The 50,754-nt window shown below is 73.4% G+C and carries 40 protein-coding genes and 1 tRNA gene; 21 read left to right on the forward strand and 20 right to left on the reverse strand.

Annotated elements, in window-relative coordinates:
- Positions 1-125: 125 nt before the first annotated feature.
- Genes crcB through Q4A22_RS04945 form a run of 3 tightly spaced genes read right to left on the reverse strand, consistent with a single transcriptional unit; the run spans position 126 to position 1,611 of the window.
- Positions 126-497: a fluoride efflux transporter CrcB gene (gene crcB, locus Q4A22_RS04935; RefSeq protein ID WP_303177615.1), complete on the reverse strand. Its 372-nt coding sequence runs from the start codon at positions 495-497 to the stop codon at positions 126-128.
- Complete coding sequence (locus Q4A22_RS04940) at positions 494-982, reverse strand: CrcB family protein (RefSeq protein WP_303177616.1); 489 nt, start codon at positions 980-982, stop codon at positions 494-496. Before Q4A22_RS04940 ends, crcB begins: the two co-directional genes overlap by 4 nt.
- A complete protein-coding gene (locus tag Q4A22_RS04945; RefSeq protein WP_303177617.1) occupies positions 979-1,611 on the reverse strand; it encodes an O-methyltransferase in 633 nt (210 codons plus the stop codon). The genes Q4A22_RS04940 and Q4A22_RS04945 overlap by 4 nt, the downstream gene beginning before the upstream one ends.
- A gap of 252 nt (positions 1,612-1,863) precedes the next feature.
- On the opposite strand from Q4A22_RS04945, the gene Q4A22_RS04950 reads away from it, so the two are divergent.
- On the forward strand, positions 1,864-2,550 hold the full coding sequence (locus tag Q4A22_RS04950; RefSeq protein WP_303177618.1) for a hypothetical protein: 687 nt from the start codon (positions 1,864-1,866) through the stop codon (positions 2,548-2,550).
- A gap of 44 nt (positions 2,551-2,594) precedes the next feature.
- Entirely contained in the window at positions 2,595-2,957 is a 363-nt protein-coding gene (locus Q4A22_RS04955) for a sec-independent translocase (RefSeq protein ID WP_303177619.1), read from the forward strand.
- 39 nt (positions 2,958-2,996) lie between these two features.
- On the opposite strand, the gene Q4A22_RS04960 is transcribed toward Q4A22_RS04955, so the two are convergent.
- The 3 genes from Q4A22_RS04960 to Q4A22_RS04970 are packed head-to-tail and all read right to left on the reverse strand — an operon-like array spanning position 2,997 to position 6,296.
- Positions 2,997-4,199, reverse strand: a complete 1,203-nt coding sequence (locus Q4A22_RS04960) for an Mrp/NBP35 family ATP-binding protein (RefSeq protein WP_303177620.1) — start codon at positions 4,197-4,199, stop codon at positions 2,997-2,999.
- A complete protein-coding gene (locus Q4A22_RS04965) occupies positions 4,196-5,005 on the reverse strand; it encodes a DUF1003 domain-containing protein (protein WP_303177621.1) in 810 nt (269 codons plus the stop codon). Before Q4A22_RS04965 ends, Q4A22_RS04960 begins: the two co-directional genes overlap by 4 nt.
- Entirely contained in the window at positions 4,998-6,296 is a 1,299-nt protein-coding gene (locus Q4A22_RS04970) for a CBS domain-containing protein (protein ID WP_303177622.1), read from the reverse strand. Before Q4A22_RS04970 ends, Q4A22_RS04965 begins: the two co-directional genes overlap by 8 nt.
- A 149-nt stretch (positions 6,297-6,445) precedes the next feature.
- On the opposite strand from Q4A22_RS04970, the gene Q4A22_RS04975 reads away from it, so the two are divergent.
- On the forward strand, positions 6,446-7,468 hold the full coding sequence (locus tag Q4A22_RS04975) for a general stress protein (protein ID WP_303177623.1): 1,023 nt from the start codon (positions 6,446-6,448) through the stop codon (positions 7,466-7,468).
- 76 nt (positions 7,469-7,544) lie between these two features.
- Here the strand turns inward: Q4A22_RS04975 and Q4A22_RS04980 are convergent, their stop codons facing one another.
- Entirely contained in the window at positions 7,545-9,140 is a 1,596-nt protein-coding gene (locus Q4A22_RS04980) for an aminopeptidase P family protein (RefSeq protein WP_303177624.1), read from the reverse strand.
- Positions 9,141-9,271: 131 nt separating this feature from the next.
- On the opposite strand from Q4A22_RS04980, the gene Q4A22_RS04985 reads away from it, so the two are divergent.
- Positions 9,272-10,123 (forward strand): PHP domain-containing protein, encoded by an 852-nt coding sequence (locus Q4A22_RS04985; RefSeq protein WP_303177625.1) that lies wholly within the window; start codon positions 9,272-9,274, stop codon positions 10,121-10,123.
- An 18-nt stretch (positions 10,124-10,141) separates the two neighbouring features.
- Here the strand turns inward: Q4A22_RS04985 and Q4A22_RS04990 are convergent, their stop codons facing one another.
- The 5 genes from Q4A22_RS04990 to Q4A22_RS05010 all read right to left on the reverse strand — a co-directional run bounded on the left by Q4A22_RS04990 (position 10,142) and on the right by Q4A22_RS05010 (position 15,300).
- Positions 10,142-11,014: a site-specific DNA-methyltransferase gene (locus Q4A22_RS04990; RefSeq protein ID WP_303177626.1), complete on the reverse strand. Its 873-nt coding sequence runs from the start codon at positions 11,012-11,014 to the stop codon at positions 10,142-10,144.
- Between the two features lie 5 nt (positions 11,015-11,019).
- Positions 11,020-12,663, reverse strand: a complete 1,644-nt coding sequence (locus tag Q4A22_RS04995; protein WP_303177627.1) for a DEAD/DEAH box helicase — start codon at positions 12,661-12,663, stop codon at positions 11,020-11,022.
- Between the two features lie 314 nt (positions 12,664-12,977).
- Positions 12,978-13,211 (reverse strand): DUF3107 domain-containing protein, encoded by a 234-nt coding sequence (locus Q4A22_RS05000; protein WP_303177628.1) that lies wholly within the window; start codon positions 13,209-13,211, stop codon positions 12,978-12,980.
- Between the two features lie 76 nt (positions 13,212-13,287).
- Positions 13,288-13,947 carry a TetR/AcrR family transcriptional regulator gene (locus tag Q4A22_RS05005; protein WP_303177629.1) on the reverse strand — a complete coding sequence of 220 codons (660 nt, stop codon included), beginning with the start codon at positions 13,945-13,947 and terminating at the stop codon, positions 13,288-13,290.
- Between the two features lie 39 nt (positions 13,948-13,986).
- On the reverse strand, positions 13,987-15,300 hold the full coding sequence (locus tag Q4A22_RS05010) for a glutamyl-tRNA reductase (RefSeq protein WP_303177630.1): 1,314 nt from the start codon (positions 15,298-15,300) through the stop codon (positions 13,987-13,989).
- A gap of 133 nt (positions 15,301-15,433) precedes the next feature.
- Between Q4A22_RS05010 and hemE the strand changes: the two genes are divergently transcribed.
- From hemE to hemL, 8 genes are all read left to right on the forward strand, one after another.
- Positions 15,434-16,600 (forward strand): uroporphyrinogen decarboxylase, encoded by a 1,167-nt coding sequence (hemE, locus tag Q4A22_RS05015; RefSeq protein WP_303177631.1) that lies wholly within the window; start codon positions 15,434-15,436, stop codon positions 16,598-16,600.
- A complete protein-coding gene (hemG, locus tag Q4A22_RS05020) occupies positions 16,597-18,081 on the forward strand; it encodes a protoporphyrinogen oxidase (protein WP_303177632.1) in 1,485 nt (494 codons plus the stop codon). The genes hemE and hemG overlap by 4 nt, the downstream gene beginning before the upstream one ends.
- 106 nt (positions 18,082-18,187) lie before the next feature.
- Positions 18,188-18,904 (forward strand): hydrogen peroxide-dependent heme synthase, encoded by a 717-nt coding sequence (hemQ, locus tag Q4A22_RS05025; protein ID WP_303177633.1) that lies wholly within the window; start codon positions 18,188-18,190, stop codon positions 18,902-18,904.
- Position 18,905: 1 nt separating this feature from the next.
- Positions 18,906-20,111: a ferrochelatase gene (locus Q4A22_RS05030; RefSeq protein ID WP_303177634.1), complete on the forward strand. Its 1,206-nt coding sequence runs from the start codon at positions 18,906-18,908 to the stop codon at positions 20,109-20,111.
- Entirely contained in the window at positions 20,108-21,052 is a 945-nt protein-coding gene (gene hemC, locus Q4A22_RS05035; RefSeq protein ID WP_303177635.1) for a hydroxymethylbilane synthase, read from the forward strand. Before Q4A22_RS05030 ends, hemC begins: the two co-directional genes overlap by 4 nt.
- Entirely contained in the window at positions 21,049-22,074 is a 1,026-nt protein-coding gene (locus tag Q4A22_RS05040; protein ID WP_303177636.1) for a uroporphyrinogen-III synthase, read from the forward strand. The genes hemC and Q4A22_RS05040 overlap by 4 nt, the downstream gene beginning before the upstream one ends.
- Positions 22,071-23,075 (forward strand): porphobilinogen synthase, encoded by a 1,005-nt coding sequence (gene hemB, locus Q4A22_RS05045; protein WP_303177637.1) that lies wholly within the window; start codon positions 22,071-22,073, stop codon positions 23,073-23,075. The genes Q4A22_RS05040 and hemB overlap by 4 nt, the downstream gene beginning before the upstream one ends.
- Positions 23,076-23,156: 81 nt before the next feature.
- A complete protein-coding gene (gene hemL / locus Q4A22_RS05050; RefSeq protein ID WP_303177638.1) occupies positions 23,157-24,476 on the forward strand; it encodes a glutamate-1-semialdehyde 2,1-aminomutase in 1,320 nt (439 codons plus the stop codon).
- A 99-nt stretch (positions 24,477-24,575) separates the two neighbouring features.
- Here hemL and Q4A22_RS05055 read toward each other — a convergent pair whose 3' ends face one another.
- Positions 24,576-25,418, reverse strand: coding sequence for a 3'-5' exonuclease (locus tag Q4A22_RS05055; RefSeq protein ID WP_303177639.1), 843 nt, complete (start codon positions 25,416-25,418; stop codon positions 24,576-24,578).
- A 65-nt stretch (positions 25,419-25,483) separates the two neighbouring features.
- On the opposite strand from Q4A22_RS05055, the gene Q4A22_RS05060 reads away from it, so the two are divergent.
- Both Q4A22_RS05060 and Q4A22_RS05065 read left to right on the forward strand, forming a co-directional pair.
- Complete coding sequence (locus tag Q4A22_RS05060) at positions 25,484-29,074, forward strand: ATP-dependent helicase (protein WP_303177640.1); 3,591 nt, start codon at positions 25,484-25,486, stop codon at positions 29,072-29,074.
- Entirely contained in the window at positions 29,071-32,610 is a 3,540-nt protein-coding gene (locus tag Q4A22_RS05065) for an ATP-dependent DNA helicase (protein ID WP_303177641.1), read from the forward strand. The genes Q4A22_RS05060 and Q4A22_RS05065 overlap by 4 nt, the downstream gene beginning before the upstream one ends.
- On the opposite strand, the gene Q4A22_RS05070 is transcribed toward Q4A22_RS05065, so the two are convergent.
- On the reverse strand, positions 32,520-33,713 hold the full coding sequence (locus Q4A22_RS05070) for a macrolide 2'-phosphotransferase (protein ID WP_303177642.1): 1,194 nt from the start codon (positions 33,711-33,713) through the stop codon (positions 32,520-32,522). The genes Q4A22_RS05065 and Q4A22_RS05070 overlap by 91 nt on opposite strands.
- Positions 33,714-33,797: 84 nt before the next feature.
- Here Q4A22_RS05070 and nudC point away from each other — a divergent pair, with 84 nt between their 5' ends.
- Together nudC and Q4A22_RS05080 are read left to right on the forward strand one after the other, a co-directional pair.
- Positions 33,798-34,766, forward strand: coding sequence for an NAD(+) diphosphatase (nudC, locus tag Q4A22_RS05075; protein ID WP_303177643.1), 969 nt, complete (start codon positions 33,798-33,800; stop codon positions 34,764-34,766).
- Positions 34,763-36,553 (forward strand): ATP-dependent helicase, encoded by a 1,791-nt coding sequence (locus Q4A22_RS05080; protein WP_303177644.1) that lies wholly within the window; start codon positions 34,763-34,765, stop codon positions 36,551-36,553. The genes nudC and Q4A22_RS05080 overlap by 4 nt, the downstream gene beginning before the upstream one ends.
- A gap of 78 nt (positions 36,554-36,631) precedes the next feature.
- Here Q4A22_RS05080 and Q4A22_RS05085 read toward each other — a convergent pair whose 3' ends face one another.
- Both Q4A22_RS05085 and Q4A22_RS05090 read right to left on the reverse strand, forming a co-directional pair.
- Complete coding sequence (locus Q4A22_RS05085; RefSeq protein WP_303177645.1) at positions 36,632-37,459, reverse strand: alpha/beta fold hydrolase; 828 nt, start codon at positions 37,457-37,459, stop codon at positions 36,632-36,634.
- On the reverse strand, positions 37,456-38,934 hold the full coding sequence (locus tag Q4A22_RS05090; RefSeq protein ID WP_303177646.1) for an NAD(P)/FAD-dependent oxidoreductase: 1,479 nt from the start codon (positions 38,932-38,934) through the stop codon (positions 37,456-37,458). The genes Q4A22_RS05085 and Q4A22_RS05090 overlap by 4 nt, the downstream gene beginning before the upstream one ends.
- A 181-nt stretch (positions 38,935-39,115) precedes the next feature.
- Here Q4A22_RS05090 and Q4A22_RS05095 point away from each other — a divergent pair, with 181 nt between their 5' ends.
- A complete protein-coding gene (locus Q4A22_RS05095; protein WP_303177647.1) occupies positions 39,116-40,123 on the forward strand; it encodes a LacI family DNA-binding transcriptional regulator in 1,008 nt (335 codons plus the stop codon).
- Between the two features lie 41 nt (positions 40,124-40,164).
- Here the strand turns inward: Q4A22_RS05095 and Q4A22_RS05100 are convergent, their stop codons facing one another.
- Positions 40,165-41,127 (reverse strand): hypothetical protein, encoded by a 963-nt coding sequence (locus Q4A22_RS05100; protein WP_303177648.1) that lies wholly within the window; start codon positions 41,125-41,127, stop codon positions 40,165-40,167.
- A 112-nt stretch (positions 41,128-41,239) separates the two neighbouring features.
- Between Q4A22_RS05100 and Q4A22_RS05105 the strand changes: the two genes are divergently transcribed.
- Positions 41,240-41,830: a M48 family metallopeptidase gene (locus tag Q4A22_RS05105; RefSeq protein WP_303177649.1), complete on the forward strand. Its 591-nt coding sequence runs from the start codon at positions 41,240-41,242 to the stop codon at positions 41,828-41,830.
- Between the two features lie 122 nt (positions 41,831-41,952).
- Here Q4A22_RS05105 and Q4A22_RS05110 read toward each other — a convergent pair whose 3' ends face one another.
- Positions 41,953-43,470 (reverse strand): zinc-dependent metalloprotease, encoded by a 1,518-nt coding sequence (locus Q4A22_RS05110; RefSeq protein ID WP_303177650.1) that lies wholly within the window; start codon positions 43,468-43,470, stop codon positions 41,953-41,955.
- A 234-nt stretch (positions 43,471-43,704) separates the two neighbouring features.
- On the opposite strand from Q4A22_RS05110, the gene Q4A22_RS05115 reads away from it, so the two are divergent.
- The 3 genes from Q4A22_RS05115 (at position 43,705) to Q4A22_RS05125 (ending at position 48,071) form a co-directional block, all read left to right on the forward strand.
- Complete coding sequence (locus Q4A22_RS05115) at positions 43,705-44,808, forward strand: PDZ domain-containing protein (protein ID WP_303177651.1); 1,104 nt, start codon at positions 43,705-43,707, stop codon at positions 44,806-44,808.
- Between the two features lie 102 nt (positions 44,809-44,910).
- Positions 44,911-47,877 carry a UPF0182 family protein gene (locus tag Q4A22_RS05120; RefSeq protein WP_303177652.1) on the forward strand — a complete coding sequence of 989 codons (2,967 nt, stop codon included), beginning with the start codon at positions 44,911-44,913 and terminating at the stop codon, positions 47,875-47,877.
- A 117-nt stretch (positions 47,878-47,994) separates the two neighbouring features.
- Positions 47,995-48,071 (forward strand) — tRNA-Met (locus Q4A22_RS05125).
- Between the two features lie 155 nt (positions 48,072-48,226).
- Here the strand turns inward: Q4A22_RS05125 and Q4A22_RS05130 are convergent.
- Complete coding sequence (locus Q4A22_RS05130; RefSeq protein WP_303177653.1) at positions 48,227-49,876, reverse strand: helicase HerA-like domain-containing protein; 1,650 nt, start codon at positions 49,874-49,876, stop codon at positions 48,227-48,229.
- Positions 49,877-49,879: 3 nt separating this feature from the next.
- Complete coding sequence (locus Q4A22_RS05135; RefSeq protein WP_303177654.1) at positions 49,880-50,635, reverse strand: PspA/IM30 family protein; 756 nt, start codon at positions 50,633-50,635, stop codon at positions 49,880-49,882.
- Between the last annotated feature and the right edge of the window lie 119 nt (positions 50,636-50,754).

Genomic DNA, 50,754 nt, shown 5'->3' on the forward strand with positions numbered 1-50,754 from the left:
ACACACGCTGGGGGTGGCGTCCGGCGAAACGGTCCGCCGGGGGCATCGGGGGGCGTTCCGCGGGGGCGTCTCACCCGTGCCACCGGCTGGGCGCACCGGAGAGGGGCGAGCTGGGCAGAGGTGACTCAGGAGGCCCAGTGGACCCCGAGGGTGGTGCCCGCCGCCGCGGCCAGCAGGCTCCACAGCAGGGTGCCCAGCACCACGGCCAGGGCGGCGGCACCCCGTTTCCCGCGGATCAACCGCACGGCGTCCACCATGGCGGTGGAGAACGTGGTGAATCCTCCGCACAGCCCGGTGCCCAGGGCCACGGTCCACACGGGGCCGAGCACGATCGCCAGCCCGCTGACCAGGCCCAGCACGAACGAGCCCGTCACATTGATCAGCGCCGTGGCCAGCGGGAAGGGGCGCCTCTGCCGGGAGGAGACGGCACGGTCCGTCAGGAAGCGCAGAACCGCCCCGATCGCCCCGCCCAGGGCCACCGCGAGAGCCGCGATCACCGCCGACCCCCGTCTGGGAGGGCGCCGGGGCGCTGCCCGGCACCCGGTGCCGGGTACTCGGGGGAGGCCGCGGGCGGCGTCGTGCGCCGGTCACGCCACCACGCCCCCAGGGCGATGCCCGCGGCCGCCGCGAGCAGACCCCCCACGATGCTCAGGGCGGTGTAGCCCAGCGCGGCGGCCGAGGTGCCGGCGTCCACGTGGTCCCACACCTCCTGGGCGAAAGTGGAGTAGGTGGTGAAGCCGCCCAGCAGGCCGGTGCCCAGCAGCAGCCGAGCGGTGCGGGCGCGGGTGCCCTCCGTGCCGGGGCGGGTGAGGAACTCGAGCAGGAAGCCCAGGAGCAGCGCTCCGGCCAGGTTGACCGAGAGCGTGGGCCAGTGCCAGGCCGAGCCGGAGGGGAGCACGTGGGCCACGCCCCAGCGCAGCAGACTGCCCGCCGCACCGCCGAGACCCACCCACAGGACGTCGCGCGCGGTGGTGCGCGTCATCGGCGCACCGCCAGCAGCATGCCCGTGCCGGTGGGGACCACGGCCGTGGCGAGCCTGGGCTCGTCGCGCAGCGTGCGGACCACCTCCCGCATGATCACCGTCTCCTCCTGCCGCTGGGCGGGCTGGGGGACCAGGTCCTGGTGCAGGGCGTCGTTGACCACGAGCATCCCCCCGCGGCGCAGCAGCCGCGCTCCCTCGATCACGTAGTCGGCGGTGCTCGCCACGTCCGCGTCGATGAAGACCATGTCGTAGGCGTTCTCCGTGAGCCGCGGCAGCACGAGGGCCGCCGCGCCGGAGATCGTGCGGGTGCGCCTGGGCTCGAAACCCGCCTCGCGGAAGGTGTCCCGGGCGGCGCGCAGGGCGCGGATGTCGGTGTCGATGGTGGTGAGCACGGACTCGGACGGCATCCCGCGCAGCAGCGCGAGCCCGGACACGCCCGCACCGGTGCCCACCTCCACCACCGTGGCGGGACGGGCGGAGGCCGCCAGGACGGTCAGCAGGGAGGCCGCGGCGGGGGTCACGGGGTCCAGGCGGAGGGCGAGGGAGCGCTCCCGCGCGCGGAAGGCCGTCTCGTCCTCCGTGGCGTAGGCCTCGCAATAGGCCCAGCTCGTGGTCTTGTCCGTGGTCATGGACCCTGGTGTCCTTCACTGCCGTGTGCGGCGGGATCCTGCGGGCCCCGGCGCCCCGAGATGACGAATCCGGCGCGGGGCCGGGAGCTTTCCGGAGGCCAGCCTATCGCGGTCCGCGCGCCCGCCGTGGGCAACGCCCGGTGCCCGCCCAGACCGCTGTCAGACTCCTGGACCAGAATGAGGGCAAGACGACTGGTCGCCCGGGCGGTCACGGGACCGCCCCCAGGGGACGGACGGCGGGAAGGGGACGTGGTGGCCACACGGGTGGATGGCGGCGCTGCGCGCCGGCGGCGCAGGCCCGCGCGGCGCACCCTCGCCCTGGCGGCGGCCCTCACGGCGTGCCTCTGCGTGGCGCTGGTGACCACGGCCGTGTGGCACGTGGGCAGGCAGACCCAGCAGCAGGAGCTGCTCCGTGCCCGGTCGGCGGCCACCTGGTCCCCGGACGGAGAGGCCATCGTGGCCACCTCCGAGCGGGCGGACGTGGGCAGCCTGCGCGCCCAGGGCTGGGCCGTTCCGGCGCTCGCCTCCCAGGGCTTCACCGTGGCGGACGTCCGGCAGGTCACCGTGGGCGGCCAGCCAGCCGTGACGGTGAGCCTGCACGACGACCACGTCAGCGCCGAGATCGTGGAGCAGCGCGGCACGGTGAACGCGGGGAACCCCCTCGACGGGGTCAGCGGGCTGCCCGTGAGCGCCGAGGGCATGCACGAGTCCATGGTCTCCGGGTCCCGGCTGTGGATCCAGCGCGGCACCTCGTGGCGCGCCGTCATGGTCCGCCCGGATGCGGTCTACACCGTGACCTCTGACGCGCCCCCGGCCACCATGACCGAGGTGCTGGGGGCCGTGGTGGCCGAGGACCGCGGCCGGGTCTCCCTGCCCGTCCGCACGGAGGAGGGCTTCGGCGCCACCGTGGCGGACGGGCTGCGCACACTGTTCGGGTAGGAACCTCCCACCGGGGCGTTCCCTGACGTTGATAGGCTCAGCGGGTGTTCGGGATTTCTGGCGGAGAAGCCATCATCATTCTCATCGTGGCCCTGGTGATCATCGGGCCGGAGCGGCTTCCCGAGTACGCCCAGAAGCTCAAGGAGATGGTCAAGGCCATCCGCAACTACGCCACGGGCGCCACGGAGGACCTCAAGGAGACCCTCGGTCCCGAGTTCACGGACCTCGACTGGCGCAAGCTCGACCCCCGCCAGTACGACCCCCGCGTGATCGTGCGGGAGGCGCTGCTGGAGGACGACGCCGACCGCGCCCGTTCCCAGTCCGCCGCCGCCACCACGGTGGCGGCTCCCACGGTGCGGCGCCTGGCCCGGGGCGAGCGGGCGCCCTTCGACACCGAGGCCACCTGAGCGGCGTCGCCCGGGGACGCAGGGCACCCCGCCGGGACCTCAGCCGCGGGGCGTGATGCCCAGGTTCTTTCCCGCGAGGCCACGGCCCTGCCGGTCCAGCGCACGGGCGATCTCCCACAGCTGCACGGAGGCGGGGGAGTCCGGGTCCGCCCAGACCGCCGGCACACCGCGGTCCGAGGCCTCCCGCACGCCCGTGTCCAGGGGCACGCTGCCGAGCAGCGGCACCGGGTAGCCCAGGCGCTCCGAGAGGGTCGCGGCGATCGTCTCGCCGCCGCCGGAGCCGAAGACCTCCATGCGGGTGCCGTCCGGCATGACCATCGCGGACATGTTCTCCACCACGCCCGTGACCCGCTGCCCGGTCTGCTCGGCGAGGGTCCCGGAGCGCTGCGCCACGCTCACCGCGGCGTGCTGGGGCGTGGAGACCACCACCACCCCGGAGCGCGGGAGCAGCTGCCCCACGGAGATGGCGATGTCCCCGGTGCCCGGAGGCAGGTCCAGCAGCAGGTGGTCCAGGTCCCCGAAGTGCACGTCCGTGAGGAACTGCTCCACCGCGCGGTGCAGCATGGGCCCGCGCCACGCCACGGGCTGGGCGGGATCCACGAACATCCCGATGGAGATCACCTTCACCACGCCGCGCGAGCGGTGCCCCGCGCCCGCCGCCCCGTCCTGGGGGCGGCGGTCCACTCCCTCCGGCACCTCCACCACGGGCGGCAGGATCATGTCCCCCACGCGCGTGGGGGAGCGGGTGATGCCCAGCAGCCCGGGCACGGAGAAGCCGTGGATGTCCGCGTCCACGATCCCCACGGTGCGGCCCATGGCGGCCAGGGCCGCGGCCAGGTTCACGGTGACGCTGGACTTGCCCACACCGCCCTTGCCGCTGGTGATCGCGTGCACGCGGGTCAGCGAGGTCGGCTCCGCGAACGGGTTGGTGCGGAAGTGGCCCAGCCGCTTCTGCAGCTCCTCGCGCTGGGCCGGGGTCATCACGCCCACGTCCACCGCCACCCGGGTGACACCCGCCACCTCTCCCAGGGCGGCGCGCAGGTCCGCCTCGATCGTCCCGCGCAGCGGGCACCCGGACACCGTCAGCAGCACCCGGACCCGTGCGGTGCCGTCCGCCAGGGTCGCCGAGGGGATCATGCCCAGCTCGGTCACGGGGCGGCGCAGCTCGGGGTCGATCACGGCGTCCAGGGCCGCGCGCAGCCTCGGGTCGATCTCCTGCGGGGTCTCGCTCGTCGCACTCACCGCTGCGGCTCCTCCCCGGGTGCGGTGGACCGCTCGCCGGGCGCGGGCGACGAGGCCGTGCCCGGCTCCGCGGGGTCGCCCGCCGTCCGCGTGTCCGGGGGAACCGGGGTGGCCGCGTGCGATCCCGCGCCCTGGCCCGAGGGTTCGGCGGGGGTGGTCTCCCGCGGCCCCTGGCGCCTGCCGCGCTCGGACCTCCTGTCGGACTTGCGCTCCGACTTGCGGCCCGAGGAGGACCTGCGGGCGGACTCCGGCCTGGTCTCGGGAGCCTCCGGCCCGGTGGCCTCGGCACGCTGCTCCTGGGCCTCCAGGATCTCCTCGAGCAGACCGCGCAGCTCCGAGCGGACGTAGTCCCGCGTGGCGACCTCGCGCATGGCGATGCGCAGGGACGCGATCTCCCGGGTGAGGTACTCGGTGTCCGCGAGGTTCTGCTGCCCGCGCTTGCGGTCCTCCTCCGCGACCACGCGGTCGCGGTCGTCCTGCCGGTTCTGCGCGAGCAGCAGCAGCGGCGCGGCGTAGGAGGCCTGCAGCGACAGCATCAGCGTGAGCAGGGTGAAGTTCAGGGACCGGGGGTCGAACTGGACGTCCTCCGGGGCCAGCGTGTTCCAGGACAGCCACACGGCCACGAAGACCGTCATCCACATGAGGAACTGCGGCGTGCCCATCCACCGGGCGATCGCCTCCGTGAACTGGCCGAAGGAGTCCGGGTTCGGGCGGAAGCGGTTCAGGATGCCGGGGCGCTTCTCCCGCGGCTGGTCCAGGGGACCGGGAGCGTACTGCGAGGACGCGTTCTGCCGGGGACTACTCATACCTCTTACCCACCTTACGGACCGGGGTCCCGTCGTCGTACGTGCGCCAGTCGTCGGGCAGCAGTGCATCCAGGACGTCGTCGATCGTGACGGCGCCCACGAGCCTGTCCTGGTCGTTGACCACGGGCAGGATGGTGAGGTCGTAGGTGGCCAGCTCACGGGCCACGTCCGCCAGGGACGCCTGGTCGGAGACCGGCTCCACGGAGCGGTCGATCAGGTTCCCGATGGCCTCGGGCGGCGGGTAGCGCAGCAGCCGCTGGGTGTGCACGAAGCCCAGGTACTTGCCCGTGGGGGTCTCCAGCGGGGGGCGGCATACGAGCACTGCGGATGCCGCCGCGGGGATCACCTCCTCCTGGCGGATGTGGGCCAGGGCCTCCGCGACCGTGGCCTCCGGGGAGAGCACGATGGGCACCGGGGTCATGAGCGAGCCGGCCGTGCCCTCCTCGTACTCGCGCAGGCGCCGCACGTCCTCGGCGTCCTCGGGCTCCATCATGGTGATGAGGCGTTCGGCCTCCGCCTCGGGCAGTTCGTTCAGCAGGTCCGTGGCGTCGTCCGGGTCCATCTCCTCGAGAAGGGTGACGGCGCGGTCGTTGTCCAGGTGCGTGAGGATGAACACCTGGTCCTCCTCGGGCAGCTCCTCCAGCACGTCCGCGAGCCGCTCGTCCTGCAGCTCCGCGGCGATCTCCAGCTTGCGCTTGTCCGGCATGTCCCGCAGCTCGTCCGCGAGGTCCGCGGCCTGGTCCTCCTCGTGCTGCGTGATCCACTGCGTGGCCGGCTGGTGGCCCGCGTTGGAGGGGTCGTCGGTGTCCTCCCAGTCCACGATCAGCGTCTGGTTCCGGCGGCGGATGAGACCGCCCGTGGCCTGTGAGCGGCGCACGAAGAGCTGGGAGATCACCCAGTCCCCGCGGTTGTTGGACTTCTCCATGGCCACGTCCTCGATGGTGGCGGTGCCGGAGCCGTCCAGCAGCACCACGGTGCGGTCGAAGAGCTCGCCCACGGCCAGCGTCTCCGCGCCGCGCTGCTCGAAGCGGCGCAGGTTCACCAGTCCGGTGGAGATGATCTGGTCCGCGTCGATGCTGGTCACCCGGGTCATGGGGACGAACACGCGCTTCTTGCCCAGGACCTCCACCACGAGACCCACCACCAGCGGCCGGTTCATCACGGACGGGCGGGTGCCGGGCCGCAGCAGCACCACGACGTCGCGCAGCCGCCCCAGGCGGTCGCCCAGGGGGTCGAAGACGTCGAGGCCGATCAGCCGGGCGACGAAGATCTTGGAAAGGTTTGTGCTCACCCGCACAGCCTAGTGACCGGACGTGGCCTGGGACATTCGGGGGTGGCCGGGCCCACACGCCGGCCCACGCCGGGCGGTCGTGTTCACCCGCTGCGATGGCCCGGGGAATTCCCTGCGTCCTGGCACGCACCTGCGGGACAATGGACCCCATGACCAACCCGAACCGCAGTCCCGCGCAGCTGTCCATCGCTCCCGAGATGCCCCGGGGGGAGGTGGTGGGCCGCTACCGCACCTACGCCGAGGCGCAGAAGGCCGTCGACTACATGTCGGACGAGCACTTCCCCGTGGCCATGGTCTCGATCATCGGCAGCGACCTGAAGTCCGTGGAGCAGGTCACCGGCCGGCTGTCCTACCCGAAGGTGGCCCTGCAGGGGGCCCTCAACGGCGTGTTCTTCGGCGCGTTCTTCGGGCTGATCATGTCCATGTTCGGGGGCGCGAACATGGCGTCCTCCGTGCTGCTCACCATGCTCCTGGGCGGCGCGTTCTTCATGCTCATGGCCACCATCACCTACGCGATGTCCCGCGGGAAGCGGGACTTCACCTCCACCAGCCGGATCGTGGCGGGCAGCTACGAGGTGCTCGCCGCCCCGGAGGTCGCCGGCCAGGCCCGGCAGGTGCTCGGCTCCATGCCGGACGGGCCCGGCACCGGCTACGGCCCGCAGGGCCCCGCCCGGAACGTGCCGGGGCAGAACCCCTCGGCACCGTACGGCGGCCCGCAGAACGGCCGGGGCCAGTACGGCGGCGCGCCGATGCACCGCGGCCCCGATGCGCGGCCCGGCCATTGGGGTCCGCAGAACGGGGCTCCCCACGGCGGCGGCTTCCAAGGCGGCCCCGCCCAGGGTGCGCAGGGCGGCGATCCGCGGCAGGGCGGCGTCGACGGCCGGGGCAGCACCGCGCAGTCGGCACCCGGTGCCCCCCGGGGCGCCCACGCTCCCGCCGACGACGCCGCGGCGCCGGATCCCCAGCGCTCCGCCAAGTTCCCGGACCTGCCGGACGGGCGCCCGCAGTACGGCATCCGCGTGGAGCCCTCGGACGGGGCGGCGCCCGCACCGTGGACGCGCGACGGCTCCGCCGCCCAGCAGGGCGACCCCGGGGAGTCCCGCCAGGACGACGGTCCCGTGACCGGGAACCGCGGTGGGGCGGACGATGACTCCGCCCACAACCGCGGCTAGTCCCCACCATGTGCAGAAGGCCCCGCACCGGAGGGTGCGGGGCCTTCTGCGTGCCCATCCGTGGGGCGGGGCACCGTCAGACGGAGGGACCCACGTTCTCGGTGCGGCTCCAGATCCCCTGGATCCACGCCTCCACGTCCTCCGGGTGGCGCGGCAGCCCCTCGGAGAGGTTCTCGTTGCCCTGCTCGGTGACCAGGACGTCGTCCTCGATGCGCACGCCGATCCCGCGGTACTCCTCGGGGATCGCGAGGTCCTCGTCCTTGAAGTACAGGCCGGGCTCGATCGTGAACACCATGCCCGGTTCGATCACCGCGTCCAGGTACAGCTCCCGCTTGGCCTGCGCGCAGTCGTGGACGTCCAGGCCCAGGTGGTGGCTCGTGCCGTGGGGCATCCAGCGGCGGTGGTGCTGGCCGGACTCGGACAGCGAGACCTCCGCCGAGACCGGGAGCAGGCCCCACTCCTCGAGGCGGCGCGCCAGCACCTCCATGGCCGCCGCGTGCACGTCCCGGAACCGGTTGCCCGGCACGGCCACCGCGAACGCGGCCTCCGAGGCGTCCAGCACCGCCTGGTAGATCCGGCGCTGCACGTCCGTGTACGTGCCGTCCACGGGCAGGGTGCGGGTGAGGTCCGCGGTGTAGAGCGAGTCCGCCTCCACGCCCGCGTCCACCAGGATCAGCTCACCGGGGCGCACCGAGCCGTTGTTGCGGATCCAGTGCAGGACGGTGGCGTTGTTGCCGGAGGCGGCGATCGTGTCGTACCCCAGGTCGTTGCCCTCCAGGCGGGCGCGGGAGAAGAACGCGCCCTCGACCACGCGCTCGCCGCGCTCCCCGCCGATGGCCCGGGGCAGCACCGTGACGATGTCCTCGAAGCCGCGGATCGTGGCGGCCACGGCCTTGCGCAGCTCCCCGATCTCGTGGGCGTCCTTCACGAGGCGCAGCTCGCTCAGCGCCTCGGTCAGGGTGGCGTCCTTCGCGTCCGACTGCTCCAGGTCCACACCCGTGTTGATCCGGGAGGTGTCCACGAGGGCGTCCATGTTCAGGTCCACGTCCCGGACCAGCCGGATGCTCAGCCCGCCCAGGGCGGCGTTGCCGGCGTCCCTGGTCACGGCGGTCTCCAGCGCGGAGAGGTCCTGGGTGGGAAGGTCGAACTCGTCCCTCAGCTGCTCGAGCGTGGGGCGCGGGCCCACCCAGAACTCGCCGTTCTTGGCGTCCGCGTAGAACTCGGCGGAGTCCCGCCCGGCCATGGGGTGGAAGTACAGGGTGGCCACGTGGTCGCTGCCGTTGTCCCCCTCGCCCGGCTCGGTGGGCTCCATGACCAGCACGGCCTCGGGCTCGTGGTCCACGCCCATGCCCGTCAGGTGCGCGAAGGCGGAGTGCGGTCGGAATCGGTAGTCGGTGTCGTTCGAGCGCACCTTGGGCGCACCGGCCGGGATCACCAGGCGCTCACCCGGGAACAGGCGCGAGAGCCGGGCGCGGCGCTCGGCGGCGAACTGGGCGACCTCCGCGCGCGGCGTCGTCGTGTGCTCCGGGGTGGCCCAGCCCGAGGCCATGAACTCGCGGAACTGCTCGTTCTCCGGGCGCTGGGAACGGTTGTCCACGCGCTCGTCCAGCGGCTGCGCGGCGTCCTCGCTCGCGCGGTGGGAAGCGGTCGTCTGCTCGGGGCCCTGAGTCATGGGCGCGGTCATCTCCTTCGCGGCGCGATCGTTCGCGCGGGTGTGGGGTGCGGGTCTTTCCCGTCCATGGTGTCACGCCGGTCAACCGACCGCCCGCGGGTCCCGCACCTCCCGCGGGTATCGTGGGGCCGGTGAGAATCGACCTGCACACCCACTCGATCGCCTCGGACGGCACGGAGACCCCGGGCGACGTCGCCCGCTCGGCGCACGCCGCCGGGCTCACCGCGTTCGCGCTCACTGACCACGACACCACGGCCGGGTGGCGCGAGGCCGGGGACACCGCGGTGTCCCTGGGAGTGGCCTTCGTGCCGGGGATGGAGATCACGTGCACCACCCGCGACGGGATCTCGGTGCACATGCTCAGCTACCTCCACGACCCCCACCACCAGCCGCTCGTGGACCGGATCGAGGAGTGCCGCCGCAACCGGCTCACGCGCGCCCGCAGGATGGTGGAGCTGCTCTCGGAGGACTTCGACATCACCTGGGCGGACGTCACCGCCCAGGTGGGCCCGGACGCCACCGTGGGCCGCCCGCACATCGCCGACGCCCTCGTGGCACTGGGCGTGGTGCCCAACCGCTCGGCGGCGTTCGCGGACATGCTCTCGGGCCGCTCCAGGTACTACGTGCGCCACGACGCCCTGGACCCGGTGGAGGCGATCAAGCTCGTGCGCGCGGCGGGCGGGGTGCCGGTGTGCGCCCACCCCATGGCGTCGCTGCGGGGACGCGTGGCCAGCGCCGCGGACTTCGACGCCATGATCGACGCCGGTCTCGCGGGTCTGGAGGTGGCCCACCGGGACAACCCGGACGAGGCCCGCGCGGTCCTCATGACCATGGCCGCCGAGCACGACCTGATCGTCACCGGCTCCAGCGACTACCACGGGGCGGGCAAGCCCAACCGGCTGGGGGAGAACTCCACCTCGGCCCGCTCGTTCACCCGGATCTGCGAGCAGGCCACCTCCGGCGTGGAGGTGCGCTGGCCCTGAGCCGCGTCCCGGGTGTGGTCAGGGGCCGCGCAGCACGGGCACGTCCGGCAGGCGCCGGTGCATCACGTCCACCGCTTCGGGGTTCACGTCCACGCACACGAACCGCCGCCCCAGACCGGCGCACACCGCCCCCGTGGTCCCGGAGCCGGCGAAGAAGTCCAGCACCCAGTCCCCGGGGCGGGAGGAGGCCGTGACGATCCGCCGCAGCACCCCCTCCGGCTTCTGCGTGGGGTAGCCGGTCTTCTCCCGGCCGGTGGGGGAGACGATGGTGTGCCACCACACGTCCGTGGGCAGCTTCCCGCGCGCCGCCTTCTCCGCGCCCACCAGGCCCGGGGCCATGTACGGCTCGCGGTCCACCTCTGCGGAGTCGAAGTGGTAGGCCGCCGGGTCCTTGACGTACACGAGGATGGTGTCGTGCTTCGCGGGCCAGCGCCTGGTGGTGCGGGCCCCGAAGTCGTAGGCCCAGATGATCTCGTTCAGGAAGCACTCCCGCCCGAACAGGGCGTCCAGGAGCACCTTGACGTAGTGCACCTCCCGGTAGTCCAGGTGGACGTAGAGGGTGCCGTGGCGGGCCAGCACGCGCCGCGCGTGCAGCAGCCGGGGCTCCAGGAACCCCAGGTAGTCCGCGAAAGAGTCCTCGTAGCGGCGCAGCGAGCCCAGCACCGTCTGGTAGGAGCGCCCCGCGAACCCCACGCGGTCGCCCTCCCCGGCGGCCGTGGGCACGGCCTGGATGGTGCGGCGCACCTGGTCCCTGCCCGTGTTGAACGGAGGGTCCAGGTACACCAGGGAGAACGCCTCGTCCGGCAGGGACTCCAGCACCGTGAGGTTCTCGCCGTGCACGATGGCGCTGGTGCCCTCCGGGTCGAACGCGAAGGGCTCCCGCGCCGCCACCGCCGCTACTCCGCCGAGGCGGAGGACTGCTGGGCGCCCTGCTGGCCGCCGTTGCGGTTCTGTCCCGAGGGACGACGACGCCGCCGGCGCCGCTTGGCGCCCTCGCCCGAGGCCTCCACGGACTTCTCCCGCGGTGCGTGCTCGGCCCTCTCCCCGGAGCCGTCCCCGTCGCCCTTCGGGCGGCGGGAGCGGTTGCCGGAACCGCCCTGGCCCGAGCCGCCGGAGCCGCCCGAGCGGCGTCGTGCGCCGGAGCCGCCGGAGGAGCGCTTCTCGTCCCGGTGCCCGCGGCCGTCCCCGAGGTCCTCCAGCTCCTCCGCGCCCAGGCCCTCCAGCGTGCGCTGCGAGCGGGGGAGCCTGCCCTTGGCGGTGCGGGGGATGTTCAGGTCGGTGTAGAGGTGCTCGGAGGAGGAGTAGGTCTCCACGGGCTCGGGCACGCCGAGCTCCAGGGCCTTGTCGATCAGCCGCCAGCGGGGGACGTCGTCCCAGTCCACGAACGTGATGGCCGTGCCCTTGTTGCCCGCGCGCCCGGTGCGCCCGGTGCGGTGCAGGTAGGTCTTCTCGTCCTCGGGGCACTGGAAGTTGATCACGTGCGTGACGTCCTCCACGTCGATGCCCCGGGCCGCGACGTCCGTGGCCACCAGCACGTCCACCTTGGAGTTGCGGAAGGCGCGCAGCGCCTGCTCACGGGCGCCCTGGCCGAGGTCACCGTGCAGGGGAGCGGCCGCGAACCCGCGGTGGATGAGCTCGTCCGCGAGCTTCGCCGCGGCACGCTTGGTGCGGGTGAAGATGATGCTGCGCCCGCGGCCCTCGGCCTGCAGGATGCGCGCCACCACCTCGTCCTTGTCCAGGTGGTGGGCGCGGTAGATGACCTGGCGGATGTCCTTCTTGGTGGAGCCCTCGTCCGGGGCAGCCGCGCGGATGTGCATGGGGTGGGTCATGTACCGGCGGGCCATGGCCACCACGGGACCGGGCATGGTCGCGGAGAACAGCATGGTCTGGCGCACCTCGGGGACCGCGGCGAGCAGCTTCTCCACGTCGGGGAGGAAGCCCAGGTCCAGCATCTCGTCCGCCTCGTCCAGCACGACCATGCGCACGTGGCTGAGGTCCAGGAAGTGCTGACGGTTGAGGTCGATCAGGCGCCCCGGGGTGCCCACCACCACCTCCACGCCCTTCTCCAGCTCGGCGATCTGCGAGTCGTAGGGGCGCCCGCCGTAGATGGTGGCCACGCGGGCGTTGCGGGTCTTCGCGGCGATTGCGAGGTCGCTGCCCACCTGCACGGCGAGCTCACGGGTGGGGACCACGATCAGGGCCTGCGGGGCGCCCGGCTTCTTCAGCTGCGCCCAGCCGGCGTCGTCCCGGCCCACCGCGCGCTGCAGCGCGGGGATGCCGAAGCCCAGGGTCTTGCCGGTGCCGGTCTTGGCCTGGCCGATGATGTCCTGCCCCGACAGTGCCACGGGCAGGGTCATGGCCTGGATGGGGAACGGCGAGGTGATGCCGTGGGCGGCCAGGGCGTCCACGATGTCCTGGCGCACGCCGTAGTCCGCGAACGTGGCCTCCACCACGGGCTCGGCGGTCTCCACGGCCTTCTCCCCGGTCTCGTCGATCTCGGGGGCGTCCGGCTCGGGTGTAGCGGTGATGTCGTCGGTCAAAGCGATCCTTCACGGGTAGGCGCGGGGCACCGCAGCCGGGATCCGAGTGCGCACCGCCCGGGAGGGCGACGGCACGGGCCGGGGGGCTGCCGCGCAAGTGTGAGGAAGCCGATCGTGGAACCCACCCCGTCCGGGCGCTCAGCGGGGGATCCGGTGGGACCCCCGGGCGCGGTGCCGGAGCGGGTGGGAGGTGAACGTGACGGTCTCGTGGGACGACCGGTCATCCTGCTGGTGCCCCCAGTGTAGCCGGAGACGGCACGGCACCCCCGGACGAGGTGTCCGGGGGTGCCGTGGAACGTGCGCGGGGTGGCGTCTCAGCCGAGGGGCAGCGGGGTGAAGCCCACCTTGCGCCTGGTCTCCTGGCCGGTCTCCACGTACCCGATGCTCGCGGCGGGGACCACGGTGGTGGTGCCCTTGGAGTCCCGCAGCACCAGCGGCGAGCCGGAGCTCAGGGCCTCGGTGACCCTGGTCTGCAACTCCTCCGCGGAGAGGTCGCTGTTGACCACGAGCTCGCGTGCCACGTTCTGGACGCCGATCTTGATTTCCATGGGTAACCTCCTGCGACGGTCCCGGTCCGCGCCGTGCGCGGGCGGGAGGGTGTCCTGCGGGCCGGGTGGCGGCGCGTCAGTCCTGATCGTTGCCGCCCAGTCTAGGAGCAGGCTCCGGGTGCTCCTCGTTGAGGGACCTGATTCCGCCCCAGGCTAAACGGAACAGGCGGTCCTGGACCTCCTGCGCGGAACCGGCCTCCGGGTGGCGCACCCAGTACACCGCGGAGGTCTGCACGAGGTTCACGAGACCACGCGAGAGCAGCTGCGCCTGGGCGGACGGGACGCCCGTGTGGGGACCGAGCTGGGCTGCCACGGCGTTCGCGACGCTCCGGGAGAACTCGTCCAGGCGGGCCGCCACCTCGGGGAAGGACATGAGGTCCGCGGTGAACACCAGGCGGTGCGCCTGCGGGTGGGCGCGCACGAAGTCGAAGTGGGTGTCGATCACGTTGCGCACCCTCTCGCGGTGCGTCTGCGTGGTGGCCAGGGACGTCTCGAGGCGCCCGGAGAGCTCTGTCAGCGTTTGCTCCACCAGCCCCAGGAACAGGTCCCGCTTGCCGGGGAAGTGCTGGTAGAGGACGGGTTTCGAGACCCCGGCGGCCGCGGCGATCTCGTCCATGGACGTGGCGTGGTAGCCGCCGTCCGAGAACACCTGCAGGGCGGTGGCCAGCAGCTGCTCCTTCCGCTGGTCCCTGCTCATGCGGCGGGTGCGGGTGGGAGCGTCGTCGCTCGCTGTCATGCGGTTCTCCTCTGCGGACGGCGGTGTCCGGAACGGTGCCTACCCCGCGGCGCGGGAGCGCGGGGCTGCCACGGGGGAGTCCCCGGTGGCGTCCTGGGCGGGGTCGGAGACCTGTGGCGGGGCGACCTGCAGCCCGTACAGCGCCTCCAGGCCGGTGATGTACTCGTCCGCGCGCCCCTCGGCGGCCAGCTGGCGCGCCCGGACCGTGGGGGTGTGGAGCAGGGACTTGACCATCCGGCGCATGGCCATCTCGATCTGGTCCTCCGCCCCGGTGCAGCCGTGGTGGGTGCGGACCTTCTCCAGCTCGGCGTCCAGCACCGCCATGGTGTGCTTGCGCAGGGCCACGATGGCCTGGTCCATGGTCCGCGCGTTCTGGGCGGCCTCGAAGCCCTCCGCCGCGTGCTCGACGATCTCGCGCGCCGCGGTGACGGACTCCCTGGTCTCCTCGGGCGCGGCCACGCGCACCGACTCCAGGGTGATCAGCTCCACCTCGGGGAGGTCGGCGACGGCGGGGTCGAAGTCCCGTGCGAGCGCCAGGTCGATCACGGTGCGCGGACCACCGGGGAACGCCGAGGCGGGCATGGGCGCCGAGCCGCCGGAGCAGCCGATGATCACGTCCGCGCGGCGCAGGGCCGCGGGCAGCTCCACGCCGGTGACGGGTGAGCCGCCGCGCTGGTCCGTGAACTGCTCCGCGCGCCCGGAGCCGGAGTACACCTCGATGTCCGCGCACCCGCGGTCGCGCAGGGCGGCCATGGTGGCGCCGGCGTAGGCGCCGGTCCCGAACACCAGGGCGTGGCGGTGGGGCCAGTCCCCGGGGGTGATGTCGTCCGCGAGGTCCAGGGCCACGGAGACGATCGAGCGCCCGCGCTCGCCCAGGCCGGTGCGTGCCCCCACCTCCCGAGCCGTGCGGGCGGCGGCCTCGAAGAGCTGCACCAGGTGCGCGGAGGCGGTCCCGGACTGCCGGGCCTGGCCCAGGGCGCGTCGCACCTGCCCGGTGATCTCGCGCTCGCCCACCACTGCGGACTCCAGCCCCGACACCACGGTGAACAGGTGGCGCGGGACCTCCGGGCCCTGGTAGGCGTCCATGGTCTCCAGGACGAAGCGCTCGTCCAGGCCCGCGCGCTGCGCCACGCGCTCCACCAGCGCCTGCTCGGCGCCGGCGACGTCGCACGGGCCGTCGTCCGCGAGCTCGCCGTAGAGCTCCAGGCGGTTGCACGTGGACAGTGTGATGGCTCCCTGCAGCGCCCCGCGGGAGACGGCTTCCTCGGCCACTCCGAGGGCCCCGGTGCTCAACCGCGCGACGGTGTTGAGATCAACGGATCGGTGAGATGCGACAAGACAGAAGAGAACCACAATCCAGCCATCCTAGACGAAGTCATTCTGGTGCGCTCAGCATAGCCACCGGCCGGGCCCGCGCAGGGAGGCCGAAGGAGGGGACGGTGCGTCACCAAAACACGTCGGAGTCCTTTGGCACAATGGGACCACTATGGCTTCCCAGAACGAGCGCGCCGCCGACTCCTCCGCCCCCCACTGCGCCGAGGGCGCCGCCGTGCCCGGGAGGGCCGCCGCCACGAACGGGCGGGACGCGTTCCCCGCGCTGCCCGAGGGCCACCCGCTGCGGGCGGCCGGGGTGGCGGGTTCCCCGCTGCTGCGCACTCTGCGGGGCCAGCCCGCGCGGCACGCGCCGGTGTGGTTCATGCGACAGGCCGGGCGCTCGCTGCCGGAGTACCGCGCGGCGCGGGAGGGCACCGGCATGCTGGAGGCCTGCCTGACCCCGCACCTGGCCGCTGAGATCACGCTGCAGCCGGTGCGCCGCCACGGCGTGGACGCCGCCATCTTCTTCTCCGACATCGTGGTGCCCATGAAGCTCACCGGCGTGGACGTGGACATCGTGGCCGGCCGCGGGCCCGTCCTGGAGCACCCGGTGCGCACGGCCGCGGACGTCGCGGCGCTGCCCGAGCTCTCCGACGCCGCGCTGGACCCCGTCCGGGAGGCGGTGGCCCGCACCGTGGCGGAGCTGGGGGACACCCCGCTGATCGGCTTCGCCGGCGCCCCGTTCACCATCGCCGCCTACGCCGTGGAGGGCGGCCCGTCCCGGGACCACCTGCGCCCGCGCACCATGATGCACGCGGACCCCGCCTCCTGGGAGGCGCTGGCGTCCTGGGCCGCCCGCACCTCCGGGGCGTTCCTGCGCGCCCAGGTGGAGGCCGGGGCGTCCGCCGTGCAGCTCTTCGACTCGTGGGCCGGCTCCCTGTCCCTCGCGGACTACGAGGCGCACGTCCAGCGGCACTCCGCGCAGGCCCTGGACGCCGTCGCGGACCTGGGTGTCCCGCGCATCCACTTCGGCACCGGCACGGGGGAGCTGCTCGCCGCCATGCGGGACGCCGGGGCGGACGCCGTGGGCGTGGACCACCGCATCACCCTGGACGAGGCCTCCCGCCGGCTGGGTGGGCGTACCGTGGTGCAGGGCAACATCGACCCGGCTCTGCTGGAAGCTCCCCGCCACGTTCTCCACGAGCACACCCGGGACGTCCTGCGCCGGGGCCGTGCTGCCCCGGGACACGTGGTCAACCTGGGCCACGGCGTCCCCCCGGGAACGGACCCGGACGTCCTGAGCGATCTGGTGAGCTTCATCCACGAGGAGACCCGGTGACAACTTCCTCCGCCGACGCGCGGCGCAGCGGCACGCGGCGCCCCCGCACCGCCCTGGTGGTGGGCGGTGGTGTCGCCGGTCTCACGGCCGCACGGGACCTCGCCGCCGCCGGGCTGCGCGTGACCCTCGTGGAGGCCTCGGACCACTTCGGCGGTGCCGTGGGCGCGCACGAGGTCGCGGGTCTGGTGCTGGACTCGGGTGCCGAGTCCTTCGCCACGCGCTCCACCGCCGTGCCCGAGCTCATGGCGGAGCTCGGGCTCACGGACCGCATGGTCACCCCGGATCCCGCCGGGTCCTGGCTGTACCTGCCCGAGGGCGCGGTCCGCGCACCCCGCTCCGGAGTGCTGGGGATCCCCGCGGATCCCACGGACCCCGAGCTGCGCGAGCCGCTGGGACGCGCCGGGGTGGCACGGGCGCGGATGGACAGGATGCTCCCGGTCCGCGTGGGTGCGGGGGAGCGCACCGTGGGCGGGCTCGTGCGCGCGCGCATGGGTCAGCGCGTGGTGGAGCGCCTCGTCAGCCCCTTCGTCTCCGGCGTGTACTCCACCCACCCGGACCAGCTCGACGTCGACGCCGTGGCGCCCGGGCTGCGGGCCAAGGTGCGCGAGCTCGGCAGCCTGGGCGCGGCGGCGGGTGCGCTGCGTGCCGCGAGCCCCGCCGGCGCCAACGTGGCCGGGATCGACGGCGGCATGAACCTGCTCAGCGAACGCCTTGTCCGGGACGCCGAGCGGCTGGGCGTGAAGCTCGTGACCCGCTACGACGTCATCGCCCTGGACCGCGACCCGCGCCGACCGGGGTGGATGGTCATCCAGCGCCAGCCCACGGACGGGGACAAGACCGCTGTGGCCCGCGGGGAGCTGCTCGTGATGGCGGCGGACGGGCCCACCTCCGTGCGGCTCATGGGCTCGCACATGCCGGACGCCCAGAACTACACCCCGCGCTCGGGACCGCGGATCGCGCTCGCCACGCTGGTGCTGGACGCCCCCGCGCTCGACGCCGCCCCGCGCGGCACGGGCGTGCTCGTGAGCGACGACGTCCACGACGTCCGCGCCAAGGCCCTGACCCACTCGAGCGCCAAGTGGCAGTGGGTGGCCCGCGAGGCGGGGGAGCACCGCCACGTGGTGCGGCTCTCCTACGGCCGTGCCACCGCCCGGGGCGCCGGGCCCTCTCCCGAGGTGACCCTCGAGGACACGCACCTGATCTCCCTGGCCCTCGGGGACGCCGCCACCCTGCTGGGCGTGCCCCTCGAACCGGGGCAGCTGGTCGGGGCGGACGTGATCCGGTGGCACGCGGCGCTGCCGCGCACGGACGCCGGGCACAGCGCCCGGGTCACGGGCTTCCGGCGCGCCCTCACGGACATCCCGGACGCCGTGGCCGTGGGGGCCTGGCTGTCCGGGACCGGGCTCGCGGCGGTCGTCGCGGACACCCGGCGGCAGGTGGCGGCACTGCTCGCCAGACACGGATTCGACGCCGCCACGTGACGCGCGGCGCGGGAGGCGGGGCGGCGTCGTCGACGTCGCACGCCCGGCCCGCGCGCCGTGGCGCGGCGGCGGAGCAGAAGAGGAAGACAGCGAAAGGAAGCACGGCATGAGTGAGCACGCAAGCACCACCGCACAGGGGTCGGGCGAGCACGGCGGGGAGACGCTGCACTGGGCCGCGTACACCGTGCTGGAGCGCACGGGCAACCGTCCGCAGGACGCGGACTCGCAGGCCAACCGGGAGTCCTTCGACGCCCTGGTGGCCCGGCTCGCCGAGCGCGGGATGACCGTTCGCGGCGTGTACGACGTCTCCGGGATGCGCGAGAGCGCGGACCTGATGGTGTGGCTCACCGGCCCGGACCCGGAGGAGCTGCAGGCCGCGGTGCGCGAGCTGCGCCGCGAGCCGCTGCTGGCGGGCACCCGCCAGTCCTGGAACGCCATGGGCGTGCACCGGGACGCGGAGTTCACCCGCAACCACTCGCCGGCGTTCGCACGGGGGCAGGAGGCGCAGAAGTGGGTGTGCGTGTACCCCTTCGTGCGCTCCTACGAGTGGTACTACATGAACGCCGAGCGCCGCAACGAGATGCTCAAGAACCACGGCATGAAGGCGCGGGAGTACCCCCAGGTGCTCGCGAACACCATCGCGTGCTTCGGGCTCAACGACTTCGAGTGGCTGCTGGCCCTGGAGGCCCCCGAGCTCGTGGACCTGGTGGACATCATGCGCCACTTCCGCAACACCGAGGCCCGTCTCCACGTCCGCGAGGAGACCCCGTTCTACACGGGCCGCAGGATCACCACCGAAGAGATCGCCGAGGTGCTCGACTGAGATGACCGCAACCCCAGAGACCAATACGCTCAGCGCCGCGCGCGCCAACGAGCCCCACTCTTTCGACGCCCTGATCCTCTCCTCCTTCGGGGGGCCCGAGGGTCAGGAGGACGTGATCCCGTTCCTGCGCAACGTCACGCGCGGGCGCGGCATCCCGGACGAGCGGCTCGAGGAGGTGGCCACCCACTACCGTGCGAACGGCGGTGTGAGCCCCATCAACGCCCAGAACCGTGCCCTGCGCGACGCCCTGGAGGCCGAGCTGCGGCGCCGTGGCGTGGAGCTGCCCGTGCTGCTGGCCAACCGCAACTGGGACCCCTACGTGGCGGACGTGCTGCGCGAGTGCCACGCGCAGGGCCACCGGGACCTGCTGGTGCTCGCCACGAGCGCCTACTCCGGATACTCCAGCTGCCGCCAGTACCGCGAGGACTACGGTGTGGGCCTGGAGGAGACCGGGCTGCAGGACGAGATGCACGTGGAGAAGATCCGGCAGTACTACGACTCCGAGGGCTTCCTGCGCCCCTACGCCACCAAGCTGCGCGATTCCCTGCTCGCCCTGCGCGAGCGCACGGACGGAGACCTGCGGGTGCTGTTCACCACCCACTCCGTCCCCATGACGGACGCGAACGCCGCGGGGTCCCAGCGGATGAGCTTCGAGGAGAACTCGGCCTACGTGGCCCAGCACCTCGCCGCCGCCCGCTGGATCGTGGAGCAGGTGGGGGAGCCCATGGCCGGGGTCGAGTGGGAGCTGGTGTACCAGTCCCGCTCCGGGCCCCCGCAGGTGCCGTGGCTGGAGCCGGACATCTGCGACGTCATCGAGTCCCTGCCCGGACAGGACGTCACCGGGGTGGCCGTGGTGCCGCTGGGCTTCGTGTCCGACCACATGGAGGTGCTGTGGGACCTGGACACGGAGGCCCGTGAGGCCGCCGCCGAGGCGGGGCTGGAGTTCGAGCGCATCCCCACCGCCGGCACGGATCCGGACTTCGTGGCCGCGCTCGCGGACCTCGTGGAGCAGCGCCTGGGCACGCCCACCGCGCCGCCGCGCGTCTCCGCGTGCGCGCAGGGCACCTGGTTCGACACCTGCGCGCCGGACTGCTGCGTCAAGGTGCTGCGCGGACAGAGCGAACCGCGCCCCACGATCGCCCAGCGGCCCGTGGGGGAGCCCATCCCGGTGGGTCTGGACCACGCCGGCGAGGTGGTCTACCGGTGAGTGGTGCCGTCTTCACGGTGGGGACCCGCGGTTCGCAGCTGGCCATGACCCAGAGCCGGTGGGCCGCGGAGGCGGTCACCCGGGCGGGCGGGCCGGAGCACGAGCTCGTGACGGTGCGCACGGAGGGGGACGTCCTCACCGGGCCCCTCTCCCAGCTGGGGGGAACCGGGGTCTTCGCCACCGCTCTGCGGTCCCAGGTCCTGGACGGGCGGGTGGACCTCGCTGTGCACTCCCTCAAGGACCTGCCCACCGCCACGGTGGCAGGACTGCGCATCGCCGCCCTGCCGGAGCGGGAGGACCCCCGGGACGCCCTGTGCGCCCGGGACGGCCTCACCCTCGCGCAGCTGCCCGAGGGCGCGGCGGTGGGCACGGGCTCGCCGCGGCGCGTGGCCCAGCTGCGCGCCCTGCGCCCGGACCTCACCATCGTGGACATCCGGGGCAACGTGGGCACCCGCCTCAACCGCGTGCACCCCGGTGACCCCGGGGACCTGGACGCCGTGGTGCTCGCCGCCTCGGGACTGCGGCGCCTGGGTCTGGAGGGGCGCATCACCGAGTACCTGGACCCGCACGTGATGCTCCCGGCGCCCGGCCAGGGCGCGCTCGCGCTCGAGGTGAGCGCGCAGCTGGACCCGGACTCTCGGCTGGCCAGCGCGCTCGCGGCGGTGGACCACCAGCCCACGCGGCTCGCGGTCACCGCCGAGCGTGCGGTGCTCGCCCAGCTGGAGGCCGGGTGCGCGGCTCCCGTGGGCACGTTCGCCCGCCTCGTGGACGGTGTGCTGGAGCTGGACGTGGTGGTGGCCAACCCGGACGGCTCCGAGGTCATGCGCCGCAGCGAGAGCCTCCGGGTGGACACCCCGGCGGCCGCCGAGGCGTTCGGCCGCAGGGTCGCCGACGACCTGCTGGCCCACGGCGCCGGGCGACTGGCGCGGCTGAGCCTGTGAGCGCTCCCCGCGTGCTCGTCACCCGTGATCCCGCGTCCGCCCGGCCCCTGGCCGAGCTGCTGCGGGACCGCGGGTGGGAGCCGTGGGCGGCCCCCCTGCTCGAGGCCCAGCTCCCCGCGGACACCGAACCCCTGCGGGCGCTGCTGCGCGAGGCGGCGCACCCCACGGCGCCCACCTGGCTTTGCGTGACCTCGGCCACCACGGTCGCGGCCCTTGCGGCCGTGGCGGGGACCGCCGACTGGGGTCCCGCTCTCGAGGCCGCCCGCCACGGCGCACCCGGGCACGACGACGCCGCGGTGCCTCCCTCCGTGCGCTCAGGCCCCGGTGTCCCGGGGCCCGCCCCCCGGTTGCGGGTCGCCGCGGTGGGGACTGCCACCACCCGGGCCCTGGCGGCGTACGGTGTGGGTGTGGACTTCGTTCCCACCGCCACCTCCAGCGCCGCAGGAATGCTTGCCGAGTGGCCCGAGGAACCCGGCACCCACCGGGGCGCCACCGCCCCCCGTGCGCTGCTGCCGGCGTCCGCGCTGGCCTCCGGCACCCTCGCGGACGGTCTGACGGCCGCCGGGTGCCGTGTCGCGCGGGCCATCGCCTACGAGATGGTCCCGGTGCCCGCCGAGCGCCCCCTCACCGAGGACCGCGCCGACCACGGGCTGCGACGGCTGGGGACGGACGAGGCCCGGGCCGCGTGCGCCGCGGGAACGGTGCGCGCGGTGGTGGTCACGGCGCCGTCGCGGGCCGCAGCCCTGCTGGACGGGAACACCCCGGCCGCGGGCACCGCGTGGATCGCGATCGGCGAGCCCACCGCGCGGGCCCTGCGGGAGCGCGGCGTGGTCCCGGTGACTGCCGCGCGACCCGCACCGGAGGCGCTCGCGGACGCGGTGACGGAGGCCCTGGCCCCGCCCGGCGGCGTCGTCCGCCCCGGCGGGGGACACCCCGTGCCGGCCACGGAGCGCGAGCCACCACCAGACCCGAGACGGCAGAACGACGTGAACGACGAGAACGAGCAGGAGAGCAGCAGATGAACGACGACGTGACCTACGACCTCGTGAACCGCCCCCGGCGGTTGCGCACCACCCCGGCCATGCGCCGACTGGTGGCCGAGACCCGGGTGGCACCCTCCGAGCTGATCCTCCCGGTGTTCGTGAAGGAGGGGCTGAGCGAGCCCCAGCCGCTGTCCTCGATGCCCGGCGTGGTCCAGCACAGCATGGACTCCCTCAGGCGCGCCGCGGCGGAGGCCGTGGAGCTGGGGCTGGGCGGCTTCATGCTGTTCGGCGTGCCCGAGACGCGCGACGCGGAGGGCTCCGCGGCCCTGGACCCGGACGGGATCCTCAACCGCGGCATCCGCGCGGTGCGCGAGGAGGTGGGGGACGACATCGTGGTGATGGCGGACCTCTGCCTGGACGAGTTCACGGACCACGGCCACTGCGGTGTGCTGGACGAGCAGGGCCGCGTGGACAACGACCGCACCCTGGAGCTCTACGGCCGCATGGGCGTGGCGCAGGCCGAGGCCGGGGCGCACGTGCTGGGCCCGTCCGGGATGATGGACGGGCAGGTGGGCGTGATCCGTGCCGCCCTGGACGCGGCCGGCCACGAGGACGTCTCCATCCTCGCGTACACCGCCAAGTACTCCTCCGCCTTCTACGGCCCGTTCCGCGAGGCTGTGGACTCCACCCTCACGGGCGACCGCAAGACCTACCAGATGGACCCCGCCAACCGGCGCGAGGCCATGGTGGAGCTGCAGGCGGACCTGGACGAGGGTGCGGACATGGTCATGGTCAAGCCGGCCATGAGCTACCTGGACATCCTGCGGGAGGTCGCGGACGCGTCCCCCGTGCCGGTGTCCGCCTACCAGATCTCCGGCGAGTACGCGATGATCGAGGCCGCCTCCGCGAACGGCTGGATCAACCGTGACGCCGCCGTCCGCGAGTCAGTGCTGTCCATCAAGCGGGCCGGTGCGAGCTCCATCCTCACCTACTACGCCTCCGAGCTCGCCCGGTGGTTCCACCAGGAGAACGGCCGGTGAGTGCCCCGCGTCCGCGCGGTCTGCCCGGTGCGCCACGGTGTCCCCGGGACGTGCTCCCGGCGAAAGGAATGAAGTGATCTCATGAGTGTTTCCCAGGAACTGTTCGACCGTGCCCGCCGCGTGATGCCGGGCGGCGTGAACTCGCCCGTGCGCGCGTTCAACTCGGTGGGCGGCACCCCGCCGTTCATCGCCGCCGCCAAGGGCCCGTACCTCACGGACGTGGACGGGCGGGAGTACGTGGACCTCGTGTGCTCGTGGGGCCCGGCCCTGCTGGGCCACGCCCACCCCGTGGTCACCGAGGCGGTGCACGAGGCCGTGGAGCGCGGTCTGGGCTTCGGCGCCACCACCCGTGGGGAGACCGAGCTCGCGGAGCTCGTGGTGGACCGCGTGGGTCCCCTGGAGGAGATCCGCATGGTCTCCACGGGCACGGAGGCCACCATGACCTCCCTGCGCCTGGCCCGCGGCTACACGGGGCGGGACCTCGTGGTGAAGTTCGCCGGGTGCTACCACGGCCACGTGGACTCCCTGCTCTCGGAGGCCGGCTCCGGCGTGGCCACGCTGGCCCTGCCCGGCTCGGCGGGGGTCACGGCGGCCACCGCCGCCCAGACGCTCGTGCTGCCCTATAACGACGTCCCCGCCCTCGAGGCTGTCTTCGCCGAGCACCCCGGTGAGATCGCCGCGGTCATCACGGAGGCCGCCCCGTGCAACATGGGCGTGGTCACCCCGGAGAACGGCTTCAACGCCGAGATCCGGCGGATCACCCGGGACAACGGCGCCCTGATGATCCTGGACGAGGTGCTCACGGGCTTCCGCGTCCACGAGGCGGGCTACTGGGGTCTGAGCGACGCCGCCGGGGAGACCTGGGCGCCGGACCTGTTCACGTTCGGCAAGGTGATCGGCGGCGGGCTGCCCACCGCCGCGCTCGGCGGGCGCCGGGACATCATGGAATATCTGGCACCCACAGGCCCCGTCTACCAGGCGGGCACCCTGTCCGGGAACCCGGTGGCGATGGCCGCGGGCCTGGCCACTCTCAAGTGCGCGGACGCGGCGGCCTACCAGACCATCGACCGCCGCTCCGAGCAGCTGCGCGCCGGTCTGCGCGAGGCCCTGGACGCCGCAGGTGTCGACCACTCCATCCAGGAGGCGGGCAACCTGTTCTCCGTGGCGTTCGGCACGCGCGCCAGGGGGGTCCACGACTACGCCGACGCGAAGGCCCAGGAGAGCTTCCGGTACACGCCGTTCTTCCACTCGATGCTGGACGCCGGCGTCTACCTGCCGCCCTCCGTGTTCGAGGCGTGGTTCCTCTCCGCGGCGCACGACGACTCCGCCATGGACCGGATCCTTTCGGCCCTGCCCGCCGCGGCCCAGGCCGCCGCCGAGGCACGGCCTCCGCAGGACTGAGCCGGTCCGTCCTGGCTGACGGCCACGGGCCACGCACACCGCACGCACGACGACGGCGCGGCACCTCCCGGGGTGCCGCGCCGTCGTCGTGCCCCGCGGCTAGGGCAGCGGGTGCACGGGCCAGGTCCCGTCCACCACGGCGGCGGGGTCCTTGCGCCGGAAGTACTCCTGCAGCGAGGCGGCCTGCTCGACGGCCCAGCGGATCTGCAGCTCGTGGAGGGCGGCCGCGGGCTGCCGCAGCTCGGCGAAGCGCTCGGCCATGGTGCTCGCGAGCCGCTCCGTGGCCAGGGCGTCCGCGGCGGAGGTGTGGGCGGCGTCGAGCACCACGCCGTACTCCTCGCACAGCGCCCCCAGGGTCCGCTTGCCGCGGCGGTAGCGGTGCACCTGCTTGTTGAGCACGAACGGGTCCAGGACCGGGTGCGGCCGCGGGACGGGCAGGCCGTGGCGCTCGCACTCGCGCGTGAGCACCGTGAGGTCGTAGGCGGCGTTGAAGGCCAGCACGGGGGTCCCCCTGTCCCAGAACCCCGCCAGCAGCTGTGCCAGCTCGGCGGTGACCTCTGCGACCGGCCGGCCCTCGGCGCGGGCGCGCTCGGTGCTCACGCCGTGCACCGCGGCGGCCTCGGCGGGGATCTCCACCCCCGGGTCCGCGAGCCACTCCCACTGCTGAAGAACCTCCCCGGCGGGGGAGACGAGCACGGCCGAGGCGGTGACGATGCGCGCCTGCTGCGGGTCGCGGCCCGTGGTCTCCAGGTCGAAGCTCACCCGCGGGCTGGAGGTCCACGAGCTGGCCTCCGTCCCGGACAGGGTCTCGGGTGGTCCCTCGAACAGCGCGGGCTGCTCGGTCCCGGCACTCGGCGTGGCGGTCCGTGGGGGTGCCGCGGGCGGGGCGGGGGCGTCGAAGAGGGCGGGCTGGGCGTCGTCGGGGTGTTGCGGGGAAGACATGGTCCCACGCTACCGGCCACGCGGGGACCCTTGTGCGTGTCGGAGGGCCGTGGTGGGATGCGGTCATGCCGAAGCAGCGAGAGGTCACGTGGCGCGTCCTGCCGCCCCGCGGGTCCCAGACCGATCTGGTGGGCGCAGAACTGGACCCGGACCAGCGCACCGTGGTGGAGCTCGCCCCCGGGCACGGGCCCGTCCTGGTGCTGGGAGCCCCGGGAACCGGGCGCAGCACGGTGGTCGTGGAGGGGGTTGCGCGGCGGATCGCCGAGGGCGCGGACCCCCAGCGGATCCTGGTGCTCACGCCCTCCCGGGAGTCCGCCGCCACGCTGCGGGACCTCGTGAGCCGTCGCAGCGCGGCCACCATCAGCACGCCGCTCGTGCGCGCGTGGCAGGCCTACGCGTTCGACGTCCTGCGCCGGGCCCAGGCGGAGGGCCTGCTGCCGGGCGTGTCCTCGCCGCCCGTGCTGCTGTCCGGGCCCGAGCAGGACGCCTTCCTCGCGGACATGATGCGCGGCCACGCCCAGGGCCAGGGCAGTGCCGTGGTGTGGCCCGCGGACCTGGACCAGGCCCTCGGCACCCGGGGCTTCCGCGGACAGCTGCGGGAGCTGTTCGACCGCATGAACGAGTACCGGCTGGAGCCGGAGCAGCTCGCCGCGTGGGCCGAGCACCTGGGCCACCCCGAGTGGCGCCCCGCCGCGGTGTTCCGCCGTGAGTACCAGCAGATCCGGGCGCTGCGCATGCCCAACGCCTTCGACCCCTCCGAGCTCGTGGACCGCGCGGCCCGGGTCCTGGAGGAGAACCCCGACTTCCTCGCCCGCGAGCACCAGCGACTGGACGTGGTCATGGTGGACGACCTCCAGGAGGCCACCCCCTCCGCCCACCGGCTCATGGGTGTCCTCACCCGCGGTCGGGACGCCGTGTTCACCGCGAACCCGGACACCACCGTGCAGGGCTTCCGCGGTGCCCGGCCGGACCTGCTGCGCACCCTGGGGGACCGGGTGGGAACCCCCGCCCGGCCCGTGCAGCGGCTGCACCTGCGCACGAGTCACCGCATGCCGCAGGACGTGAACGCGGCCTGGCAGCGGGTGGCCCGGGCCATTCCCGTGGTGGCCGGAGCCCGCGCGGACCGCGCCCCCGAGGTCCTCCACTCCGATGACCAGGACGTCGCGGCGGCCACCGAGACCGCCACTGGCGCGGGGGCACCTGCTGGGGAGCCTGCGCCCGGTGCCGCGCCGGCACAGGAGCCAGCGGCCACGGAGGTGCCCGGGGCCACGTGCGGCGGATCCGTGCGGGTGGCCCTGTTCGAGTCGCCCACGGCGCAGGCCCGGTGGTGCGCGGACCACTTCCTGCGCCTGCACGTCCTGCGGGGTGTGCCGTACCGGGAGATGGCGGTGGTCGTGCGCAGCGGCTCGCAGCTCTCCGCGCTCACCCGTCAGCTGACCTCCCTGGGCGTCCCCACCACCACCTCCGCCGCGGAGACCCCCCTGCGGGACGAGCCCGCGGTGATCCCCCTGCTCGACGCGCTCCGGCTGCTCCTCGCGGCCGAGCAGCCCGCGGGGGAGAACCCGCCAGGGGAGGAGTTCACCGCCCACGACGCCCCGGCGGACGAGAGCGCTCCGACGCACCACGGCGCCCCCGACGGGAAGGCGGGGGCGGCACCCGGGGACGACGCGGCCTCGGCCGCGGACCCCGCGCAGGACGCCGGAACGCTGCGCACCATGCTCACGGCGAAGACCGCGGTGTCCCTGCTGACGTCGCGGATCGGGGGCGCGTCCCCCATGGAGGTGCGCCGGATCCGGCAGCGCCTGCGCGGCTGGGAGCTGCGCACGGGCGGCGGACGCACCAGCGACGACCTGCTGGTGCAGGCCCTGTCGGACGGCGTGCTGCTGGAACTCGCCGAGGTCCGTTCCGATGCCGCCGCGCGCGTCGCGGACATGCTCCAGGCGGGTCAGGAGGCGCTGGACGAGCCTGGTGCCACTGCGGAGTCCGTCCTCTGGGCGCTGTGGGAGGCCTCCGCTGTGGGGCCGCGCTGGCGGCGCCGGGCTCTGGCGGGTGGCGCCGAGTCCGTGCGGGCGGACCGTGACCTGGACGCCGTGGTGGGGCTGTTCGAGGCCGCCGAACGCTTCGTGGACCAGGTTCCCGGAGCCACCGCGCGGGCGTTCATGGAGTACATGGACCACCAGGAGCTTCCCATGGACACCCTCGCGGCCCGGGCGCCCGCTGAGGACAACGTGGCCGTCATGACCCCCGCGGGTGCCGCCGGGCGCGAGTGGGCGCACGTGGTCGTGGCGGGCGTGCAGCAGGGGGTGTGGCCCAACACCGCGCTGCGCGGCCAGCTGCTCGGCACCGACGTGCTCACCGACGCCCTGGACCACGGCGAGGACGCGGCCACGCGGCTGGGCGCCGTGGACCGGCTGCGACAGGTCCGCTTCGACGAGCTGCGCCAGTTCGCCACGGCCGTCTCCCGTGCGCGGGAGGGGCTCACGGTCACGGCGGTGGCCACGCAGGACGAGCAGCCCTCCGAGTTCGTGGACCTCGTCGCGCAGGGCCGCGGTGCGGACCCCGGGATCGAGCCCGAGACGCTGGCCGCCCCCGAGCCGCTGACCCTCCGTCAGCTCACCGGCACCCTGCGGCGCACCCTCAACGACCACGGGGCACCCGCTCGCGAGCGGGAGGCGGCGGCCCGGCTGCTGCACGACTTCGCCGCACTGCCCGATCCCGTTCCGGGCGCCGACCCGCTGCAGTGGTGGGGCCTGGCCCCCCTAAGCACGGAGGAGCCCCTCTACGGCCCGGAGGACCTCGTGCGGGTGTCCCCGTCCAAGATCGAGACCGTCCACCGCTCGCCCCTCGACTGGTTCGTGGCGGAGGCGCGTGCCACCGAGGTCACCGATCTCAGCCGGAGCCTGGGGACCCTGGTGCACGACATAGCCGAGCACATGCCGGACGCGGGCCCCGTGGAACTGATCGCGGAGCTGCGGCGTCGTTGGCCCTCCCTGGGGATGCCCCGGGGCTGGACGGGGGAGCAGGAGCTCGAGCGCGCCGAGAAGATGCTGCGGAAGTTCGCCCAGTACACCCGGGAGATGCGCTCCGAGCACGGCCGCGAGCTCGTGGCCGTGGAGGGCGGCTTCCAGGTGCTCGTGCGCGGGGCCGCGCGGGACGCGCTGCTCACCGGGCGCGTGGACCGGCTGGAGGTGGACGCCCACGGCCGCCACGTGGTGGTGGACCTCAAGACGGGCAAGCACAAGCCCGCCGCCAAGGACCTCCCGGATCACCCGCAGCTCGCCGCCTACCAGGTTGCCCTCCAGGCGGGGGCGGGGGAGGCCATGCAGCGCAGCGCGGGTGGCGAGGACCTGCACGCCACCGGGCGTCCCGAGCGCATCGAGCTCCCGGAGGGCACCGTCCTGACCCAGCCCGGCGGCGCGCTCCTGGTGCAGCTCGGAGACGCAGCCGCGAAACCCGGGGTCCAGCAGCAGGAGCCGCTGGACGAGGACCAGCTGTGGGCCCGGGACCTCATCACGCAGGCCGCGCTGCTCATGGCGGGTTCCCGCTTCGAGGCGCGCCACACCGCGCAGCAGGACAACGGCGGGCACGGCCTCTCCTGCGCGGTGCCGTGGGTGTGCCCGCTGTGTGCCCAGGGAAGACAGGTGACGGAGAAATGACCACGAAGGACCACACACGGGAGCCCATCAGGTACTCCCCCCACGACATCGCCGAGGCGCTCGGGGACTTCCCTCCCACGGAGCAGCAGGCCGCGGTGATCTCCTCCCCGCTGACACCACGACTCGTCGTGGCCGGCGCCGGGTCCGGGAAGACCACCACCATGTCCGACCGCGTGGCATGGCTGGTGGCCAACGGCCTGGTGCGTCCCGAGGAGATCCTGGGTGTCACCTTCACCCGCAAGGCCGCCGGCGAGCTCTCCCAGCGGATCGCCCAGAAGCTCAGGCTGCTGCGCCGGGCCGGGCTCATCGACGAGCCCTCGGAGGAGGACGCCCCGGAGGCGGTGCAGGAACCCACGGTCAGCACCTACCACTCCTACGCGAACTCGCTCGTGCGCGGCTACGGGCTGCGCCTGGGCATCGAGTCCGACACCGTCCTTCTCGGACAGGCCCAGACCTGGCAGCTGGCCGGTGAGCTGGTGCGCGCGTGGGACGGGCCCCTGCCGGGCGCCGTCCCCGCCGCCGACACCCTGGTGAAGGGGCTCATCACCCTCTCCTCGGAGGCGTCCGAGCACCTGGTGGACACCCGCCGCATCCGCGAGTTCACCGCCGAGTTCCGACGCCGGCTGCAGGACGCGCCACCGGACGGCCGGAAGCGGACCCCGGGCGGGGACGTGACGAAGGCGCTGGCCCGGATGGAGCAGACCGAGGTGCTGGCGCAGCTCGTGGAGCGCTTCCACGCCGTGAAGCGCCAGGAGTCGGCCCTGGACTACGGCGACCTCCTGGCGCTCGCGGCCCGGATCGTGCAGGTGGACCCGCACGCCCGGGCCACCGAGCGCGAACGCTTCAGGGTGGTGCTGCTGGACGAGTTCCAGGACACCTCCCACGCCCAGCTGGCCCTGTTCTCCGGTCTCTTCGGGGACGGGCACTGCGTGATGGCCGTGGGGGATCCGCAGCAGTCCATCTACGGGTTCCGGGGAGCGTCCTCGGGCCAGCTGTTCAGCTTCGTGCACAACTTCCCGCGCCGCACCCCGGACGGCGGGGCGGCCCCGGCGGAGACGAGCTTCCTCACCACGGCGTGGCGCAACAGCCTCTCGGTGCTGGAAGCCGCCAACACGGTGGCCGCTCCGCTGCGCACGCCCCCGTCCTGGGACGGGCCCACGGGAGGCCTGGAGGTCCCGCCCCTGGACTCCGCGCCGCACGCGGAGCGGGGCCGCGTGCGCGTGAGCCGCTACGCCACCGACACGGACGAGGCGCAGGCCGTGGCGCGGCTGATACACGACGTGCGCAGGGCCCACGAGGGACAGCTGCCCGAGGAGATGCCGACCATGGCGGTGCTGTGCCGGCGCCGTGCGCAGTTCGAGCCCCTGAGGCTGGAGCTCGACGCCCTGGACGTGCCCTACGAGGTGGTGGGCCTGGGTGGCCTGCTGCACACGCCCGAGGTCTGCGACGTGGTGGCCATGCTCCACGTCCTCACGGATCCGGGCCGCTCGGACGCCCTCGCGCGGCTGCTCACGGGTGCCCGGTGGCGGCTGGGCCCGCGGGACCTCGCCGCCCTCGGCGACTGGGCCGCGGAGCTGGAGCGGCGGCACGAGCGCGCCGCACGCGGGGAGCAGGCGGAGGCCCCGCAGGACGAGCAGGTCTCCGGGCAGGACGGTCAGGCCACCACCGCGTCGCAGGAGGATGCAGAGCCGGAGACCGTGGTGATGGCCGATCTCGTGGACCGCTCCAGCCTGATCGAGGCCGTGGAGACCCTGCCGCGGGATGGCTGGACGTCCTCGCGGGGCCGCAGCGTCACCCCCGAGGGGATGCGACGGCTGCGCGCGCTGCTGGAGGAGATCAGGGGGCTGCGCCAGGTGCTCGGGGACGAGCTCACCACCGTGGTGCACGAGGTGGAGACCGCACTGGGACTGGACATCGAGCTCGCGTCGCTGCCCGGGGAGGACCCCGCGCACGCTCGCCGCAACCTGGACGCCTTCGTCGACCAGGCCGTGCAGTTCACCGCCACCACGCGCACCCACGACGTCCCTGCGTTCCTGGCGTGGCTCGACGCCGCGGCCCGGGAGGAGAACGGGCTGGACCTGCCGCCGTCGCACACGCGCCGTGACGCCGTGCAGCTGCTCACCGTGCACGCGTCCAAGGGCCTGGAGTGGGACCACGTGTACGTGCCCGGGCTCAACCAGGGTGATTTCCCGTCCAGCAGCCGCTCCGAGTGGTGCCGGGACGCCGCCAAGCTGCCCTGGCCGCTGCGCGGGGACGCCGCCCAGCTGCCGCAGTGGAACGTGCGGGTGGACAACGTGCGGGAGATCGCCGAGTCGTACGAGGAGTTCTCCGAGGCCGCGGCCGAGCACGACCTCCGGGAGGAGCGCCGCCTCGCGTACGTCGCCTTCACCCGCGCCAAGACCCTCCTGGAACTCTCGGGGACCGCGTTCCGGGGCACGGTGGTCAAGCCCAAGGCGGCCTCTCCGTTCCTGGAGGAGGCACGGGCCATGGCGGAGGAGGGGACCCGCGGGTTCGAGACCGGACCGTGGGCGGACCCGCAGGAGGGGGAGACCAACCCCCAGCGGGACACCGTGGTCAGCGCCGAGTGGCCCTACGACCCCCTGGAGGGTCCCCGGATCACCCGTGTCACGAGGGACGCCGAGGACCACGTGAGCGAGACGCTCCTCCCGCCCGTGCACGAGGGCCGCCGTGAGCGCATGGTGGCCACCGCCCGGGCCGTCCGCGACCGCGGTCTCGAGGGCACCCGGGAGCTCACGGACCAGGAGCTCGCGAGCGGGGAGTCCGGTGCCGTGGTCACCCGGTGGCGCCGTGAGGCGGAGCTGCTCCTCGCCCAGCGGGATGCTTCCGAGCAGCGCCGCGCCGTGCACATGCCCTCGCACGTCTCGGCCTCGGCGCTCGTGGCCATGGACACGGACCCGGACGCGTTCATCACGGACCTCCGCCGGCCCATGCCCCGCAGGCCCGGCTCCGCGGCGCGGGCGGGAACCGCGTTCCACTCCTGGGTGGAGGACTACTTCCAGGACTCGGCCATCCTGGACCTCAACGAGATCCCGGGCGCCGACGACCACGTGGACGAGGAGCTGGACCTGCCGCGCCTCACGGAGACCTTCCGCAGCGGCCCGTGGGCGGACAGCCAGCCGTATGCCGTGGAGCTGCCCGTGGAGACACCGGTGGGCTCCCTCACGGTGCGCGGTCGCATCGACGCCGTGTTCCGCACCGACCACGGGTGGGAGCTCGTGGACTGGAAGACCGGTCGGGTGCCGCACGGGAGGGACCTGCGTCAGAAGGCCGGGCAGCTGGCCCTCTACCGGTTGGCGTTCGCGCGGCTGCGGCAGGTCCCCGTGGAGCAGGTCTCCGCGGCGTTCTACTACGTCGCGGCGAACCAGGTGGTGCGCCCGCACGACCTCGCGGACGAGACGGAGCTGGAGCGGATCGTGGCGCGGCTCTACGCCCGGGGCGCGGCGGCGTCGGGGTCCGGCGCTACCCCGGAGTCCGGTGCGGCTCCGGCGGCGGGGGGCGTCGTCCCGGAGTCCTGACCCGCGTTCCGCGCGGCGGCGCCCCGCACGGCCGTGGAACCAGTCGGCGTGGAGCGGGAACCGGGGTCCTCGGCGGCGTCGGGCGGGCACTCGGCCCCGGCGGCGCGCCGCGCTCCGGGAACACCGGGGGAGGGCGAGGCGCTGGCCCGCACGTCCTGCGCCAGGGTGGTGAGCATCCGCTCGGCGTTGTCCACCATGGACGGGATGCCGCGGTCCACACCTCGCACGAGCCACTCCGCGAGGGCGAACTCGGCCTTCAGGTGCGCCCGGCGCAGCAGGTGGCGGTCGGGGGCCTGCACGGCGGCCAGGGAGTAGGTCTCGATCACGGTGTCCGCGAAGACGGGGTCGCTCATGCCCACCAGCCAGGTGAAGTCCTCGGCGGGGTCGCCCACGTGCAGGTCGCTCCACCCGGTGAAGGAGACGAGCGTCCCGTGGTCCACCGTGATGTTGTCCTCGTGGAGGTCGCCGTGGACCACCCGGGTGGAGAACTGCCACAGCGTGACGTCCTCCATGGCCTCCTCCCAGCGGCGCAGCAGCTCACCGGGGATCCGCCCGGTGGCGGCGGCGCGGTCGAGGTCGTGCAGCATGCGCCTGCGGCACTCCTCCGCGCCGTAGGCGGGCAGGTCCGCATCCATCACCAGCGCCCGCGGCAGCGAGTGCAGCGCCCCGAGGGCGCGGCCCAGCTGGACGGCCAGCGGGGCGCGGGGTGCGGCACTGGGGGACGGCGCGTGCCGGGGCGGCTCGGGATCCGTGTTCTGCCGCTGCAGCTCCGCGAGGCTGAGGGTCTGTCCGGGCAGGTGCGAGTAGACGAACGTGCGCACCCCGCCGCGCGCCACGGAACCGGCCACGGTGGGCAGGTGGAAGGGCAAATGGGAGCGCACCGAGGGTGTGAAGGCCTGGAGCACCAGGTGCTCGGTCTCCAGGCGCATGCTCGCCTCGGTGCTCAGGGGGCTGCGCACGCGCCACCGCTTCCCGGCGGCGTCCTGGACCACGCAGGAACGGAAGTCCGCGACGTCGTCGGGAGAAGGACCGGTGGCGACGGGCGCCAGCCCGGGGACGGCGGCGGCGGCCACGGCGGCCAGCAGTTCGGGGGTCGTTCTCACGGACTCCACCCTACCGGCGCACCCTCCGTGCGGGCTGTGCACAGGGCCGTGAGGGGTGTCCGGGGGCCGGTCTACAGTGGGCGGGTGACTTCATCCCAGGACCGTCCCAGCGCGCCCGCGCCCCTGCTCGGCCCGGAGCAGCTGCCCTTCGCGGGGCGCCCCTTCGAGCGTCAGGCGGTGGAGCGCGAGCGCCGCGACCTGGTGGCGCAGGCGCCCGCGGACACCAGGGCCCTGGTCTTCCGCGGTTCCGCGGTCCCCGCCACGGCGAACGGTCTGGTCCTGCCGCTGCTGCGTGAGCTCCCTGACGCCACCGGGGACCCGGCGCGTCCGGACGTGCACCTGGGCGTCCTGGCGGACGGCACGCGCGTGGTGCTGCGCACCTTCCCGGAGGACACGGAGCTGCCGGGGTTCGACGACGCCGCCTGGCACGGACTGCGCGGTCTCGCCACCGCGCTGCCCCCGGAGCAGACGTCCCTGCTCGTGACGGGCCAGGCAGTGGCCCTGTGGCACCGGGACCACCCGAGGTGTCCGCGCTGCGGGTCCCTCACGGAGGTGGTCCGCTCCGGATGGGCCCGGAGGTGCCCGCGGGACGGGTCCGTGCACTTCCCCCGCACGGACCCCGCCATCATCGTGGCCGTGGTGGACGACCACCCGGAGCCGTCCCGCCAGCGGATCCTGCTGGGCCGCTCGGCGCTGTGGTCCGGCAACAGGTTCTCCACGTTCGCCGGGTTCGTGGAACCGGGGGAGTCCGCCGAGCAGGCCGTGGTGCGCGAGGTGGGGGAGGAGGCCGGGATCGCCGTGGACACCGTCCAGTACCAGGGCTCCCAGCCGTGGCCGTTCCCGCGCTCCCTCATGCTGGGCTACCGCGCCACGGCTCACACCGCGGAGGCGGAGGCGGACGGGGAGGAGATCCTGGACGTCCGGTGGTTCACCCGCGAGGCCCTGCTGCGGGCGGTGCGCGAGGGGGAGATCACCCTGCCCGGGCGCGTCTCCATCGCCCATGCACTGATCGCGGACTGGCTGGGCCAGGACCTGCCGGAGACGGGCTGGTGAGCGGGGAGCAGAGCGCGGAGGAGCGCATCCTCGGGGGCCTGGACCCGGAGCAGCGGGTGGTGGCCACCACCCTGAAGGGCCCGGTGTGCGTGCGCGCCGGGGCGGGCACGGGCAAGACCCGTGCCATCACCCACCGGATCGCGTGGGGCATCGCCTCGGGCGTCTACACGCCGCAGAAGACCCTCGCCCTGACCTTCACGGCGCGCGCCGCCAACGAGATGCGCCAGCGGCTGCGGGTGCTCGGCGCCCCGGGGGTCCAGGCGCGCACCTTCCACTCTGCCGCGCTGCGGCAGCTGCAGTACTTCTGGCCCCAGGCCGTGGGCGGGCCCCCGCCGGGGCTGGTCAACCACAAGGCCCGGCTCATCACCGAGGCCGCGCAGGCCATGCGCCTGACCGCGGACCGGGCCACGGTCCGGGACGTGGCCGCGGAGATCGAGTGGGCCAAGGTCTCCATGCTCACCCCGGACACCTACGCCGCGGCGGCGGGCTCCCGGGACATGCCCGCGGGCCACGACGTGCGGACCATGCAGCGGCTCTACCAGTCCTACGAGGACCTCAAGGCGGACCGGCACCTGATCGACTTCGAGGACGTCCTGCTCATCACGGTGGGGATCCTCGAGGAGGACGAGCGGATCGCCGCGGCCGTGCACGCCCAGTACCGGCAGTTCGTGGTGGACGAGTACCAGGACGTCTCCCCGCTGCAGCAGCGCCTGCTCGACGCCTGGCTGGGCTCCCGCGACGACCTCTGCGTGGTGGGGGACGCCTCCCAGACCATCTACTCCTTCACCGGGGCCACGTCCCGCCACCTGCTGGAGTTCCCCTCCCGCTACCCCGGGGCCTCGGTGGTGGAGCTGATCCGTGACTACCGCTCCACCCCGCAGGTGGTCAACACCGCCAACCGCCTGCTCGCGGCGCGTCGGCCCTCCGTGGGCTCCACCCCGGACACGTGGGCCACCCCGCTGCGCCTGGTCTCCCAGCGCCCGGCGGGTCCGGAGCCCACCTGGAACGAGTACCCGGACGACGAGGCCGAGGCCGCCGGCGTGGCCGTTCGGATCGCGGACCTCATCGCGGACGGTGTGCCCCCGCACGAGATCGCCGTGCTGTTCCGCACCAACGGTCAGTCGCAGGCGTTCGAGGCGGCCCTGGCGGATGCGAGCATCGGCTTCCAGCTGCGGGGTACGGAGCGGTTCTTCAACCGGCCCGAGATCCGCCAGGCCCTCGTGCAGATCCGCTCAGCCGCCCGCACCGCCGGAGCGGACCGCGCCGATGTGCCCCGCCAGGTGCGGGACATGCTGCACTCCCTGGGCTACAGCGAACGGGCCCCGCGCTCGGACAGCGCCACCCGCGCCAAGTGGGAGTCGCTGCGGGCGCTCGTGGCGCTCGCGGACAGCATGGCCCGGCATGCGGCCGAGCAGGACGAGCGCCTCTCCCTGGCCGGTTTCGCGCAGGAGCTCGAGCGCCGCGCCACCACCCAGGAGGCACCGGTCGTGGACGGGGTCACGCTCGCGTCCCTGCACTCCGCCAAAGGTCTCGAGTGGGACGCGGTGTTCCTGGTGGGTCTGTCCGAGGGACTCATGCCGATCACCTTCGCGGACACCCCCGATGCCATGGACGAGGAGCGCCGCCTGCTCTACGTGGGCATCACGCGCGCCCGTGAGCACCTGGTGTTCTCGTGGTCCCTGTCCCGCACGCCGGGCGGGCGTCCCAACCGCTCGCGCTCGCGCTTCCTCGACGCCCTGCTCCCTTCCGCGCCGCGCACCCCGGCACGACGCCGCCCGCCCCGCTGATCTCGACGCGCATCTGATCCCGACGCCCGCGGGCGCCGGAGCCCGGCGGTGGCTGGGAGAGGTGGCTGCGGGAGCTGGCTAGGCGGCGTCGGCGTCGGCCGAGGCCCAGAACTCGCGGGCCACGCGCGCGAACTCGTCGGGGCGCTCGATCATGGGCCCGTGACCGGTGTCCGGGAACGTGTGGGTGCGCGCACCGAGGGCCCGGCCCGCGCGTGCCAGGTGCCGGTGGGGCAGCACCGTGTCCCTGTCGCCCCACACCACGACCACGGGGACACCCGTGTCCCGCACGCGAGGCAGCAGCGCCCGGCGCCACGCGCTCTTCACGCCCGCCGGGGAACCGAGGGAGCGGAGGATCTCCAGCATCGCGGCGAAGCCCCCGGGGCGCTGCGCCGTCCGGTAGCCGTGCGCCACGCGCTCTGGGGTGGCCAGCGCGGGATCGTGGTACATGGCCCGCTCGGAGCGCAGCGCCGAGCCCCGGCTGGGCCGCAGGGCGCGTTCGCCCACCCCGGGGATGCTCGCGAGCCGCAGGGCGGGGCTGACACCGCGTCCGAAGCCGGCGGAGTCCACGAGCAGGAGGCTGCGCACGAGATCGGGGTGGTCGGCGGTGAGCTGCATGGCCACTGCCCCGCCCAGGGAGTTGCCCACCAGGTGCACGGGCGCGATGTCCTGGGCGCGCACGAACTCGGCGAGCCGCGCCGCGAGGTTCTCCAGCGTCATCGCCCCGGAGGGCCGTTCGGATCCGCCGAAACCGGGCAGGTCCACGCTGACCACCCGGAAGGAGCCGGACAGGAGCTCGTGCTGCGCGTCCCAGTCCGCGAGGGTGCGCCCGATGCCGTGCACGAGCAGCACGGGGGCGCCGCTGCCCGTCACGCGGTAGTGGATCCCGTCCCACGACTGCCCGCTCACGGGGTGACTCCCGCCGCCCGAGGGGCCGGGACGGTGAACTCGAGCTGCTCGTCCCGCTCCGCGCCCGGGCGGAACAGCACGCGGTCCCGCAGGTAGTTCTGCCGCACGTTCCACGCCCCGTCCGGGCCCTGGCGGGGCAGCAGGTGGGCGCCGCGCTGGATGTACCCGGCGGCCAGGTCGATCAGCGGCCGCAGTCCGGCGCGCGGGCCGCTGTACCGCGGGGTCACGGCCACCGCGCCCTCGCGGTCCATGCGGTCCAGGAGCCGGTGGAAGTACCCGGTGACCAGGTCCACGCGCAGGGTCCAGGAGGAGTTGGTGTACCCGATGGCGAACGCCATGTTGGGCACGCCGTCCAGCATCATCCCGCGGTAGCTCACGTGCTCCGCCGGGTCCACCGGCTCACCGTCCACCACGAGCTCCGCGGCGCCCAGGAACTGCACGTTCAGACCGGTGGCGGTGACGAGCACGTCCGCCGCCAGGTGGCGTCCGGAGGTCAGGTCCACGCCATCCGGTGTGAAGCGCTCGATGGTGTCCGTGACCACCTCGGCCCGGTCTCCCCGAACGGCCCGGAAGAAGTCCCCGTCCGGGGCGGCGCACAGCCTCTGGTCCCACGGGTCGTACTCGGGGGTGAAGTGCTCGTCCACGGGGAAGGTGGGGCCCAGGTGCTTCACCGCGCCGCGGTGCAGCAGCGCGCGCATGGCCCGCGGGCGGCGTCGGCTGAACTCGTAGACGGCCATGCCCCGCAGGATGTTGCGCCAGCGGTTCGCCTCACCGGCCACCCGCGGCGGCAGCCACCGGCGCAGGCGCACGCCCGTCCTGTCCCTGCCGGAGACCGCGGCCACGTAGGTGGGGGAGCGCTGGAGCATGCTCACGCGGGCGCCGCGCTCCGTGAGGGCGGGCACCAGGGTCACCGCGGTGGCACCGCTGCCGACCACGACCACCCGCTTGCCCGCCACGTCCAGGTCCTCGGGCCAGTGCTGGGGGTGGACCACGGTGCCCCGGAACTCGGACAGGGTGGGCCAGGCGGGGGTGAAGCCCTCGTCGTAGCGGTAGTAGCCGGTGGCCATGAACAGCCACCGCCCCGCCAATGTGCTGGTGGCCCCCGTGTGCACGTCCTCGTGGGTGACCGTCCAGGTGTGGGTGTCCGAGGACCACTCCGCCCGCAGTGCGCGCTGCCCGAAGCTGATCTGGCCGAGCACCCCGGCCTCCTCGGCCGCGGCGCGGACGTACTCCCGGATGCTCTCACCCTGGGCCAAGCTGCGCTCGCCGGTCCAGGGGCGGCTGCGGTAGCCGAAGGTGGCCATGTCCGAGTCCGAGCGGATCCCGGGGTAGCGGAACAGGTCCCACGTGCCGCCCACGCCGTCGCGCGCCTCGAGGATCCGCACCGTGCGTCCGGTTCCCTCGAGCTCGCGGGCGGCCCCGATGCCGGAGATGCCCGCGCCGATGATGATGACGTCCACGTCCTGGGTGCTCATGCCGTTCCCACACTTTCCTGCGATGGGGTGCGCGCCGCACGAGGCGGGCAGCCGGGGTGCTAACGCGCGTTAGTACACTGTCTGCCGAGTGTACAGCTCACATCCGAGCGGTGGTCGGGACGCCCGGCACGCCCCACTGGTGAGCATGTGGGAACCGAGACCCCAGGGGGGACGCACGAACATGCACGGACACGGCACTCCCGCCCGGCGGGCCACCAGCGCGGACGTCGCACGGCTGGCCGGGGTCTCCCGCGCCACCGTGAGCTTCGTGCTCAACGACACCCCCTCGCAGTCCATCTCGGAGGCCACCCGCACCAGGGTGCTCGACGCCGCCCGCTCCCTCTCCTACACACCCTCAGCGGAGGCGCGGGCCCTGGGCAGCGGCCGCTCCACCACGGTGCTGGTCTACCTCCCGCCCGCGCGCTCGCTGACCGAGGACATCGGGGACATCGTCGAGCGGCTCTCGGTGCTCTTCGCGGAGGCGGGCCTGTCCATGGTCATCCACGCGTGGACCCGCAGGCCCGCCGCCCGCGTGTGGTCCTCGGTCACGCCGGCGGCGGTCCTCGCATGGGACCTCACGGAGCACGACGCCGCCCGCATGCGTGGCAGCGGCGTCCGCGGCGTGGTCTCGTGGACCGGTTCGGACGCCATGGGGCGGTGGATCACCGGGGCGCGGGAGCAGGACATCGCCCGGGTGCAGGTGCAGCGCCTCACCCGTGCGGGACACCACCGGCTGGGGTACGCGGTGACCGGTGGGGACCACATGCACGGGGTCTCCCAGTGGCGCTACGAGATGCTGCGCCGGGAGTGCGCGTCCCGGGGCCTGCCGGAGCCGGACGTGCTCCACGTCCCGGCGGACCCGCTCGGGGCGTCGGAGGTCCTGGAGGGGTGGCGCGGGCGGAACCCGGATGCCTCCGGGGTGTGCGCCCACGACACCACCGCCGCTCTGGCCGTGCTCTGCGGGATGCGCCGACTGGGCTGGCGGGCACCGCGGGACCTCGCGATCGTGGGGGTCAACGACTCGCCCGCCGCCGCCCTGGCGGATCCGCCCCTGACCATGGTGGCGCTGGACGCGGACGTCACCGCCCGGTACACCGTGGCCGTCATCACCGCACTCGTGCGGGACGCACCGCCTCCCGAGGCGCCCGCGACGGGCGGGGCGAGCATCGTGGACCGCGGGTCCGTCTGACCCGTCCGCCCGCTGCGGCCCGCCGGTTCTCCGAGGTGTGTTCACGTGCCCTCGAAGGCGAGGGAGCACAGGCATCCCGGGTTGGCGGGCAGGAGCCACGTGTGCAGGCCGCGTCGCAGCACCGGACCGCCGTGCGGCTCTCGACCCACCTCACCAGGATCGACCCGGACCTCTCCCGCGCGAGGGCCCTGGACCTGTCTGCCAGAACTCCCATGGCCCGCCCCTCCTTCTCCACAGCCGCCGCCGCCGTGGTCGGCGTTCTCCCCACGACCGGGGGAAGGGTCCAAGCCCAGTGACAGCAGCAGCGCCGCCAGCTCCCCCACGGCTGCCGTCCGCGTCACGGCGGCCGTGGGGCTGTCCCCGCTGACCGGGAAGGGGCAGTCCTGCAGGGCGCGGTCCGGTCGGGCGACGTCGCGCGCTGCTCGTACCCCGTGGGTGACGCATGCGGCGCAGGGCCGGTGCCCCCAGTCCGTGAGGGGCCAGCGCAGCACGGAGGCGCCGTCACCGACCACCGTGAGGGTGGGCAGTCCCGCGTCCAGCGTCGGCGGGGTCGGGACGGTGAGGTCCGCGACGAGGTCACCGGCCACCGACCACGCCTCGAGCACCACCGCGCCCGGCATTGCCGCACTGGGGAACAGCTCCGGCGCCGTGAGCGGGACGCACCGTGGCGCACGACGCCGCAGCAGCCCCCGCAGCGCCAGCTCCCGCGGCTGCCCCTCGGCCTCCGCGGGATAGGGGCCGTGCCGGATGTCCCGCGGGCTCACGGGGGTGGGGTCCGCGACGTTCACCAGGCACACCCCGGCGGCCACGAGCGCGCACGCCACCGAGGCGGCCAGGGGGTCGAGGCCGGACACGAACACGTGCAGCTCGTCCGGGGCCAGGGGGTCGGCGGGCGCCCCTGCGGCGTCGGGCGGGGCGGCGAGGCCGGGTGGCCCGGCGCCGCCGGCCCGGGCGGTCGAGTGGTGGGCAGCGGCGGGTTCGAGGGAGACAGGAGCGCGGTTCATGTGGTCAGGATGCCCACCTCCGCCGCGCGGGAACAGCACGAGCGGGCAATCCACAGGGAGGGTGGAGGGTGCCGGGCTCGTGCGTGTCCGGACGGGATGGTGGACTGGACCCATGCCACGAGGACGCAGCCGCACCGCACCGCAGCCGGGGGAGCAGCCCGAGGACCTGCCGGAGATCGTCGTCCAGCGCAGCGCGCGCCGCACCAAGACCGTGAGCGCGCACTTCAGCGGGGACAAGGTGGTGCTTGCGGTGCCGCAGCGGGCCACGCGCGCGCAGATCGCACACTGGAGCGCCACGCTGGTGCCACGGGTGGTGGCCAAGCGCCGCGCGGCGGAGGCGGCGTCGAGCACCCGCGCATCGGACGAGGGGCTGGAGGAACTGGCGGCGCGGCTGTCCCGGACCTACCTGGAGGGCCGTGCCGTGCCCACGAGCATCCGCTGGTCCACCCGCCAGCACACACGGTGGGGCTCGGCGACCCCGTCCACGGGCGCCATCCGGATCTCGCGCCGCCTCGCGGACACCCCCGAGTGGGTGCTGGAGACCGTGGTGCTCCACGAGCTCGCGCACCTGCTGGAGGCGCACCACAACGAGCGGTTCTGGTCGCTGGCGCGGCGCCACCCCCGCGCGGAGGACGCCGCCCGCTTCCTGGACGGCATCGCCTGGGCCGACGCCCACCCGGCCCAGCCGCCCCGCGACTCCTGAGTCCGGTGCGGCCCCGGCAGGGTGACGTCTCAGGGCGTGCACCCGGGCGGCATGCACCGGTTCAGGGGCCCCCGCGAGTCGGAGTGCCCCGGGGCGGACGGAAGGGGCCAGGACGTGACGGGTCAGGAGGCGACGGGGCCGGGAGCCGCGGGACCGTTCCGGTCGTCGTCGTCCGTGGAGCCGGACCCGTCCTCGGTGCCTGGGCCCTCGGCACCCGAGGTGCCGGCGTCCGAGTTTCCTGCACCCGTGTTCCCGGTGCCCTCGGCACCGCCGTCCGTGGCGGTCCCGGCGGCCGGGGCCTCGCCCTCCTCGTAGCCGCCGGCGAGCAGCTTCTCGAGGGCCGCGTCCATCTCCTCGTCGCTGGCGGTGAGCAGCCCGCGGCGCTCCTCGAAGCCCTGGGGGTCGTCGAGGTCCTCGTCCGTGGGCAGCAGCTCGGGGGACTCCCACAGGCTGTCGCGCTCGGTGATCCCGCGCTGCTCGGCCACGTAGTCCCAGAAGGCGGCGGCCTCGCGCATGCGGCGGGGGCGCAGCTCCAGACCCACCAGGGCCCCGAAGGTGCGCTCGGCGGGACCGCCCTCGGCGCGGCGTCGGGCCATCATCTCGGTGAGAGCGGGCGCGGAGGGGATGTTCACGGTGGAGGCCACGGTCACGCGGTTCACCCAGCCCTCCACGAGAGCCAGGACGGTCTCCAGCCTGGCGAGCGCGGCCTCCTGCTGGGGGGTCATCTCGGGGCTGAACACCCCCGAGGACAGGGCGTCCTGGATGCCGGAGGGGTCCGAGGGGTCCAGGTCCCGGGCGATGGACTCGATGCGGTCCATGTCGATGTGGATCTCGGACGCGAACGCCGTGATCAGGTCCAGCACGTACTGGCGCAGCCAGGGGACGCCGTGGAACAGCCGGATGTGCGCGGCCTCGCGGATGGCCAGGTAGAGGAGCACGTCCGAGGCCGGGAGGTCCAGGTCCTCGCTGAACTCCGCGATGTTGGAGGGCACCAGGGCGCAGCGCTGCGCGGCGAGCGGGATGCCCACGTCCGTGGAGGAGAGCACCTCGCAGGACAGCGCGCCCACGGCCTGACCCAGCTGCATGCCGAACATCATGGAGCCCGCGCCGGACAGCATCCCGGAGAGGTCCGCGCCCCCCATGGCCTGGGACAGCTCGGGCGGCAGCTGCTGGGTGAGGGCCTGGGACATGGCCTGCGTCACCGAGGCCGCCACCGGAGTGGTCATCTCCTGCCAGGTCTCCCAGGTGGCCTCGATCCACTCGGCGCGCGCCCACGCGGCGGGCATCACCGGGGCCTCGTCGAAGGCCGTGTTGTCCTTGAGCCACAGGTCCGCGAGCTTCATGGCGTCGCTCACGGCGCCCTTCTGCCTGTCCGTGACCGAGGGGTCGCCCTTCTGGGCCGCCACCTGGCGGGCGTTCTGGTTGGCGAGCTCCCAGTTCACGGGGTCCCCGGAGTTCGAGGAGCTCATCATGGACTGGATCTGCTGGAAGATCATGGACATGGACTGCGGATCCACGGGCATGCCCGCGGGCATGTCGCCGGGCTTCATGGCCCCGGAGCCCATCAGGCGCTCGAACATCTCCCTGAACGGGTCCTGGGGGTTCTGGCCGTTCTCGTCGTTCGGAGGGTTCGCAGGCATGGGACCGCCAATCGTCGTGAGGAAGTGCTCTGGACTTTCCGCCAGTTTATCGGCAGGCGGTGGGGCCGGACCAAGGGTCCGGAGCCAGTTCGCTGATGGCTCAGGTCCGAGCGGAGGGCACCCACCGCACGGCGGACCGGGCCGCGCGGGCAGAGGCGGACCGGCGTGCGGCACAGCGGCAGGGCGGCGTCGTCCCTCAGTGGCGGACGGTGCACGCAGGTACGCTGAGCGATCGTGGACACCGCGCAGAACCCCGAGAACGCCACCGCCCGCCGACCGGGCCGGTGGCGACGTCGTCGGCCGTCCCTGCCCCAGCTGGCGCTCGCCGGGACCTCCGTGCTGATGGTGGCCGGCGTGGTGCTGCCCGCGCCGTACGTGGTGGAGGCCGCCGGGCCCACGTTCAACACCCTGGGCTCCCAGGACGACAAGCAGCTGGTCAAGATCACTGGTGCGCCCACGTACCCCAGCAGGGGCCAGCTGGACCTGACCACGGTGTACGTCAAGGGCGGGCCGTCGGGGCGGATCAACTCCGTGACCGCGCTGCTCGGCTGGCTGGACCCCTCCCAGGCGGTGGTCCCGGAGGACACCATGTACCCGCCGCAGACCACGCGGCAGCAGGTGGAGGACTCCAACGCCGCGGCCATGACCACCTCCCAGGACGACTCCGTGGCGGCGGCTCTCGGCTACCTGGGCAAGTCCTACACCACCACTCTCACGGTCCACGCCACGGTCCCGGGCCGGCCAGCTGACGGCACGCTGCGCGCCGGGGACGAGCTGGTGTCCGTGGGCGGGACCGCGGTCACCTCCCTCGCTCAGCTGCACTCCCTGCTCGACGCCGCCGGCTCCCGCGGCGCGGACGTCACGGTGCGCAACAACGGCGCCACCAGGACCGAGCACGTGGGCCTCACCCGGGACGGCGACTCCGGCGGCTGGCAGCTGGGCGTCTACCTGGTGCCGCACTACGACTTCCCCGTGGACGTGGACTTCCAGCTGGACCAGGTGGGTGGGCCCAGCGCGGGGATGATGTTCGCCCTGGGGATCATCGAGGAGCTGACCCCGGGGTCCATGGCGGGGGACAGGCACATCGCCGGGACCGGCACGATCGCCCCGGACGGCACGGTGGGCCCCATCGGGGGCATCCGCCAGAAGCTGGAGGGTGCCGCGGACTCCGGTGCCACCTACTTCCTCGCGCCGCACGAGAACTGCGACGAGGTCACCGGGCACGTCCCTGACGGGCTCACCGTGGTCGAGGTGAGCTCGCTGGGGGAGGCCGTGGGCGCGGTGGAGCACGCCGCCGCGGGCTCGGTGGCGGACCTGCCCAGCTGCGGCACCCGGTGACACCACGGCCCGCAATTGCGCGGGCCGCGGGGTCGAACACCATAGGGTTGACGCTGAACGCCCCCGATCACCCTCCGCGCCCATGAAATTCAGAGGTATGCAGTGACCGCCGGATCCACTTCTCCCCGCCCCTCCAGCCGATCGGCGTCTGGCCGCGCGAAACGCGGGGCCCTGCTTCCCACCGTGATCGCCGTGGTGGTGCTCATCGCGCTGTTCGTGGGCTTCACGCAGGTCTACACGAACATCCTGTGGTTCGAGCAGCTGGGGTACCTGCGGGTGTTCGTCACGCGCAACCTCGCGATGATCGGGCTGTTCGTCGCGGCCACCCTCGTGGTGGCCGTCCTCATGTTCCTGAGCATGTGGCTGGCCCACCGCAGCCGCCCGCGCGACGGCGCCATCAGCGACACCATGGCCCGGTACCAGAAGGCACTGGACCCGGTGCGCCGCGTGGTGATGGTGGCGGTGCCCGTGATCTTCGGACTGTTCGCGGCCTCCACCGTGGCGTCCCAGTGGAAGACCGTGCTGCTGTTCTTCAACCAGGAGCCCTTCGGCCAGACCGATCCCCAGTTCCACCTGGACCTGGGCTTCTACGTGTTCACGCTGCCGTTCCTGCGGCTGCTGATCGGGTTCCTCGTCACCGCCCTGCTGCTGGCCGGGGTGGCCGGTCTGCTCATGCACTACGTCTACGGCGGGATCCGCATCCACGAGCGCGGCATCACCACCACGCGCTCCGCCCGGGTGCAGCTGGGCTCGGTCGTCGCCGCGTTCCTGGCGCTGCAGGCCGTGAACTTCTGGCTGGACCGCTACGCCACGCTGGTGGGCAGCTCCGGGAAGTGGACCGGCGCCATGTACACGGACGTCAACGCCGTGATCCCCACCAAGGGCATCCTGGCGGTCGCCGCGGTCCTGGTGGCCGTGCTGTTCGTGGTGGCCGGGTTCATCGGCCGCTGGAAGCTGCCCGTGATCGGCGCCGCCATGCTCGTGGTGGTGGCCGTGGTGGCCGGCGGACTGTACCCGTGGGCCATCCAGCGCTTCCAGGTGACCCCCACCGAGCAGGCGCTGGAGAAGGAGTACATCCAGCGCAACATCACCATGACCCGCCAGGCGTACGGCCTGGACGGCACCGAGGTCACCCCGTACGACGCCACCACGGAGACCGAGAAGGGCGCGCTGCGCCAGGACACGCAGACCACCTCCAACATCCGCCTGCTGGACCCGAACGTGGTGTCCTCCGCGTTCGCCCAGCTGCAGCAGTTCCGGCCCTACTACCAGTTCCCGGACAACCTGAACGTGGACCGCTACGACATCGACGGCCAGACGCAGGACACCGTGATCGCCCCGCGCGAGCTGAACCCGGAGCAGATCCAGGGCTGGTACAACAAGTCGGTGGTCTACACCCACGGCTACGGCGTGGTGGCCGCGTACGGCTCGCGCGTGCAGGCGGACGGCAAGCCCCAGTTCATGCAGTCCGGCATCCCCTCCACGGGCGAGATCTCCGACGACTACGAGCCCCGCATCTACTTCGGCGAGAACTCCCCGGAGTACTCGATCGTAGGCGGCTCCTCGGAGGACGACCCGCTGGAGCTGGACCGCCCGCAGGCGGACGACGGCGACGCCGCGGACGCCAAGACCACGTTCACCGGAAACGGCGGGCCGAACGTGGGCAACCTGTTCAACAAGCTGTCCTACTCCATCAAGTTCCAGTCCTCGGACATGCTGCTCTCGGACGCAGTGCGCCCGGAGTCGCAGATCCTCTACGACCGCAACCCGCGCGAGCGCGTGGAGAAGGTGGCCCCGTACCTCACGGTGGACGGCAAGCCGTACCCGGCGGTCGTGGACAACAAGGTGGTGTGGATCGTGGACGCCTACACCACCGCGGACTCCTACCCGTACTCCACGCCGTCCGTGCTGCAGGAGGCCACGCAGGACACCCAGACCGCCCAGGGTGCCGCCGCGGCACTTCCGGCGGACCGGGTGAACTACATCCGCAACTCGGTCAAGGCCACGGTCAACGCGTACGACGGCTCCGTGGAGCTCTACGCGTGGGACGACCAGGACCCCGTGCTGAAGTCCTGGGAGAAGGTCTTCCCGAGCACCGTGAAGCCCTACTCGGAGATGTCCGCGGACCTCATGGCCCACGTGCGCTACCCGGAGGACATGTTCAAGGTCCAGCGCGAGCTGCTGAACAAGTACCACGTGACGGACGCGAACAGCTTCTACGCGAACGACGACGTGTGGTCCGTCCCGAACGACCCCACCCAGCAGAACCGGGACGTCCCCCAGCCGCCGTACTACCTGTCCATGCGGATGCCGGGGGAGAAGGACGCGAACTTCTCGCTCACCTCCTCCTTCATCCCCCAGCAGAACGAGTCCGGCAACACCCGCAACGTGATGTACGGGTTCCTCTCCGCGAACGCGGACGCGGGCACGGGCAAGGCCGGTGAGAAGAGCGCGGACTACGGCAAGCTGCGGCTGCTCGAGCTCCCGCGCTCCTCGGTGGTCCCCGGACCCGGCCAGGCGCAGAACGTGTTCAACTCGGACACGGACGTGTCCCAGCAGCTGAACCTGCTGCGGCAGGGCGCGTCGGAGGTCATCAACGGCAACCTGCTGACCCTGCCGGCCGGCGGGGGCATGCTCTACGTCCAGCCCGTCTACGTGCAGTCCTCGGGGGATGCCGCCTACCCCACCCTGCGCCGGGTGCTCGTGGGCTTCGGCGAGAAGGTGGGCTTCGCCCCCACGCTCGACGGCGCCCTGAACCAGGTCTTCGGCGGCAACTCCGGCGCCACCACCGACAGCGGGGCCGGTGTGAGCGAGAAGGCCGCGGAGGCCGCCCAGGGGGGCACTGGGGAGAGCAAGGACTCCGGTGGTGCCACGGCGAGCCCCTCGCCGTCCGCGTCCCAGTCCCCGCGCTCGCAGTCCCTGCAGGAGGCCCTGGACACCGCGAACAAGGCCATGCAGGACTCCGACAAGGCCCGCCAGGACGGTGAGTGGGCCAAGTACGGCGAGGCCCAGGAGCAGCTGAAGAAGGCCCTGGAGGACGCCATGGCCCAGGAGGGCAGCGGGAAGTAGCCCCCGCACTTCTCTCGCCCCAAGCGGCCCCCGGATCCGTCCGGGGGCCGCTTCGCCGTCCGGGGCGGACCCCGATTTGCACGCCCACCGCACCCTGCGTATAGTTGTGGATGTCGCCGCGGGGTGGAGCAGTTCGGTAGCTCGCTGGGCTCATAACCCAGAGGTCGCAAGTTCAAATCTTGCCCCCGCAACCACGAAGAAGCCCGGTTCCAGATGGAACCGGGCTTCTTGCATGTCCGGCTCCTGCACATGCCACGGCGCCGTCCTGAGCCGCACGCAAGCCCCCGCAGCACGACGCCGCCGTGCCCTGAATAGGGAGCGCGGCGGCGTCGTGGGCGAGCGGCCGGTCTCAGCGGCGGCGCCGGGAGGTCCCGAAGATCGAGCGGGTGATCTCCCTGCCCAGCGCGGAACCCGCCGAGCGCATCATGGAGCGCACCGCGGGGTTCTCCATCACCGAGTCGAGGAAACCACCCCCGGAATCCTCGCGCCGAGGTTCTCTGCCACGGCCGTCCGAGCGGCCTCGCGCCGCGGATTCCCCCGACGAGTCCCGGGCCGAACCCTCCGGCGCGCCGTCGGAACGCTGTGCCGTCCCCTCACGGGATGCGGGGGCGTCGTCGGGCCCGTCCTGCCGGGCGCGGTCCAGGCGGCCGTGGAGCAGCTCGTAGGCGGACTCCCGGTCCACCGCCTCCCCGTAGCGGGGGAGCAGCGCGGAGGCCGCCACGGCGGCGGCCACGGCGTCCTCGGGGGCTGGCCCCATGAGCGAGCGGGGCGCACGCATGCGCGTCCAGGCCACGGGAGTGGGGGCACCGGTCTCGGACAGCACCGTGACCACCGCCTCACCCGTGGCCAGCTGGGTGAGCAGCTGCTCCAGGTCGTACTCGCTGCGGGGATAGGTGCGCGCGGCGGCCTTCAGGGCCTTGGCGTCGTCCGGGGTGAACGCCCGGAGGGCGTGCTGCACGCGGTTGCCCAGCTGCGCGAGGACGTCCGTGGGGATGTCCTTGGGGGACTGGGTCACGAAGAAGATCCCCACACCCTTGGAACGGATGAGCCGCACGGTCTGCTCGATGGACTCCAGGAACTCCTTGGACGCGCCGTCGAACAGCAGATGGGCCTCGTCGAAGAAGAACACCAGGCGGGGCTTGTCCGCGTCCCCCACCTCCGGGAGGTCCTGGAAGAGGTCTGCGAGCAGCCACATCAGGAACGTGGAGAACACCCGCGGCTGCCGCTGCACCGCCGCGAGCTCGAGGCACGAGACGACTCCGCGTCCGTCCTCGGTGGTGCGCAGCAGGTCGGCGGTGTCGAACTCGGGCTCGCCGAAGAAGACCTCGGCGCCCTCGTCCGCGAACGCGGTGAGCTCCCGCAGGATCACCCCGGCGGTCTGCTTGGACAGCCCGCCGATGCCCGCGAGCTCCTCCTTACCCTCCGGGGAGGTCAGGTGGAGCACCACCTCGCGCAGGTCCTTGAGGTCCAGCAGGGCCAGCCCGCGGGAGTCGGCGTAGTGGAACACCAGGCCCAGGGAGGACTCCTGGGTGGCGTTGAGCCCCAGCACCTTGGACAGCAGCGTGGGCCCGAAGGACGTGACCGTGGCGCGCACGGGCACGCCGCCGCCCTGCCCGCCCAGGCTGAGGAACTCGGTGGGGCTCGCGGACGGGGACCACTGCTGCCCCACGGACGCAGCGCGCTCCGCCACCCGGGGGTCGTCCGCACCGGGCCGGGAGATCCCACTGAGATCACCCTTGACGTCCGTGAGGAACACGGGCACCCCGTGCTCGCTGAGCTGCTCCGCGAGCGCCTGGAGGGTCTTGGTCTTGCCGGTGCCGGTGGCCCCGGCCACCAGGCCGTGGCGGTTGAGGGTGCTCAGCGGCAGCCGCACGGGGGCGTCCGGGTGGGCGCCGTCCTCGTCCAGGCCCGCTCCGAGCTCCAGGCAGGGGGAGTCGGTGGCGTACCCGGAGCGGATGGCGGCCAGCTGCTCACGCGCCCCGGTTCCTGTGCCCGCCACGGCTCAGATCTCCTCGGCGGAGACGATGTTCTCGCCGTTGCGGCTGGACCCGCCGTTCTTCAGGGCGGCCAGGCGTGCCTCGATCTCCGTCTGCTGGCCCATGTTCTCGAGCGCCTCGAACTGGCGGTCCAGGGAGGAGTCCGCGAGCTCCTGCTGCCCGGCCACGCGGGCCTCCTCCCGGCGGATCTTCTCCTCGAAGCGGGAGACCTCGCTCGTGGGGTCCATGACGTCGAAGGAGCGCAGGGCGTCCTGGACCTGGGACTGGGCCTGGACGGTCTTCTGGCGGGCGGCCAGCTCGTCGCGCTTCGCGGAGAGCTCCTGGAGCTTGCCGCGCATGCTGTTCAGCCCGTCCTTGAGCTTCGCCACGGTCTCGGTCTGCGAGGCGATCTGGGGCTCGGCGCCGCGGGCCTCGTTCTCGGACTGGATCTGGCGCTGCAGGGCCACCTTGGCCAGGTTGTCGAACTTCTGGGCGTCGGACTCGTTGCCGCCGGCCCGGAACTCGTCCGCCTTGTTGGAGGCCGCGAGCGCCTTGTTCCCCCACTGCTGGGCCTCCTGGAGGTCCTCCGCGTGGTCCTTCTCGAGCAGCCGCAGGTTGCCGATGGTCTGGGCCACGGCGGACTCGGCCTCGCGGATGTTCTCCGTGTAGTCCCGGACCATCTGGTCCAGCATCTTCTGCGGGTCCTCCGCGGAGTCGATGACGGCGTTGATGTTGGCCTTGGCCAGCTGGGCGATGCGCCCGAAGATGGACTGCTTGGACATGGTGCTCTCCCGTTCTCCTGTGTGGGTTCGTGGTCAGAATGTGTGGATGGTGCGGGGCCCGGCGGGACTCAGAAGTTCCCGCCCACGCCGCCGTCGAAGTCGCCGCCCCCGCCGAAGTC

Origin of the sequence: Kocuria sp. (assembly GCF_030530945.1) — a bacterium.
Lineage (GTDB): Bacteria > Actinomycetota > Actinomycetes > Actinomycetales > Micrococcaceae > Kocuria.

Excerpts from the sequence above, each read along its gene's own strand:
- Q4A22_RS05055 (WP_303177639.1), bottom strand. The coding sequence starts at position 25,418 with ATGTCTTCCCCGCAACACCCCGACGACGCCCAGCCCGCCCTCTTCGAC.
- Q4A22_RS05135 (WP_303177654.1), bottom strand. The coding sequence starts at position 50,635 with ATGTCCAAGCAGTCCATCTTCGGGCGCATCGCCCAGCTGGCCAAGGCC.
- Q4A22_RS05030 (WP_303177634.1), top strand. The coding sequence starts at position 18,906 with ATGACCGCAACCCCAGAGACCAATACGCTCAGCGCCGCGCGCGCCAAC.
- Q4A22_RS05065 (WP_303177641.1), top strand. The coding sequence starts at position 29,071 with ATGACCACGAAGGACCACACACGGGAGCCCATCAGGTACTCCCCCCAC.
- hemQ (WP_303177633.1), top strand. The coding sequence starts at position 18,188 with ATGAGTGAGCACGCAAGCACCACCGCACAGGGGTCGGGCGAGCACGGC.
- hemE (WP_303177631.1), top strand. The coding sequence starts at position 15,434 with ATGGCTTCCCAGAACGAGCGCGCCGCCGACTCCTCCGCCCCCCACTGC.
- hemL (WP_303177638.1), top strand. The coding sequence starts at position 23,157 with ATGAGTGTTTCCCAGGAACTGTTCGACCGTGCCCGCCGCGTGATGCCG.
- Q4A22_RS05000 (WP_303177628.1), bottom strand. The coding sequence starts at position 13,211 with ATGGAAATCAAGATCGGCGTCCAGAACGTGGCACGCGAGCTCGTGGTC.
- Q4A22_RS04945 (WP_303177617.1), bottom strand. The coding sequence starts at position 1,611 with ATGACCACGGACAAGACCACGAGCTGGGCCTATTGCGAGGCCTACGCC.
- Q4A22_RS05105 (WP_303177649.1), top strand. The coding sequence starts at position 41,240 with ATGCCACGAGGACGCAGCCGCACCGCACCGCAGCCGGGGGAGCAGCCC.
- Q4A22_RS04965 (WP_303177621.1), bottom strand. The coding sequence starts at position 5,005 with ATGAGTAGTCCCCGGCAGAACGCGTCCTCGCAGTACGCTCCCGGTCCC.
- Q4A22_RS04980 (WP_303177624.1), bottom strand. The coding sequence starts at position 9,140 with ATGACTCAGGGCCCCGAGCAGACGACCGCTTCCCACCGCGCGAGCGAG.
- Q4A22_RS05100 (WP_303177648.1), bottom strand. The coding sequence starts at position 41,127 with ATGAACCGCGCTCCTGTCTCCCTCGAACCCGCCGCTGCCCACCACTCG.
- Q4A22_RS04940 (WP_303177616.1), bottom strand. The coding sequence starts at position 982 with ATGACGCGCACCACCGCGCGCGACGTCCTGTGGGTGGGTCTCGGCGGT.
- Q4A22_RS05110 (WP_303177650.1), bottom strand. The coding sequence starts at position 43,470 with ATGCCTGCGAACCCTCCGAACGACGAGAACGGCCAGAACCCCCAGGAC.
- Q4A22_RS05090 (WP_303177646.1), bottom strand. The coding sequence starts at position 38,934 with ATGAGCACCCAGGACGTGGACGTCATCATCATCGGCGCGGGCATCTCC.
- Q4A22_RS05095 (WP_303177647.1), top strand. The coding sequence starts at position 39,116 with ATGCACGGACACGGCACTCCCGCCCGGCGGGCCACCAGCGCGGACGTC.
- hemB (WP_303177637.1), top strand. The coding sequence starts at position 22,071 with ATGAACGACGACGTGACCTACGACCTCGTGAACCGCCCCCGGCGGTTG.
- Q4A22_RS04975 (WP_303177623.1), top strand. The coding sequence starts at position 6,446 with ATGACCAACCCGAACCGCAGTCCCGCGCAGCTGTCCATCGCTCCCGAG.
- Q4A22_RS05060 (WP_303177640.1), top strand. The coding sequence starts at position 25,484 with ATGCCGAAGCAGCGAGAGGTCACGTGGCGCGTCCTGCCGCCCCGCGGG.
- Q4A22_RS05005 (WP_303177629.1), bottom strand. The coding sequence starts at position 13,947 with ATGACAGCGAGCGACGACGCTCCCACCCGCACCCGCCGCATGAGCAGG.